This window comes from Devosia sp. 1635, assembly GCF_013185955.1.
Classification (GTDB): domain Bacteria; phylum Pseudomonadota; class Alphaproteobacteria; order Rhizobiales; family Devosiaceae; genus Devosia.
The window spans coordinates 638,239-695,712 of sequence record NZ_JABAOM010000003.1; the positions used below are offsets into that span (position 1 = coordinate 638,239).

A 57,474-nucleotide genomic window follows, 5' to 3' on the forward strand; every position below is an offset into this window, starting at 1 on the left:
CTGATCCGCTCGTCCTTTTCGTCCAACATCAAGGAGCGGCGCGACTGCTCAACGGCACTCTTTGACGCCAAGGGGCGCCTCATCACCCAGGCCGACCATATTCCCATCCATCTGGGGGCCATGATCGGTGCCGTGGAAGCAATGCTGGCACGCTATCCCCTCGCGGCCATGCAGCCTGGCGACGCCTTTATCGCCAATGATCCCTATTTGGCCGGCGGCAGCCACCTGCCCGATATTTCGATCATCACGCCGGTCCACCAGGATGGCGAGGTCAAGTTCTTTTGCGGCAACATTGCCCACCACGCCGATGTGGGTGGCAAGACGCCCGGTTCCACGTCCGGCACTTCGCGATCGATCTTTGAGGAAGGCATTCGCCTGCCCATCATCCGCATTGCCCGGGGCGGAGAGATCGACGAGGATCTCCTCGAGCTCATCGCCCACAACACGCGCGATCCTGAAGAGCGGCTGCTTGATCTGCGCACCCAGATCGGCACCAATGTGCGCGGCGGCGCCATGCTGGTGCAACTGATCGAGCGCATGGGCTGGCCGGCGGTGGAACAGGCCATCGAGGATATCCTGACCTATACGCGCCGGCGGCTGCGCAACCGCGTCGCCGATCTTCCCGATGGCATTTATCGGTTCGAGCGTGCCATGGATGATGACGGTTTTCCGGGCGACCCCGTGCCCATCGTGTGCACCGCCACCATTGCAGGGGATCGGCTTTCCTTCGACTTTTCTGGCTCCGGCCCCCAGGCGCGCGGCGCCATCAACCTGCCCGACAGCGCCCTCAAGGCTTCCATCTATTATTGCGTCAAGGCGGTTCTAGATCCCGGCTTGATGCCCAACCAGGGCATCATCGACCCCATCGTGATCACCGCGCCCGCCGGCACCATCGTCAATCCCAAGGCGCCCGCGGCGGTGGCGGGGCGCGCCGTTACTTCCAATCGCCTTTGCGGCGCGGTGTTCGGGGCGCTCTACCAGGCCATGCCGGCTGAGCGGGTGATGGCCTCGTGCAATGATTCCACCTCGGCGGTTTCCGTCTCGGGCTGGCATTCAGGCCGTGGCGCGACCTATGTTTATCCCGAAAGCATGGGCGGGGGCGCCGGGGCCTTTGCCGATCGTGATGGCATGGATGCGGTGCATGTTCATACCGTCAACTCCACCAATTTGCCCGCCGAAGCGCTCGAGCTCGAATATCCGCTGCTGCTCGAGGAATACTGCCTTGTGCCCGATAGCGGCGGGGCGGGGCGCCATCGCGGCGGCATGGGCATGGCGCGCCAGCTGCGGGTGCGCGAGGATAACACGACCTTTTCAGCACGTTCGGACGCTCACATCATCCCCGCGCCCGGCGCTGCCGGCGGCAAGCCGTCCAACACAACGCGCATCCTGCGCAATCCCGGCACGCCAGAGGAGGAGGCGCTCCATTCCAAGGCCTCCGGCCTTGTTCTGGCAGCGGGCGAGGTGATCCGCGTCGAAACCCTCGGGGGTGGCGGCTATGGCGATCCTGCCGAACGCTCGCTTGCTGCGCTGGCGCGCGATCTGCGCGAAGAAAAGATCACGCGGGCGGCCGCCGAACGCGATTATGGCGCCGAACGGGTGCGCCAGGCACTGGAACAAGGAGAAGCGGCATGAGGCTGCAGGGCATGGTGGCCGTGATGACGGGTGCCGCAGGCGGGATGGGCCGCTCGACGGCGCTGCTGTTTGCCCGCGAAGGCGCCAAGGTCGTAGTCGGGGATGTGGACGCCGAAGGGGGCGCTGCCCTGATGGCAGAAGCGCAAGCCAGCAATCTGGCGATCAGCTTTCTGCGCACCGATGTGTCGGTTGAAGCCGATGTTGCCGCACTGGTGGCAAAGGCTGAGGCCGATCATGGCAAGCTCGATACGATCTTCAACAATGCCGGCATCGAGCAACCGGTGACGCCCTCCGACGAGATCAGCGAGGCGCTGTTCGAGCGGGTGATCGACATCAATCTCAAGGGCTGCTTTTTCGGCTGCAAGCATGCCATTCCAGCGTTGCTGCGCAATGGCGGCGGGACGATCGTCAACAATTCCTCGGTGAGTGCCTTTGCCAATGTGGGCGGCAATCTCTCCTATGCGGCGTCAAAGGGCGGGATCATGTCGATGACGCGCGTGATCGCCATCGAATATGCCAGCCGCAATATTCGCTGCAACGCCATCAATCCGGGCGTGATCGACACCGGCATGAACCAGCGTAACCTCGAAAAAGCCCTGGACAAAGAAGCACTTGAGCAGAAGTGGCGCTCGATCACGCCGCTTGGGCGAATGGGGACGGGCGATGAGATCGGCGAAGCGGTACTGTTTTTGGCATCGCAGCAATCCTCCTTCGTGACGGGGATCGGGCTCGTGATCGATGGCGGAAGGATCGCGACCTGATGGGCAAGCTCGATGGCAAGGTGACGGTGGTGACCGGCGCGGCGCGCGGGCTGGGGCGGGCGGTGGCCCGGCTTTATGCCCTGGAGGGCGCGGTGGTCTATGCCCTTGATATGCTTGAAGAAGAGGTGGCGACGCTGGCCGAAGAGCCCGGCGATCTGCGGCCGCGGCGCATGGATGTGACCGATGCTGGCGACGTCGCGGCGACGCTGGCGGCGATCGAGGCGGAGGCCGGGCGGATCGATGTTCTGGTCAACAATGCCGGGATCATCTTTTTCAAGCCGGTGGAAAATGTCGAGGTCGCAGAATGGGATAGGCTGCTTGCCGTCAATCTGCGCGGCCCGTTCCTCTGCGTGAAGGCAGTGGCGCCGGGAATGAAGCAGCGGCGCAGCGGAGCGATCATCAATGTTTCGAGCAATGCCGGGGTGGTCGGGGGCCTGGATGAATCGACCTATTGCGCCTCCAAGTTCGGGCTCGAAGGATTGTCGCGCGCGCTGGCTAAGGAGTTCGAAACATTCAATGTTTCGGTGAATACCATCACGCCTGGCCACCCGATGCATACGGCCATGAGTGAGGTGACCTATAGCGAAGAAACCCGCAAGATCTGGAAGGATCCAATGGAGCTGGCCCCCGCTTTTGTGCGTCTGGCACTGCAGGATGCGGGCGGTATCCACGACCAGCGCATCCGCGCCTGGGACCTGGTACAGGAGCTGGAAGCGGCAAAAGCCACAAAACAGCCATGATGATGAACGCGTTCTGAACCGATTGTCAGCTCCGGGCTTTGGCCCGGAGTTTTCGTTTGCAGGAGCCGTTCAGGCGCTCGCGGTGACGCGATGGGTGCCGCCCTTTTCGGACTGGCTGGTGACGGTCACTGTGCCGCCGGCGGGCAGCCGTACGAGCCACTCGACGGGCTTGGCATTGGCGGTCCATTGCTGACCCCATGGCGACCACGGATAGAGGCGCTCATTGCGTCCGGCGAGATTGCCGAGCTCGGCGGTCTGGGGGTTCATCACCAGCTCACCGCCATCAACCGCGATGGTGACACTGACCGGCTTGGCGACCTTGTTGGCGATAGCGACGTCGGACAGGTTCGAGGGCAGGTAGCCGTGGTTGGAAATAACGGCCCGTACCTTGAAGAGGTCGGTGCCGACCGGGGTAAGGCTGAGATCATCGATCTTGACCTGCGGAGCGGCGGCGGCGTGCTTGAGATTGAACAGCACATTCTGGCGCACCATCTCCTCGAGCAGATTGCCCGGGGGATTGCGGTAGCTCCAGATATTGACCATGCCGCCGATCTCGATTGGCCCCAGTTGGGGGTGATCGAAGGCCTTCCAGTCCCGCCAGCCTTTGTCGGCCATGTTGGCCTTGACGTAGTCATAGACCTTTTGCTGGACCTCTTCATTGCGCGGATAGAGATTGTAATAGCCTTCCTTGGGCACGCCCGCGGTGCGCTCGAGATCCCATAGCTCGGTGCCAAAGGAGATGATGCCCATCTCCTCATAGGTCCAGTCCATCAAGCCGCCGCGCCGCACCACCGATTTGTCGGGGGTGAATTCCTCGTAGATCGACACGGTTGGGTAGCCGGTGAGCTCGGTGCCAACCTTCCCGATCTCCTTGTAGAGATTGATGTCGCGCGCGCTCATGGCGCTGTCGGGCTTGGTCATGGAGGGGCGCAGAATGATGCCGCCATGGGTGTGGTAGGCGCACATCCCGCAAATATTGGGATGGTCGAGGATGAACTTGGCCATGCCGAAGGCTTCGGGCTCGGACAAGGGATGGCTGCCCGCGCCGTATTCCTGGGGCGACCAGTGGGTGGGGAAGTTGCGGTTCATGTTGCCGTCGAACGGCTTTTCGACGGGGACGTTGACGCCGTCATAGTTGCGCACCGTGCCTTCGGGGTAGAGGCGGAAATATTGCCCGCCTTCTTCGCCCGGCTTGCGCTGCACCATAATGTCGGGATTAGCGGCGCTTTTCTTCCATTCGCCCTTGGGATCGGGGACGCGCATCCAGACGATATAACCATCGCCATCGATGTCTTCGGGGATCAAACCTTCCAGCCGATCCGCGCCCGGCATGAAGCGGCCATTGCCGCACCAGTTGTAGTAGGGCGGCACGAGGGAGAGCTCGGCCCCGTCGGGATTGATGCGCGGCAGGATATAGAACACCTGAGTGTCGACGAGCCGGGTGGCTTCCTCGTCCCGGCCGTAATTGGTCAGCAGGTGCCAGACCGCATAAAGGGCCGCCGCGGAGGTCGCGTGTTCCTCGGCATGGATCTGGCCGTCGATATAATAGCCGGGCTTTTCGGCGGCAGGACCGGTCTTGGGATTGGAGATCTCGATCATCCAGACATCGCGCCCGGCAAAGCTCTTGGCCAGCGAAGTCATCTTGGCCAGTTCAGGATGGGCGCCGACCAGCGCATGCAGGCGCTCGGTCATCTCGTCATAGGTGTAGTAGCGGTCGAACTTGACGTCGAGATCGGTCATCAGAGGGTGCTCACAGGGACGAATGAACCGGGCGGGGGCGCGGTGCGGATACAGGCGCTGAACTGGCCGGGCGACACCTCCACAAGGGGCGGCACGACCTTGGCGCATTCGGGGATGGCCATGGGGCAGCGGGTGCGGAAGACGCAGCCCGAAGGCGGGTTGATCGGGCTCGGAATATCGCCCTTGAGAATGATGCGATCCTTGCGCTGGGTGATATCGGGGTTGGGAACAGCCGAGAGCAGCGCCTTGGTGTAGGGATGGTTGGGGGCGCGGTAGAGCGTGCGGGTGGGCGCGATCTCCATGATGCGCCCCAGATACATGACGATCACCCGGTCGCTGATATGCTCCACGACAGCCAGGTCGTGGGCGATGAACAGCATGGTCAGGTTGAACTTGGCCCTGAGGTCATCGAGCAGGTTGACGACCTGAGCCTGGATCGAAACGTCGAGCGCCGAAACCGGCTCGTCGGCGACGATGAAATCGGGTTCTACGGCGAGCGCCCGGGCAATGCCGATGCGCTGGCGCTGGCCGCCCGAAAACTCATGGGGGAAGCGGTCGAGATAATCGCCGGACAGCCCCACCTGCTGAAGCAGGGCGACAATGCGATCCTCCCGCTCAGCGGGCGTGCCGATCTTGTGGACGGCCAGGGCATGCCCCAGCACCGTGCGGATCTTTTCGCGCGGGTTGAGGCTGGCATAGGGGTCCTGGAAAACAATCTGCATGCGCTTGCGATAGCGCCGCATCTCGGGCTTGGAGAGCTTGGCGATGTCGGCGCCGTCGAAGTCGATCGTGCCCGAAGTGGGCTCGCCAAGGCGTAGCACGGTCCGCCCCACCGTGGTCTTGCCAGAACCGGATTCGCCCACCAGCCCGACCACTTCGCCGCGGCCGATAGAGAAGCTGACATCGTCCACCGCCTTAACATTGGTGACGACGCGGCTGAGCACTCCTCCGCGAATGGGAAAGTATTTCTTGAGGTTGCGCACCGCAAGTAGCGTGTCGCGTTTGGTGGCCGCCGCGCTGGGAGGGATCATCTCGTTCATGGTGCGGTGGCCTTGGTCTTGAGATCGAGTTCGCGCCAGCGCACGCAGCGCACCGAGCGGCCGCTGTCGAGCACTTCAAGGGGCGGTTCGGCGGCAGCGCAGCGCTCCTGGGCAAAGGCGCAGCGGGTGCGGAAGCGGCAACCGCCTGGCAGCTTGGTCAGGAGCGGCACATAGCCCGGAATGGTCTGGAGGCGCTGCTTTTCCTCGCTTTCGCCCATGCGCGGAATGGATTGCATGAGGCCCGACGTGTAGGGCATCAACGGCTTGGTGAAGATTTCCTCCACCGTGCCGGTCTCGACCACCTGACCGGCATACATCACCACGACCCGGTCAGCCATTTCGGCCACGACACCCAGATCATGGGTGATGAAGACGATGGCCATGCCCATCTTTTGTTGCAGATTGCGCATAAGATCGAGGATTTGCGCTTGGATGGTCACGTCGAGCGCCGTCGTGGGCTCATCGGCGATGAGGACGCTCGGCTCACAGGCGAGCGACATGGCGATCATGGCGCGCTGGCGCATGCCACCGCTCATCTCGTGGGGATATTGGGTGGCGCGCTTGGCGGGCTCGGGAATGCCTACGAGTTCGAGCATCTGTACGGCGCGTTTATGGGCATCGGCCTTGCTGAGCTTGTCGTGCTGCATGACGACTTCAGCGATCTGGGTGCCGATGGTGTGGACGGGATTGAGGCTCGTCATCGGCTCCTGAAAGATCATGCCGATATCGTTGCCGCGAATGGCGCGCATTTCGCGATCGGACAGGGACACCAGGTCCTTGCCGCGCAGCCGGATCGTGCCGCGCGAGATGCGGCCGATCTTTTTGGGCAGGAGGCGCATGATCGAGAGGCTGGTGACCGACTTGCCCGAGCCGGACTCCCCCACAATGGCGAGGGTTTCGCCGGCCTTGACGGTGAAGCTGACGCCATCGACGGCGCGCACATCCTGGCCCTCGCCCACGATAAACGAGGTCTGCAGATCGTCCACTTCCAGAAGCGGCGGTTGGGAAGAGAGCACCTGGCTCATGTAAAGGCCTCCGGCATTGTCGTCATGGGTCAGGCACTCAAGCGGCTGGGCTGGGCAAGGGGAGCATTGCCGGGGCTGGTGTAGCGGCCCCAGCCGGGCTGCCCCCCGATAGTGCCATCATAAACGCTGGCGCCGCCCACGATGGTGCGCATCACGCGTCCGGTAAAGCGGGCGCCGTAATAAAGCTGGGCCACATCGCGCGCAAAGGTGTGGAGCGTGTCGCGCTCGATGCTGGTGGTGCCGGACAGATCAACGAGCATCAGATCGGCATCGGCCCCCACCGCAATCCGACCCTTGTTGGGCAGGTTGAAGCGCTTGGCGGCATTGCCGCTCAGCAGCGCCACTGCCTGCGCGAGGGAAACCCGGCCCCTGGCAACGGCATCGAGCATGGCCGGTACCAGCACTTCCGAGCCAGGCGAGCCGGGCGGGGCTGTGACCATATTGCCCGCGCCCGCGAGCTTTTCGGCATGGGAAAAGGCGGCATGGTCGGTGGTGACATGGGTGATGACCCCATCGGCAATGGCCTGCCAGAGGGCGTCCTGATCGGACTGGAGGCGCACGGGCGGGTTGATCTTGGCAAAGACCCCCGCCTTGCGCACATCCTCATGGGTGCGCCAGAGATAATGCGGGCAGGTTTCGGCGGAAAAATCTGAGCTGCCCGCAAAGCGGCGCAAGACTTCGACGGTGAGGGCGCTGGTGACATGGGCGATATGAAGCCTGGCGCCCGCTTCCATGTTCATGGTCAGAAGCTTGGCGACGGCCACTGCCTCGCAAATGGCGGGACGGGAAGCCAGGTGCGTGTCGATATTGCTCAAGTCCAGTTCCGCGACCTCGGCTTCGCCCAAGGCCAGGAGCTGAGCGCTTTCGGCATGCACCACGACCGGCAGGCCGGTCTTGGCGATCGCCTTGAGGGCGCGCAGCTGATCGGCCTCGTCGGGAAAGGACAGGCCGAAAAACTCGTCGTCCCGCCCCTCGGGAGCGGGGGTGGTGAAGATCTTGTAGGCAACGATCCCCGCCGCCGCCATCGCGCCAACGCTGGCGTCCGTCAGGTCGCCGGGAGCGGCATAAAGGCCGAAATTGATGAAGGCATGTTCGGCAAAATGGGCGCGGCGCGTTTCCACCCGCTCGGCCGTGTTGCAGCAGGGCTTGGAAATGGGCATTTCGAAGAGGGTGGTAATACCCCCCGCGGCGGCGGCGCGGGTTTCGCTTTCCACCGTGCCCCGCTCGGGATAAGCGGGGGCGCGGATATGGAAGTGGATGTCGATGGCGCCGGGCAGCACATGCTGGCCCGACGCATCAATGGTTTGCGCCGCGACACCCTCACCGCGCGGCAACAGCGCGGCGATCCTGCCGCCGGAAAGCCCCAGATCGAGCGATTGCAGGCCCTCGGGGGTCAGCACCGCGCCATTGCGGATGATGGTGTCAAAGCTGTCCACTATTTGAGCCCCAGTTCGGAAAGGGCCTTCGCTACGCCATCGAGATTGGTCAGGTGCATGCTGGCATAGTTGGGCGCGAGCACCACCCCATGCCCGCCGGCGCGATAGGTCGCCATCACCGAGCGATAAGCGATGTCGGGCGTCATCTTGGCGGTTTCCGGCTTGGTTCGGGGCGCGTCGACCCCGAGGCCCATGAACACCTTGGCCTTGCCATTGACCCCTTTGACCGCATCGGCACATTGGCCGAACACATAGGTGTCGGGGTCCATGCCCGCGGGGATCACTTCCCCATAGGGCGCTTCGTTGAGCCCCAGGATCCGGTACAGCACCGCGGTGGCTTCATCGGGTGAGAAGTCGCGCAGGATGGTCTTTTGGAAAAAGCCCAGCTCCTTGGTGAACACTTCGCCGGCCTGATGCTGATAGGTGATGGGCTTGACCCAATCGGCGTAAAGCGTCTGCTCTTCCCAGGGCCATTGGGCGCGCCGGAACAGGTTGAAGTGGTTGCGGTTCCACACATTGAGCCCGAAGGAAAGGCCCGGCTTGCACCATTTGACGAGGCCATAAAGCTCGCGATCGAGATCCTTGTTGCGCTCGAGCCAGAACTTCTCCCAGATCAGGGCTTCGGGGTTGGCCAGCAGCGTGCGGATAAAGGTGATAAAGGCGCCATCGGCAAATTCCTTGCCCGAGGCCGCTTCCTGCATGAAGTCATAAAGGTTGAGCAGCGCGCGCCGGCAGGCTTCCACATCGATGCCGCGCTCCATGGCTTCCTGGCGCGCATGGGTGGAGAAATCCCCCGGTGCGCCGCCCTGGATCAGGGTGTCGAGCGGGGAATTGCGCTCGTTGCACCACATGACGCCATCGATGTCGTAGTTGCGCACCTGATCCTCGACCATGGAGAGAATCCAGTTGCGATAATCGGGATGACTGGTGGAGGGATCGCCCGAGAGGCGCCCGAAGATATCGACTTCCATCGCCTGGGCGAGATTGGGGATGTCGACCGTGTTGGTCGAGCCATGGCCGGTATATTTAAAGAAGGGCTCCATGAGTTCGATGAAGACCTTTATGCCGCGCTGATGGGCGGGCTCGATCACCATGTCGAGGATGTCCTTGCCCTCGAATTCGGGGTCGCGGGCGCGGTAATCCTTGATGAAGGTGCCGTTGTAGTAGCGCGGATCGGGCTCGAAATAGGCCCCGCCCTTCATGGCAAAGGGTTCGGGCACGCCATGGTCGGGCCAGCCATCGAGCTTCCAGGAAATGGAACGCCCGGTCTTGAGCCCGAGCCAGGACACGGTGCCCAGCATCAGCACATTGACCCCGACCCGGTCCTTGAGGATGTCGAGGACGGTATCGACGCCCTCGTCGATGAAGTTGATCGGGCTGACCTGGATGCCGACGAATTTTTCGGCGGGATTGGGCTTGTCGGTCATGCTGCCGCCTTTGCGTGCTTGGCCATGAAGCCCTTCATGCGCTCGACCGCATCGCGCAGCTTGTCGATCGGCTGCAGGAACGACATGCGGATATAGCTGGGGTCGTGGTCGCCGAACATCGTGCCGGGGAACAGCATGACCCCGGTTTCGCGCAGCAGCTTCTCGCAGAACTCGGGGGTGGACATGCCGGTGCCCGACACATTGATGTAGACGTAAAAGGCGCCGCCCGGATTGCCATAGGAGAGGCCCATCTCGTCGAGCGCGGGCAAGAGGAACGCCCGGCGCGCGGCATATTCGTCGATCATCGCCTGGATGGGCTCCTTGGGGCCGGTGATGGCGGCAAGGGCGGCATGCTGGGAAATGGTGCAGGTGTTGATCGAGAGCGTGTGGCGCATCTCGGTGACCTTGGCCACGAAATCGGCGGGCGCGGCGAGATAGCCGACGCGCCAGCCCGTCATGGCATAGGTCTTGGAGAAGCCATTGAGGGTGATGGTGCGCTCCTTCATCCCCGGCAGGGTGGCGATGGAAAGGTGCTCGTTTCCTTCATAGATGATCTTGGCGTAGATCTCGTCGGACACGATGATGATGTCGTGCTTGATGGCGAGCTCGGCGATCTGGCGGATCACGGCGGGCGGGGTAACGGCGCCCGTGGGATTGTTGGGCGAAACCAGGACGAACATGCGCGTTTTCGGGGTGATGCGCTTCTCGATCTCGGCGATGTCGAGGGCGAAATCGTCCTTCTGGAAAGTGGGGACGGGCACCGGGATGCCGCCGGCAAAGCCCACCGCGGTGTCATAGGTCATGAAGCGCGGGGAGGTGATCATCACCTCGTCGCCCGGCTTGATGAGGGCCAGCATGATGAGGGTGATCGATTCCTGCACGCCGGCGGTGACGATGATCTCGTCGGCGGTGTAGTCGAGCCCGTATTCGGCCTTGAGGTCGCCCGCAATCGCTTCGCGCAGCTGGGGCAGGCCGGTGGGGCCGGTATAATGGTGCTGGTTGTCGTCGATGGCCTTCTTGGCGGCCTCGCTGATATGGGCAGGGGTGTGGAAATCCGGGTCGCCCCGGCCCATGGCGATGACATTGTTCATTCCGGCGGCAATGGCGAGCATGCGGGTGCGGAAGGACAGGTCCTCCTCCACGATGCGGTCGGTCAGGTTGTCAGCGATCACGCTCATTGTCAGTGCATCCTCTTGCCGGCGATAAAGGTCATCTGCACGCGTTCCAGCGCGAACAGATCCTGGTCGGGGTTGCCGTCCACGACGATCAGGTCGGCTTCCTTGCCCGCTTCCACGGTGCCGATTTTCTTGTCCATTTTCGAAAGCTGGGCGCCGCGAATGGTGATGGCGCGCAGGGCGTCGAGCCGATCGGGACACACGCCCACCTCGACCATGAAGTCGAGCTCGGGCGCGATCTTGTCATGCTCGACGGCGGGGCTGCCCGCATCGGTGCCAAAAACGATCGGCACGCCGGCCTTGCTGGCACGCAGCAGGCCGTCAAAGCGCGTCTTGTCGCCCACCGCCTTCTGCCGCTCGGCGATCTTCCATTCCGGAATGCCATAAGCGCGCGCGATCTCGGGCTTGGCCTGCATGACGAGGGCCGAGAAGGTGGTGACGATCGGGATCTTCTTGTCGAGCAGGATCTGGATGGTCTCGTCGCTCATCGAGCCGCCATGTTCCACGCAATCGACGCCAAACTCGGCAACGCGGCGGATGCAGGCGTCATAGGTAGCGTGGGCGGTGATGGGGAGGCGATTGCGATGGGCCTCGTCGATGACGGCCTCGAGCTCGGCATCGGTGAATTCGAGCGTATCGTGGCAGGCCATGATCTTGATGAGATCGGCGCCACCCTTGACCTGGTCGCGCACGGCCCGGCGCATCTCGTCGGCGCCCGAGGCTTCCCGGCACACCCAATAGGTGTGCCCGCCGGTCTGGATGATGCTTTCGCCGGTTACGAGGAGGCGCGGCCCGGGGAAAAAGCCCTGCGCCACCGCCTGCTTGGTGAAGAGATTGGCATTGTGCACGCCCAGATCGCGCACGAGGGTAATGCCGGCGCGCAGGGATTTGAGCATGTTGCCCGCGGCCTTGTAGGCGCGCATTTCGGGGCTGTCATACATGGACTGCCAGCTCAGCTCATGCACGCCGTCCCAGGACAGATGGGCATGGGACTGGATGAGGCCGGGCATGATGGTCTTGCCGCCGGTGTCGGTAACGGCAAGCCCTTCGGGCGGTGTGCCCATGGCGGCGCGTTCACCCACGCGGGTGATCTTGCCCCCGATTACTTCCACAAAGCCGTCCTCGATCACCTCGTCGCCGCGCGCGGTGATGATGCGGCCAAGCAGGATCTGGTCGACCGGCTTGAGGTCGAACATGGGCTTGGTGATCTTGGTGTAGTGCCAGGAAGCGGGTTCGGGCATGGTTTGAACACTCGGTTGCTAGAGCGCGATGACGCGTTGATCGATGGGGGTGTGGGCTAGAAACTGGCTCGGGATTTCGACGCCCTGGGCGCCAACCAGCATGGTGTTGATGGTGCGAAAGCCATCACGCCCGGGCCGGTAAACGCCCGGCTCGTTGGAAAAAACCATGTTGGGCGCGACCGTGGTGGTGTCGCCCGGCGCGAGCCAGGGCGCTTCATGGCCTTCAAGGCCCATGCCGTGCCCGATGCGGTGGCGAATGGCGTCGCCCAGATCGGCTGATTTGAGCGCGTCGAGCGCGGCCTCGTTGACGTCCTGGCAGCGCGCGCCGGGCTTGAGGGCGGCGACAGCGGCATCGTTGCAGCGCTCCATGGCCTGCATGACGCGGCGCTGTTCGGGAGACACTTCGCCCAGGATCAAGGTGACGCCGCTTTCGGCGTGATAGCCACCAAGGCTGGCCCCGACGCCCGAGATCAGGGTTTCGCCCGGCTGGGGCCGACGGGCGCTGGTGGCGCCATGGGGCAGGGCGGCGCGGGGACCCGAATGCACGGAAGCGGTGATCCCGAGCTTGGTGCCGGCAAAGGCCGCGCCATAATCGCGCTTGAGCGCAGCCAAGGCAAAGCCGGTGCAATCGGCCAGCAGGTCGAGCTCGCTGCCGCCCGCCGAAATGATGGTGCCGCCTTCGGTTTGCAGCCGGGTGAGACAGAGATCGGCATAGCTCGCGGCGATGCGGGTGAGTTCGAGTTCTTCGGGGGTCTTGACGAAGCGCAGGGGCGCGGCAAGGTCCTCAAGCAGCACCTCGTCGACCAGCGTGTTGAGGGGGCCGAGCTGGCGGGCATCGAGGATATCGATGGCGAGGCGCCGGGAGCCCGACTGGCACACCATCCAGACCACGGGATGCACGAGCCCGGGAAATTCCTCGTAAATGCCCAGCTCGACGCCCAGGACCGGCTCGGCATTTTCCAGTTCGAGCAGCGGCACAAAGAGCTTGGATTCGCCCTCCACCGGCACATACAGCCCGATCGGGCGTTCATTGACCGAGAAATTGAAGCCGCAGGCATAAAGCACATTGGCGGGGGACAGAAGGAGGACCCCATCAAGGCCGCGGCTGGCCGCGCTGTGGCGCAGCCGCTCGCGCACCCCTTGGCGAAAAGCCGAGCCAAGCGGGCGGACCGGCTTGCGGATGGGAGCCAGCGCGCTCACAGCCGGTCCTCGCGATAGGGGCCGAGCACCTGCAGTTCGGCCGACAGGCCCAGTTCACGGCCCAGCGCCACGAGATCGGCCAGCACTTCGTCATCGAGCGGCACGCCGCCGGCGGACTTTTTGGCGACGCGGCGCGCTTCCTGTTCGCCAGGAAGAAGCACTTCGGAAAAGCCGGGACGGGTGGGGCGCGATTTGACCATTCCGGCAAACTCGCCCATGCGCGCCTTGAACTCATCGAGCGGCATGAACCATTCGATGTCGATGGCCGTCAGCGAATGGGAGACATCGAGCTTGGCCTGATCGGCATAGGGGGTGAGGCCAAAGCCGCCCCCGCCAATGACGCCGGTCAGCACATCGGTCATGAAGGCGAGGCCATAGCCCTTGTATTCGCCGATCGCGAGAAGAGGGCCCTTCATGGCGGCTTCGGGATCGTCGGTGACCGCGCCTTCGGGGGTCAGCGCCCAATCGAGGGGCATCTTCTTGCCCTCGCGCGCATGCCACAGCATCATGCCCTTGCCCGCGGTGGTGAGGGCAAAATCCATCACGGCGGGAAAACCGAGATTGGTGGGCGCGGCGATGCCCCAGGGATTGGTGCCGACCGCGCCTTCGCGCGCGCCCCAAGGAGCCATTTCGGGGCCGGCATTGGTATAGGCAATGCCGATGCAGCCCGCTTCCATGGCCTGGCAGGCATGAACGGCTGACGAGCCATAATGGGTGGAATTGCGCACGATCACCTGGCCAATGCCGCAGGTCTTGGCCTTTTCGATCGCCAGCGTCATCGCCTTGGCGGCTGCAACCGTGCCGATGCCGTTATGGGCATCGACCAGCGCGAGTGCAGGGCTTTGCTTGACGATCTCGAACTCTGCCCGCGGATCAACCAGGCCTTCCCCGATGCGCTCCTGGTAGCGGCGGAGGCGCCGCACGCCCTGGCCATGGCCGGGGTGGAAGCGCAGCTCGGAAAAGATCAGCGCATCGGCAAAGATCTTGGCGTCTTCGGCCGCGAGGCCAAGCGCTTCAAAACCCTGCGCCATGAAGCGCTCCAGACTGGTTTTTTCCACATTGGTAAGGGTGATCGCCACGATCAGGCCTCGAGCTTGAGGAGGGTGGCGATGTTGGCGGAAGGCTCGGAATAGCAACCAAGCTCGCCCTTGGGCGCGGTCATGATCACGGTCATGCCGGGGCCATAGCCTGAGCGCGGCCCGTCGGTTTGCCCGACAATGCCGATGCTCATGGCGCCGCGCAGATAGCCGTGATTATAGCGGCTGTCGGTGTTTTCGATGGCCACCACATCCCCGAGCTTGAGGGTGTCGAGCCCCGCTTCCTTGAGGGCGGCGCCGTCGGTGGACTGCATATGCAGGCTCCCCCCTTCGCTGGTGAGCCCGGCGCCGGCGCCAACGAGGAATGCGGGCACGGTGGCAACGACGCCGAATTTGAGCACGCCGTTCTCGACGCGGCAGGGCAGGGCCTTGAGCAGATCGGGCGACAGGCCCTTGCAGTTGATCGCTTCATGACCGGCAATGCTGATGCCCGTGCCAAAGGATTTGACGAGGATCTGGTCGCCCACCGCCATCTTGCGGCGCGCTTGGACGGGAAAATGGATGATCACCTGTTCGGAAAAGCGCCCGGACTTGCCGGTGACCACGCCCTTGGCGCCCTGGGCCTGGCCGGTCATCACCGTGGCGGTGTTCCCGAGGCACGCAAAAACATTGAGCCCGCGATTCTTGAGATCGTCGGTGCCGCGGATGGAAACGCCGGGATGGATGCAATCGGCGGCCCAGCCAAAGGCGCGATCGCCCACCGACACGTTGTAGACGATGCCGCCCCAGGCGGGGAGCAGAAAGGGCGTGCCATCGGCGGCGAGCCGATAGGGCTCGGCGGGCAGGCCGGGAAAGCCGGGATGGGCAATGACGCCGCCGACCGACACGGCAACCAGATCGGCTTCGTTGAACTGGATGGTCATGCGAGCGCTCCGATGCGGAAATAGTTGGAAATATTGGCGGTGGGATCGATCTCGAACTCGATGCCGCCGGCCGCGCAGCTCATCAGCGTCATGATGCCGGGCCCATGGCCGGTCATGATGGAATCGCCATGGATGCAGATGGCGATGGACACGGCTCCTTCCCGATAGGAGCGGCCGAAATGGTGGTCGGCATGGCGGATGGCGATGATGTCGCCCAACCGCATTTGGTCGATTCCCAGGTCAGCCATGAGCGCGCGATCGCCGCTCATCAGGTCCTGATCGACATATTCCGAATTGAGCTCGGCGCCCGAGCCCATGATCTCGATGGGCAATTCCATCGCGACGGGCAGTTTGAGCGAGCCATTGCCCGCCCGCGACAGGCGGAGCGCCTGGAGCAGCTTGGGGCTGGTTTTCTTGAATTCGACCTGGGGGAATTCGTTGAGGGCGATGCCTCGACCAATAGCCTCGATCTGGATCTGGTCGCCCGTGTTGAGCAGCTCGTTGACCTCGGGCGAAAAGGCGACGAGCAGGCGCGCATGCTCGCCCGTGACGGTGCCCTTGGCGCCTTTGGCCAGGCCCGACATCACCGTGGCTTCGTTGCCCACGCAGCTGAGATAGTGCAGCGCCATGTCCGATTTTTCATCGGGATGGGCGATGGAAACGCCGGGCTCAACATGGTCCCCTGCCCAGCCAAAGGCACGGTCGCCGACCGACGCGTTGTAGGTGACGCCGAACATGCCGGGCAGGATCACGCCGCGCCCATCGGGATGGTGCGTGTAGTGCCCGGGACGCAGCGAGGGCGTGCTGACATAGCCGCACACGGCCATGGCCACCAGGGTGTCGGCGTTGGAGGTCAGACCTCCCAGATCGGTGCTCATTGCGGCAGTCCCACTCTTTTTTTCCCACCCCGTTTGCATCGCTTGACATTGGCTGGAGAGCCGGTCCAACATCAGCTCGTTAGATTGTCGACAATCTGATGTTCAACAGAAGTGCACACGGATCGGGGCCTCGTCAAGCACCGATCAGCACAGCGGCAAAAACAACTGCCGCAGGCAAGAAAACGAGTGAGGACAATGAGTTACGCGCAGCTTATGGAAACTGTCGGGCAGGTGAACGACCTGCTCAACACCCAGTCAATCCTGAGCTGGGATGCTCGCACCATGATGCCGCCGGGTGGGCACGAGACGCGTGGCAAGCAGTTGTCGACCCTCTCGGTGGTCACGCGCGACCTCTTGGTTTCGGACCGTTTGCGCGCCCAGCTCGACAGGGCGGAAAGCGAAGTTGCCGCCCTCGACGACGAAGCTGTGGAAAAGCGCATGGTCGCCCAGGTGCGCCAGGCGGTGGATTACCACCTCGCCATCCCTGCCGAGCTGACGCGCAAGCGGGTGGAACTGGGCTCGATCGGCCATGCCGTATGGGCGAAGGCGCGCGCCGAAAGCGATTTCAGCCAGTTCATCCCCATTCTCGAGCAGACCGTGGCGCTCAATCGTGAGCTGGCCGAAGTGATCGGCTATGCCGAGCACCCCTATGACGCGCTGATGTTCCGCTTCGAGCCGGGTGAAACCGTTGCGAGCCTGCAGCCGCTCTTTGCCCGGCTGCGCGAAGCGCTGCTGCCGCTGGTCAAGGCGATCGGCGACAAGAAGCAGCCGCGCTTTGATTTCCTCGAGCGCCATTACCCCGTCGACAAGCAGCACGAGTTCGCGCTCGCCATGGCCCAGAAGGTCGGCTACGACCTCGATCGCGGCCGGCTGGACACGACGCTGCATCCCTTTGAAGTCTCGTTCACGCGCAACGATGTGCGCATCACCACGCGCTTCAATCCCAACTACATGGCGGCAAGCCTCTTCGGGGCGCTCCATGAAGCAGGGCACGGGCTTTACGAGCAGGGGGTCGATCCCGCCTATACCCGCACGCCCTTCGCCACCGATCTTGTCGGGCTTTATGCCGTGGGCGGTGTCAGCTTTGGCGCCCATGAATCGCAGTCGCGGCTCTGGGAAAATCATGTCGGGCGTTCACGCGAATTCTGGCAGGTCAATTTCCCCGAGGCGCAACGCTTCTATCCCGAGCAGCTCGCCGATGTGACGGCCGAAGAGTTCTTCCGTGCCGTCAACCGCTGCAAGCCCGGCTTTATCCGGGTGGAGGCCGATGAGCTGACCTATGATTTCCACGTCATGCTGCGCACCGATATCGAGGCGGCGCTGATCGATGGCTCGCTCCAGGTCAAGGATTTGCCCGAGGCCTGGAACAGCAAGATCAAGGAATATCTCGGGCTCGACGTGCCCAATGACGCCCAAGGTGTGCTGCAGGACGTGCACTGGTCCTCGGGCCAGATCGGCACCTTTTGCAACTACACGATCGGCAATGTGATGGCGGGTCAGCTGTTTGAAACCGCCAAGGCCGACCCGGTGATCGCCCAGGGTCTGGCGAGCGGCGATTACGAGCCCCTGCGCGCCTATATGGTGGAAAATGTCCACCAGCATGGCCGGCGCTATAGCCGCGACGAGCTCCTGGTGCGCGCCACCGGGCGCACGCTCGATCCCGAGCCCTATATCGCCCACCTCACCGCCAAATACAGCGAACTCTACGGTCTTTGAGGGGAAGCGGACCAATGCCAACAAGTGAACTGCACGCCAACCGGCTGGCCAACCGCGTCAAGCTCAAGGAAGCCCATCTCGTCACCCGAATGACCGACATCGCTGCGGGCCTGCCCGATGTGATCAAGCTGGGGCGCGGGGATCCCGATCTCGACACCCCCGCCCATATCGTCAAGGCCGGCCAGGATGCGTTGGGGCGCGGGGAAACCCATTACGGCCATCCGCTGGGGCTGCCGGCCCTGCGCGAAGCCATCAAGGCCAACATCAAGGCCAATGGCGGGGCCGATTACGCTATCGACGAGATCGTCGTCACCCCGGGCGGCCAGCACGCCATGTTCGTGATTGCCCTGGCGCTGCTCAATCCGGGCGACGAGATGATCGTGCCGTGCCCCGGCTACAATCCCTATGGACAGGCGGCCGAACTGGCCGAAGCCACGGTCGTGCCGGTGCGCATGGGCATGGACACCAATTTCACCCTCACCGCCGAAATGGTGAAGGCGGCGATCACGCCCAAATCCAAGGTGCTGGTGCTGATCAACCCCAACAATCCCACCGGCACGGTCACAGCGCCTGACGAGGTGGAAAAGATTGCCCAGCTCGCCATCGAGCACGACCTGATCGTTATTTCCGACGAGATCTATGCGCGCCTGACCTATGGCAACCAGCGCATCCAGCCGGTAGCGGCGCTGCCGGGCATGCGCGAGCGCACCATTACGCTGTCGGGCTTTTCCAAGGCTTACGCCATGACCGGCTGGCGCATCGGCTATTTCGCCGGGCCGCGCGAGCTGATCGTGGCCATGGCCGAGATCAACCATGCCTTTGCCATTTCGGTCAATTCGGCCAGCCAGCATGCTGCGCTCGCGGCACTCACCGGGCCGCAGGACTGCGTGGAAGACATGCGCCGCACCTATGACGCCCGCCGCAAGGCGCTGCTGGAAGGGCTCGATGCACTGGGCATTCCCTATGCCGAGCCGCAGGGCGCCTTTTATGTCTATGCCAATGTGGCCTCGGTCGGCCTGCCCGCCAGCCAGTTCTGCGAGCGCCTGCTCACCGAGGGCCGGGTGCTGATGTATCCCGGCACCATCTATGGCGACTACACCGATGACTTTGTCCGCATGTCGCTGACCCAGTCGGTGGATCGCATCCACGAAGCCATGTCCCGCATCAAAACCGTCGTCCAAGCCATCCGCGCCGAGCGCGCCGTGCCCGCAGCCTGAGGAGCCGCCATGTCTGCCCTGTCGACCAACCCCAATGTCCGATCGATCAAGCACATGGCCTTCGCCGTGCGCGACGCCAAGGAAGCGCTGTCGGCCTATTCCAAGTTCCTGGACGTGCCCACCGACACCGCCATCATCGACTATCCCAAGTCCAAGAACCGCGTAGCGCTGTTTGAGCTTGGCGGCATTGAATACCAGCTCTGCCAGTCCATGGAGGAAGGCGGTCGGTTCGACACCTGGATCAAGCAGCGTGGCGCCGAAGGCCTGCACCATATCTGCTACGCCGTCGACAATATCGATGAGGCGCTCGAGCACGCCAAGACGCAGGGCGCCGATCTGCGCATCTGCCAGGCCTGCGGCGTTTATGGCTCCCACGCCCATCCGGAGGGCCATGTGGCCTTTCTCGACAACGATGCCGGCGGCATCGAGATCGAATTCATGCAGGTCTACACCCCTGAAGAGCTCGAAAAATACAAAGCGGTCAAAGGGATCTGATCGGCATGTCTGAAGCTAAAACCATCACTGTCGGCACCGCAACGGCCGCCCCGGGCGAAGTTGTGCGCGGCGTCATCCCCGTCACCGAACTGGCAGGCGGCAGCAAGGTCGAAATTCCCCTGGTGATCGTCAATGGCACCAAGCCCGGGCCGGTGTTCTGGGTCGATGGCGCCATCCATGGCGATGAGCCCGAAGGGCCGATGGCTTGCGCCATTGCGCTCAAGGAAGTCGATCCCGCCCAGCTTTCCGGCACCCTGGTGATGGTGCCGGTGCTCAATGTCATGGCCTTCGAGAATGCCAATCGCGGCAATCCGCTCGATACGTTCTCGTTTGACATGAACCGGATCTATCCCGGCCGCGCCAATGGCTATCTCAGCGAGCGCGTCGCCTGGGCCCATTCGGAATGGATGAGCAAGGTCGCCGATTTCGAGATCTCGATCCACTCGGGCGGCGCCCATTCCTTCCTCGCCAAGGCGATCTTTGTCGATGAGACCCCCGCTTCGGTGGAGCTGGCCATGGCCATGGGCGAGGGCTGGGGCTGCATCATGTCCAACTTCCTGCCCAAGGGCAGCCCGATGGCGCAGATGAAGGAGATCGGCAAAACCGGCATCACGGTGGAACTGGGCGGCCGTTCGGCTACCTCGCCCGAGAAATTTGCCGAAGTGTCCCGGCACCTGGCCGATTCCATCATCAACATCCTGCGCCACTACAAGATGTATCCGGGCGAGGCGACCTATCCCAAGGACGCCACCAAGGGCCAGCAGGAAGCATTGCTGGCTCCCGCTTCGGGCATTTTCGTGCCCACCCCGGGCGTTGATTTCCTCAAGCCCATGAACAAGGGCGACAGCATTGCCCGCATCGTCAATATTTTCGGCGATGAGCTGGCGCATATGGTGGCCCCGGCCGACGGCATGTTCTTCGGCCTGCGCGCCCTGCCCAATGTCAATACCGGCGACTGGTGCTGTTTCTTCAACAAGGTGGAAGGACCGCGGGCCTGGACGCCGTGAGGCAAGAGGCACCGGGAAACACATCCATGCGCGACTTCGTTGGCTACGCAAACCGACCACCAACCATACGCTGGCCCAACAATGCCGGCGTCGCGGTCAACTTCGTGCTCAACTATGAAGAGGGCTCCGAATATTCCATCGGCAATGGCGATGGCCGCTCGGAAACGGCCCTGATCGAGGTCAATGCTGCCCGCGTTCCCGCGGGTAGCAGGGATCTGGCGTCCGAGAGCATGTATGAATATGGCGCCCGGGTCGGCTTCTGGCGCATCGCCCAGCTGTTCCAGGACCGCCAGCTGCCGCTGACCATTTTTGCCGCCGCCCTCGCGCTCGAACGCAATCCGGAAGTGGCCAAGGCCATCGCCGCCACCGATTGGGATGTTGTCGCCCATGGCTATCGTTGGGTGGAACACTATCATCTGGACGAGGACACCGAGCGCGAGCATATCGCCAAGGCTCATGCCAGCATCCGCCAGAGCGTCGGGCGCCCGCCCGAAGGCTGGTATTGCCGCTATAGCCCCAGCCAATACACAAGGCGGCTGCTCGTCGAGCATGGCGGCTATAGCTATGACAGCGACGCCTATAATGACGAAGTGCCCTATTGGCTCGAGGTCGAGGGCACCCAGCATCTGGTGCTGCCCTATTCGCTGGTGACCAATGACGCGAAGCTGCTTGCGGGTGGGGGCATCGAAACGGCGGCCGATTATGCGCAATTCCTGATCGACAGCTTCGATGTGCTGGCGGCGGAAGGCAAAAAGACGCTGCGCATGATGTCGGTCGGCATGCATCCGCGCGTGCTCGGCCATCCCGGGCGCGTTGCGGGCCTTGTGCGTTTTCTCGACCATCTCGCAGGGCGCGACGATGTGTGGATTGCGCGCCGCGCCGATATTGCCGCCCATTGGCGCCAAGCCATGCCCCCGACGGGAGTGGCCGCATGATGCGCCAACTGGCTGTCGCCGATCGCTGTTCGCCCGAGGGTTTCGCGCCCTTTGGCGCCATCATCGATCGTCCCGCCGAGGCGGGGCAGCGGCAGTTCTATTCCGATTGGCTGGGCGGAGACGCGGGACTGGCGCCGGTGTTTCACGTCAACAATGTTCCCGCTACGGCGCTGCCCGCTGTCGTGACGAGGCTCGAGCGCCATTGGCATGCCGCGCAGTGTTTCACGCCGCTCGATGTCAGCCGCTATCTGGTCACTGTCACACCGTCGTTGCCCGATGGCAGCCCGGACTTGGCAGGGATGCAGAGCTTCGTCTTGCCCGGCACCAAGGGCGTCATCTACCGGCGCGGCGTTTGGCATGCCGGCGCGACGGTTCTGGATCGCGCTGGCGCCTTTGCCGTGCTGATGTGGCGGGGCGCCGCCGACGATGATGTGTTTGTCGAGGTCGCGCCCACCCAACTTGTTCTTGAAGGATCGAACCCATGACCCGCACGCCCAAACTGTTCGTTCCCGCCATCACCCCCTTTGCCGCCGATCTCAGCATCGATGCCGACCGGTTCATCACCAATTGCCAGGCGCTGCTCGCTGACGGCGCCGATGGGCTGGCGCCGTTCGGCACCACGAGCGAAGCCAATTCCATGAGTGTGGGTGAGCGGATCGACCTGCTCGATGCCTTGCTCGATGCGGGGGTGGCGCCCGAGCGGCTGATCCCGGGCACCGGCTGCGCCGCCTTGCCCGATACCATCGCGCTCACCAAACATGCCGTCTCGCGCGGGGTGCTGGGCACGCTGACGCTGCCGCCCTTTTACTACAAAGGCGTGCCCGAAGAAGGGCTGGTCGACAGCTATTCGGCCGTGATCGATGCGGTGGGGGACAGCCGGCTCAAGATCTATCTATACCACATTCCCCAGACCAGCGGCGTACCCATCACCCTGACGCTGATCGAAAAGCTCCTCGCCAAGCATCCCGGCGTGTTTGTCGGGCTCAAGGACAGCTCGGGCAATTGGGACAACACCCATGCGGTGATCAAGGCCTTCCCGGAGCTGGAAACCTATTCCTCTTCCGAAGCCCTGATCCCGCAGAACGTCGCCGCTGGCGGCGCGGGCTGCATCAGCGCTTCGGCCAATGTGAATGCCAGGAACATCGTGGCGCTGATGCGCGCTCTGGGCACGCCCGAGGAAGCGGCAATCGCCGCCGGCGTAACGCAAGTGCGCAAGATCTTCGAGGGCTTGCCGCTGATCCCGGCGATCAAGGCGGCAGTGGCACAGCGCCACAACGATCCGGCTTATGCCATTGTGCGGCCCCCATTCGTGGCGCTCGATGCCAGCCATGATGGGGCGATTGCCCGGGCCGCCGAGCTCGCCTTTGCGGGGGCCCGGTCATGATCGGGGATCCGCAGACGCCGGAAATCGGCCGCATCGAGAACGTGCCACTGCGCGTTTCGGTGGCCGAGATCATCCGCCAGGCCATCATCAACGGCACGATGCGCCCCGGCACCCCGGTGGTGGAAATGGCGCTGGCCGAGCAGCTCAATGTGTCGCGCGCCCCGGTGCGCGAAGCCATCCAAATCCTCGAGGCCGATGGGCTGATCGAAAGCGAGCCCTACAAGGGCAAGCGCGTCAAGCCGCTCACCCTCAAGGAAGTGGAGGAGCTTTATAGCCTGCGCGAGCAGTTCGAGGCTTTTGCCATTCGCCGCGTCGTGGAGCGGCAGGCCGATGTCAGCGAACTGCACGAGCACTCCGATGCCATGTATGCGGCGGCTGAGCGGGGGGACCTCGCCGGGCTCAACACCGCCGACGAAGCCTTTCACCGCGCGCTGATCCGGCTGGCCGACCATGGCCTCATGCTGACGCTCTGGGACAATCTTTACCTGCGCATCCGCCAGATCATGGCGCTGCGCAACAGCGCCAATCGCGACCTGCGGGCGGTGGCGCTCAATCACCCTCCCATCATTGCAGCGATCGAAAAACGGGACATGATCCTCGCCATCTCGCTGATCTCCGATCATACCCGCTCGGCCTCCCAGATCACCCCCGAAGAGTTGGGGATCGCGCCATGACCCGAAGCGTGCTTGTAACCGGCGCCGGGGGATTTGTCGGTTCGCACCTGGCGGAAGGGTTTTTGGCTTTGGGCTATCGGGTCGTGGCGCTGGATCAGGCTTTCGATGCCCGAACGCGCGAGCGGCTGGCGGGCGCCCAACTGCTGGCAACGCCGCTGACGGCGGGGGCGCTTGCCGGAGTGGAGCGGGTGGATGTCGTTGTGCATGGCGCGGCGATCACGACGCCTCCGGTCGAGTTCGGGCTTTCCGATGCCGGCCATGTCGCCGCCAATATGGATCTGCTGCGCACCAGCCTCCAATGGGCGCTGGCGCGCGGGGTGGAACAGTCCGTCTTCCTGAGCTCCTCGGGCGTGTTCAGCGCCCGGGATGGCGGGGCGGTCCAGCTGGAAAGCGCTTCCCCTACCAGCACGGAACCCTATGCGCTGGCCAAGCGCGCCGGCGAGGACGCGGTAACGGCCGCGGCAGGCAGGCTGCAGGCAATCGCGGTGCGGCTGGGGCCGATCTATGGTCCCCATGAAGCGCCGCGCGGCACCCGCACCACCGTCTCGCAAGTGCGCCGCTGGCTCGATCGCGCCGAAGCAGGCGAGGCCATCATCGTGCGCCAGCCCGAAGAGCGGCGCGACTGGACCTTTGCGCCTGATCTGGCCGGAGCGCTGCACCGGCTGCTGGCAATCAACCCGCCGGTGACGGGCGTCGTGCATCTGTGTTCGGGGCAAATCCTGTCCAATCTCGAATTGGCGCAGGCCATTGCCGACCTCCTGCCCTCTACCCGGTTGGTGGTGGAGCCCGAAACTGGCGCGGTGTCGCGCCGGCCCATGGGCAGTGACCGCCTCGATCTCGCTTCGCTCGGTCCTTGGACCGACCCTCCCACCGGCCTCGCCATGGCCCGCAACCGGGAGGCAGTCGCTTGAGCCCCTTGCGCATCATTCTCGTGGGCCTGGGGGCCCGGGCCCAGTTCTGGATGCGGGTGATCCGCTCCAATCCCGATTGCATCATTGTGGGGCTAGTGGACCCCTCCGAAGCCGCCCGGGCGCGCGCGCTCGAGCAATGGCCCGATGCCGTGGCCGCGCCCGATGTGAGCCTCCTGTCCCAAATCGAGGCCGATGCCGTGCTGCTTGCCACCCCACCGGGCGGGCGCGAAGCGCAGATGGAAGCGGCCTGCTCGGCGGGTCTCGCCATCCTGGCAGAAAAGCCGCTGGCTGACAGCGTGGGGCTGGCGGCGCGCTATGTGGAAATGGCCGAGGCGGCCGATGTGCCGCTGATGGTGGGGCTCAATTTCCGCTTCCTGCCGGTGACGCAAAAGACGCTCGAACTCTTCGACACCACCGTCGGGGAACCCGAATTCGCCCGCTTCACCTATGAGCGCTGGCGCGATGGCTGGAAGCCCAATTTCAACAAATATCCCCTCACCATGGACCAACCCATGCTGTGGGAGCAGTCGATCCACCATTTCGACCTGATGCGCTATGTCTACCGCTCCGAGCCCGTTTCGGTGTTCGGCCACACCTTTAATCCCAGCTGGTCGATGTATCGCGACGACGCCAATGTGTCGGCGCTGATCACCTTTGCCAATGGGGTGACGGTCAACTACCAGGGGCTCTGGCAATCCAACTGGCAGACCCCAGGCTTTCAATGGCGGAGCGAATGCGCCCGCGGCGTTGTGGTCCAGAACGAGCAGTTCGGCCAGCTCAACTATGCCCTGCATGCCGATGCCGAACTCACCCCGGTGCCGCTGCCGCCCTATGAACAATGGATCAATGACGCGGAAGCCCTGCTGGCCGCGTTTGTCGCCGCCCTGCGCGGCACGGCACCTCTGCTGTGCTCGGGACGCGACCACCTCAGTTCGCTTCGCATGGTTCAGGCCTGCATTCTTTCGAGCCAGCAGAACCAGGCGATCAATCCGGCCGATCTCGAGACCGCAGCGAAGCGGGAGACCGGCCATCACCACCTCGACCCATCCGCACTCCAGCAAAGGACGTCCCAATGACAACCATGAGATCCATGCTCATGGCCGGAACGGTGGCGCTCGTCGCGCCCCTGGCTCCTGCCTATGCCGCGCCGCCCGATGACACGCTCGTTGTCGGGATTTCCGCCGATGCGACCACGTTCGATCCGGCCGTGATCAGCAGCCGCGACAATTCCAACATCGCCAAGCACATCTTCGGGACGCTCTACGAGATCGACCCGGACGGCAATATCGTGCCGCAGATGGCAGAGTCCTATACCGAGGCTGAGGACGGGCTGAGCTACACCTATAAGCTCCAGCCCGGCCTGACCTGTGAGGACGGGGAAGCACTGACCGCCGAGGACGTGGCCTATTCGTTCAATCGCGCGGGCGATCCGGCCAATGCCTTTACCGGCAACACGCCCGGCTTTGTGTATTCCTCGATCGGCTTTAATGGCGCCGAGGCGGTGAGCGATCTTGAGGTCAAGATCAATCTGACCAAGAAGAACCCGGTCTCGTTCGGCCTCATTGCCGAAGTCTTCGTGCACTGCAAGGACAGCTACGAGGCGATGAGCCTGGAAGATGCTTCCTCCAAGCCGGTCGCCTCGGGTTCCTATCGCCTGGCCTCCTGGGACCGCGGCTCGCAGGTGGTGCTGGAAAAGCTCAAGGACCCCGGCACGTTCCAGAACATCATCTGGCGTATCATTCCCGAAGCCTCGACCCGTTCGGCCGAGCTTATCGCGGGCAATGTCGACGTCATCACCAATGTGGCGCCCGACCAGATCGATGCCGTGAACGCTTCGGGCAGTGCAGAGGTCAAGGCCGTGCAGGGCACGCGCCGCATCTATGTGGGCTTCAACCAGAAGGACAGCTTCGCCAATGGTTCGCCGGGCGGTGAAGCCATCCAGAAGACCGATGTGCGCGTGGCGCTGCAATATGCCGTCGATGTGGAAGCCATCTGCAGCCAGTTGCTGAACTTTGAATGCACCCGCGCCACGGGCCTCGTGAACCCGCCCAACGCTAATCCCAATCTCGAACCCTATGCCTATGATCCCGACAAGGCCGAGGAACTGCTCGATGCCGCCGGTTATCCACGGGGCGAAGATGGCACCCGGTTCGAGATCAACTTCCAGGCGCCGCGCGGCCGTTACCTCAACGACGCCAATGTGGCCCTCGCCATCGGCCAGTATCTCGATGATATCGGGGTCAAGACCAATGTCGAACTGATGGAATGGGCTTCGGTCTATGTGCCCCTGATTTCCAAGCACGATGTGGGGCCGATGTTCCTGCTCGGCTCGGGCGGCGGCACCTGGAGCGCGCTTTATGACATGGCTGACCTCTCCACGGTCGATGCTGGCACCAACTACACCGAGTGGAGCAACCCCGACTGGTTCTCGGGTTGGGAAGAAATCGCGGCGGCCAAGACCCCCGAAGAGCAGCGCGTCGTCATCGATCGCATGCTCGAGGTCTTCTACAACGATCCGCCGTGGCTGATGCTGTACTTCCAGCCCGATTTCTACGGCGTGTCCAAGCGCGTGACCTTCGAGCCACGCCGCGACGAGAAGGTGTACCTGTTCGACGCCGCTCTGGCGCAGTGACGAACATGGCATGCGGGGGATTTCCTCCCGCGTGCCAACCAACCGGCGGACACAAGCCGGGCCAAGAAACTGCAGCGCGGGACGTCACATCAAGGGAATGACCATGAAAACCTTGCACCACCTTCTGCTGGCGAGCACGATCGCCATTGCCGCTCCATCTCTTGTCCATGCCGCTCCGCCCGACAACACGATCGTGGTCGGCCTGAGTGCGGATGCAGCCACCTTCGATCCGGCCCAGATTTCGAGCCGCGACAATTCCAACATCGCCAAGCACATCTTTGCCACCCTGTTCACGGTGAACTTCGAAGGGGAAGTGACCCCTTATCTCGTGGACCAGACCAGCGTCAGCCCGGACGGGCTGAGCTATACCTTCACGCTCAAGAACGGGCTGACCTGCGAGGATGGCGAGCCGCTGACCGCCGAGGACGTGGCCTATTCGTTCAACCGGCCGGCCGACAAGTCCCTGGCCTTCACCGGCAATACGCCCGGCTTTGTGTATACGACCCTGGGCTTCAAATCGGCCGAGGCGCTGGACGATCTCAACGTCAAGATCAACCTGTCCGCCAAGACAACCCTGGCGCTGGGGATGATGTCCCAGGTCTATATCCACTGCAAGGATAGCTACGAGGCCATGACGCCCCAAGAGGCGGCCGACAAGCCGATCGGCTCGGGCTCCTATCGCCTCGCTTCATGGGATCGCGGCTCCCAGATCGTGCTCGAAAAGGTCAAGGACCCTGGCAATTTCGAGACGATCATCTGGCGCATCATTCCCGAAGCCTCCACCCGCACCGCCGAGCTGATCGCGGGCAATGTCGATATCATCACCAATGTGTCTCCCGACCAGGCGCCCGCCATCGACAGCTCGGGCAGCGCCGCCGTCGCCAAGGTCAATGGCACAAGGCGCATGCAGGTGGGCTTCAACCTCGGCAAGGGCGTCGAGGGCATGCCGGGAGCTAAGGAAATCCAGGACCCCAAGGTGCGTCATGCCCTGCAATATGCCGTGGATGTGCCGGGCATTTGCTCGCAGCTCCTGGGCACCGAATGCACGCGCATGACGAGCCTCGTCAATCCGCCCAACGACAATCCCGAACTCACCCCCATTCCCTATGATCCCGACAAGGCCGAGCAGCTGCTCGACGAGGCCGGCTATCCGCGCAATGCCGAAGGAGTGCGGTTCTCCATTCGCCTGCAGGGGCCGCGCGGCCGTTATCTCAACGATGCCAATGTCGTCCAGGCCATCGGGCAATATCTGAGCGATGTGGGGGTGCAGACCGAAGTCGAGCTGCTCGAATGGGCGACGGTCTATTCGCCCCTGCTGCGCACCAAGGAAATGGGGCCATTGTTCTTTCTGGGGCAGGGCGGGGTGACCTGGAACCCGCTCTACGACATGAGCCTGTTCTCCACCCCCGACGGGGCCACCAATTACCAGAGCTGGACCGACCAGCGCTGGTTTGACGACTGGAAGCTGGCGGTCGATGCCGACGCGGTCGAGGAGGCCCGCCCCGTCATCAACCGCATGCTCAAGCTCTTCCACGAGGAAGGGCCCTGGCTGCTGCTCTACTTCCAGCCTGACTTCTACGGCGTTTCCAACCGCATCGACTGGACACCGCGCCGCGATGAAGAAATCGATCTCTTCAACGCAACGCTGAAGTCCTAAGCTTTCACTTCCGCGGGGCGCCGCCCGATTGTGGCGCCTCCTCCCTTCTCTCTGTTGTGGGCCTTCCGCCAGTGTGGACATTCATCATCAGGCGTTTGCTGCAAAGCGCCATCGTCATCATCGGGGTTACGCTCATCACCTTCACGGCGCTGCAGATGAGCGGGGATCCGACTTATCTTTATGTCAGCGAACGGGCGACCGACGAGGAGATCCAGCGCACGCGTGAAGCGCTGGGCTTCGACAAGCCGCTGCCCGAACAATACCTGACCTTTCTGGGCAATCTCGCCCAGGGTGATTTCGGCAACTCGCTGAGCTACAAGCGTCCCGCGCTCGATGCCGTGCTCGAAGCGCTGCCGGCAACGCTGGAACTGACGCTGTTTGCGATGTTCCTCGCCATTGTCGTGGCCATTCCCCTGGGTGTGGTGGCCTCGCTCAACCGCGGCTCGGCGGTGGATGGCTCGATCATGACCGTGGGCATGCTGGGCCAATCCATTCCCAGTTTTTGGCTCGGGATCATGATGATCATGTTCTTCGGGCTGCAGATGCGCATCCTGCCCATTTCGGGGCATGTGCCCTTTATCATGCCGCTGCTGTCGGGCGATTGGGCCCAGGCCTTCCGCAATCTGCCCCAGGCGCTCTACTACCTCATCATGCCCGGCTTTGCGGTGGCGTTCTATTCCATCTCGCGCAATGCGCGCCTCGTGCGCTCCTCGATGCTCGAAGTGCTGGGCCAGGATTTCGTGCGCACCGCCCGCGCCAAGGGCATCAGCGAGCGAGCCGTGGTGATCCGGCATGCGCTGCGCAATGCCTGGCTGCCGGTGGTGACCATGATCGGGCTCGAATTCGGCTTCCTGATCGGTGGCGTCGTCGTGGTGGAGATGGTGTTTTCCTGGCCCGGCATCGGCCGGCTAGTGTTCAACGCCATCAACCAGCGTGACATTCCCGTGGTGCAGGCCGCCGTCGTGATCCTGGCGCTGGTGTTCATCGCCCTCAATCTCATCGTCGATCTGGTTTACGCCAAGATCGACCCCCGCGTGAAACTCTAGGAGGCCGGCATGGCAATCGAAGCTATCCCCGCGACCCCGGTCCAGGCCCGTCCGCTCTCGCATCGCCGGCGCGAGCTGCGCCGCGCCATGCGCTCCATGCTGCAGGCCAAGTGGCCGGTGGTGGCGCTGCTGGTGCTGCTGCTCGTCGCCTTCGCCGCCATTTTCGGCCCCTGGATATCCCCGCTCGATCCCAACCGGCAGGACATCATGATGCGCCTCGCCGATCCGCTGACCGAAGGTCGGCGCAATGCCTTTTTCCTGCTCGGCACCGACGGCCTGGGGCGCGATGTGCTGTCGCGCCTGCTTTACGGGGCGCGCATTTCGCTGCTCGTTGGCATCTGCGCGATTCTGGTGGGGGGCACGATCGGGGTGATCGCGGGCCTGCTTGCCGGCTATTTCGGTGGCTGGATCGACGACGTGATCATGCGGCTGGGCGATATTCAGCTCGCTTTCCCCTTCATTCTCCTCGCGATCATGTTTCTTGTGATCCTGGGGCCGGGGGTGATGAACATCATCATCGTGCTGGGGGTGGGCCAATGGGTGACCTATGCCCGCATCGTGCGCGCGCAAACCCTGTCGCTGCGCGAAAAGGAATATGTGGAAGCGGCACGCGCGCTGGGGGATTCCACCTTCCTCATCATCTTCCGCACGATTTTGCCCAACATCATTGCGCCCCTCACCGTCATCGCCTCGTTCAACGTGGCCTCGGTAATCCTGTCGGAAGCTTCGCTCTCGTTCCTGGGCCTGGGCGTGCCGCCCAATGTGCCCACTTGGGGCGCCATGCTCGCCGACAGCCGCGACCAGCTGATGGCCAACAAATGGTGGCTGGCCTTCTTCCCGGGCATTGCGATCGTCCTGACCGTCTTGTCCTTCAACATCCTAGGCGACTGGCTGCGCGACTTCCTTGATCCGCGCCTCAAGACCATGGCCTGAGCCCTACCAACCCGCAAAAGAGCAAGAAACCCATGAAAGTTGGCATTGTTGGCGCAAGCTTTGCGCGCGCCGCCTATCTCCCGGCCCTGCGCCATGTGCCCGGCGCGGAGGTGATTGCCCTCGCCTCAGGCCGCCTCGACAGTGCCCGCTCGGCTGCCGCCGAGTTCGACATTCCCCATGCCTATGACGACTGGCAGGCCATGCTCGATGGCCAGCGGCTGGATCTCGTGCTGATTGCCACGCCAACCGACCTGCATGCGCCCATCACGCTCGCGGCGCTCGAGCAGGGTGCGCATGTGCTCTGTGAAAAGCCCACCGCCATGGATGCGGCCGAGGCCGAGCAGATGCTCGAGCATGCCGAAGCGCTCGGGCGCCTGCACATGATCGACCATGAACTGAGGTTCAACCCCAACCGGGCCAAGGTCGCGAGCATGATCGCCGCGGGCGAGCTGGGCGAGATCCGGCACGTCAACATCGCCAATATCGGTGCATCCTGGGCCGATCCGGCCAGCCGCCCCAAGGGCGACTGGTGGAGCCTTGCTGAACATGGCGGGGGCCGGCTCGGCGCCAATGGCAGCCACCAGGTCGACATGCTGCGCTGGTGGCTGGGGCCGGTGGCTTCGGTCGTGGGGCAGGCGCTAACCGTGATCCCCGACCGGCGCGACAAGAAGACCGGGGAGCCCTGGACGGCCACTGCCGATGATCTGGCCTATTTCACCCTCGAGATGCAGAGCGGCGCGCTCGCCCAGGTGTTCATGAGCGGGGTGGCGGCCAACAATATCGGCAACCTCACGCAGGTATTTGGGTCCAAGGGCACCATCCTCCTCGACAATGACGATGAAAAATTGCTGTTCGCCAAGGCGGGCGGCAGCTTTGAGGACATCACCCAGCCCGATCCGAATGCCGATCTGCCCGGGCTCAACAAGGGCATCTGGAATGTGTCGGTCGTGGGGGCGCTACGCGAACTCAGCAGTGCGATCACCGACGGGCGCAAGCTCAAGGCGGGCGCCACCTTCTTTGATGGACTGGCCAATCAGCGCGTGCTCGACGCGGTCAAGCAATCCACCGCCAGCCGTGCCTGGGTCGACCTGCCGGCCGAGCGGCAATGAGCCGCCCGATCGCGGGGCAGCGCGTCATCATCACCGGGGCCGGGGCAGGGCTGGGCGCCGCCATCGCCCGCCGCTTTGCCGCTGCCGGGGCGCGGCTGGCGCTGATGGATTATGACGCGCTGGCGCTTGGGGACACGGCGCGCGATTGCGGCGCGCGGGCGCTGCCCATCGAGGTCGATCTGGCCGATCGGGGCGCCACCAATGCCGCCATTGCCCGAATATTCGGTCAGCTGGGGCGGATCGATACCCTGATCCATAACGCCGCCATTTTGCGGCCCACCCCCTTGGCCGAGGAAAGCTTCGAGAGCTTTTTCCGCACCGTCAATGTGGGCCTGCAGGCCGGCTTTCAGCTCGCCCATGCGGTGTGGCCGGGCATGCGCGACGGGGGCGGCGGGGCGCTGGTCTTCGTGTCCTCGCGTTCAGGCATCGAGGGCTTTGCCGATGAAGCGGCTTATTGCGCGGCCAAGCACGCGCTCGAGGGGTTGAGCAAATCGCTGGCGCTTGAAGGCGCACCCCACGCCATCACCTCCCATACGGTGACGCCCGGCATGTATATGCGCACCCCCATGTCGGAGCGGAACTACAGCCCCGAGCTCAAGCAGCAATGGGTCGACCCCGCCCAACTGACCTCGGCCTTTGTGGCCTTGGCCGAAGGGCGGGCGCCGATCCCCAGCGGGCAGCGGGTCAATGCCTGGACCTTGTCGCAACAGCTCGATGGCGCCGTAGCTTCCATGGGGGCGGCAGGCTGAAAGGGCGGCGGGCACTCCCCGCCCTGGCAATTCCCTCCTTCCATTGGCGTCTTTGCTGTTGGCAGCGGCGGGCGGCTGGCCTAGTCTCATTTGCATCACGGCCGCTTCAGCCCGCCAAGAGGCATGAGCGGCCAGTGCAGAGGGGGGACGTCGTGGCGATCAGAATCGCTGTCGGGCAATTCCACGAGCTCAGCCAGGAGCGCCTGCGCTTTGCCGCGCAGATCGGGGCCACCGGTATCCAGTTGAACAACCCAACCCTTCCCGGCGACACGCGCTGGGAAGAGCGGGATGTGCGCGCGCTGGTGGAAGAGGTTGAGGCGGCGGGGCTGGTGTTCGAGGCCATCGAGAATGTGCCCACCCATTTCTACCACAAGGCCATGCTTGGGCTTGAGGGCCGGGACGAGCAGATCGAGAATTACCAGGCTACGATCCGCACCGTGGCGCGGGCGGGGGTGCCGGTGCTGGGCTACCACTTCATGCCCAATTCGGTCTGGACCACCAACCGGTCAGCGCAAACGCGGGGCGGGGCACTGGCGCGCCAGTTCGACATGAGCGTCGTCGAGGCCCATGCCGACGATCTCGAAGCCTTGCGCAGCTTCATGCCGACGACGCTCGGGCGGGCGAGCTCCATGCCCCTTTTCGGCAAGGGCGGACCGGTGATCACCGAAGACGTCATGTGGAGCAATTACCGCTATTTCATCGAAGCGGTGCTGCCCGTGGCCGAGGAGGAAGGGCTGCGGCTGGCGCTGCATCCCGACGATCCGCCGGTGCCGATGCTGGGCGGGGTGGCGCGCCTCTTCTACCAGCCCGAAAACTTCCGCCGCGCCTATGAGCTCGCCGGCCAGTCGCCAGCCTGGGCCCTCGATCTCTGCCTGGGCTGTTGCTCGGAAATGCCCGGCGGCAAGGCGGCGGTGCGCGAGATGATCGATTTCTTCGCCCCGCGCGGCACCATCGCCTATATCCATTTCCGCGACGTGCAGGGGGCCGTTCCCAATTTCACCGAATGCTTCATCGGCGATGGCAATTACGATCCGGCTGAAGTGATTGCGCTCTTGGCCAAACATCGCTTCGATGGCTTCCTGCTCGACGATCATGTTCCCAAACTGGATGGCGACAGCGACTGGAACCATCGCGGCCGCGCCCATGCCATTGGCTATATGCAAGGTTTGCTGCGCATGGCCGACTATTGCGACCTGCTCTGAAACCCTTGCCGGCCGGCGTTCCTCCGGCCAGCCCCTGCGCTGCAAAAGTTTGAGGACCTGGTTTAATGCCTTCTGCCCTGGTGTTCGTTGGTGGTGTCAATCGCGGGATCGGCTATGTCGCCCACCCCGCCGGGGAGGGGATCGCGGCCTTCCGGCTGGACCTTGCCAGCGGGGCGGCAGAGCCGCTGGCCGTTACCAAGGGCATCGACAACCCGACCTTTGTGGCCGTGGCGCCCGATGGGCAAAGCCTGGTTGCCGTCAGCGAAGTGGATGGCTGGCATGAAGGCTTGATCACCGCCTATGGACTGGATCGGGCGACCGGCGCCCTGCGCTATCGCAACAAGCAGCCCACCCGGGGCGATTACACCTGCTTTGCCGGCTTTGATCGCTCGGGCCGCTGGGCCGGCATTGCCAATTATGGCGGCGTGCCGATCACCGAAGAGCCTAATCGCTCCTTTGCCATTTTCCCCGTACGGGCCGATGGGAGCCTCGGCGCCCCTTGTGCCGAAATCACCCATACCGGGCAGGGCAAGGATCCCGACCGGCAGGGGCGGCCCCATGCTCATTGCCTGCGCTGGAGCCCTGACAACCGCTTTGTCCTCGTGGCCGATCTCGGGATTGACCGGCTGCTGATCTATCGCTTCGACGCGCAAAGCGGCGCCGTTTTGGCGCATGGCGCGGCCGAGTTGGCGCCGGGTGCCGGGCCGCGGCACCTGCAATTCCATCCCGGCCTGCCGCTGGTCTATTGCGTCAACGAACTCGACAGCACCCTTGCCACCTTGCGCTTCGACCCCGAGGCGGGGCAGCTCGAACTGCTGGGTGCCGTGTCCACCCTGCCAGCGGGCGGGCACCCCGGCAATTCCTGCTCCGCCATCGCCGTGCACCCCAGTGGGCAACACATCTTTGTCGGCAATCGCGGCCATGACAGTGTCGCTCGCTTTGTTCTCGATACCCAAACCGGACTGCCGACGCTGCTGGGCACCACGCCGGCAGGCGGACACATTCCGCGTGACCTGGCGCTCGACCCCTCCGGCACGCTCCTGGCCGTTGCCAATCAGGAAAGCGACCGAGTGTCCCTGTTCCGCTACGAGCCGCAGAGCGGCGGGCTCGAGCCGCTCGAAACGCCCATCGATGTGGGCTCGCCGACCGTCGTTGCCTTTCACCCTGAACTCGGGGGCGCGGCATGAAGATCACCGCCATCAAGCCCTTTCCCGTCTGGGTCGGACACCGCAACCAGCTGATCCTCAAGATCGAAACCGACGAGGGAATCTATGGCTGGGGCGAAAGCGGGCTGTCAGGCCGCGAAAAGGCGGTGATCGGCGCGATCGAGCATTTCCGCGACTTCCTGCTCGGGCGCGATCCCATGCGCATCGGCGCCATCTGGCAGGAGCTTTATCGCAGCCAGTATTTCGAAGGCGGGCGCGTGTTGCTCGCCGCCCAATCGGCGATCGATATTGCGCTCCATGACCTCAAGGCCAAGGCGCTGGGCGTGCCGGTTTACGAGCTGCTAGGGGGCAAGCAGCGCGACGTGATCCCGACCTTTCCCTCCGTCGCCAATGTCGAGGGACCCGAAGGCATCGCGGCCGCGCAGGCGCTGGTTGCGCGTGGCTGGAACGTGGTGCGCTTCTTTCCCGCCGCCTGGAGCAATGCACAGAACATCTTTGAGCCGCGCGTGTCGATCGGCCGGACGGCGCGGGCGCTGGTGGCGGCGCGCGAAGCGCTCGGGGAGGAGGTGGTGATCGGGGTGGATTACCACCACCGGCTGAGCGTGGCGGAAGCGGCGAGCTTTTGCCGAAAGATGCCATCGGGCACGCTCGACTTCCTCGAGGAACCCATTCGCGACGAAGCGCCCGAGGCCTATGAGGCGCTGCGGCGGCTGACCGATGTGCCCTTTGCCATTGGCGAGGAATTTGCCAGCAAATGGCAGTTCCTGCCCTTTATCGAGCGCGACATCCACCAGTTCAACCGGCTTGATCTCTGCAATGTCGGCGGCTTCACCGAAGCCATGAAAGTGGCCGGTTGGAGCGAGGCCCATTATGTCGACATGATGCCCCATAATCCCTTGGGGCCGATCTGCACCGCCGCCACCATCCATTTCTCCGCCGCCGTTCCCAATTTCTCCTGGCTCGAAACCCGCGTGGCGGTGGGCGATCTTTATAGCGGGGAAGCGGGCAATGAGATCTTCACCCAGCAGCCGCGCCTCGAAGGCGTGGTTTACCGCGTCCCCGACGGGCCGGGCCTCGGCGTCGAGGTGGATGAAGGAGGGCTGGCGGCGCAAAGCTTCCGCTTCTGGGAAGCGCCCCATCTGCGCCGCCCCGATGGTTCGGTGACCAATTGGTGAGGCTGGGGTGAAACAGTTCGCACTCGGCTGGAGCCATGGCGATGCGCTGGTGCTGAGCACCGCTGCCATGCTGGCCGACTGCCGCTTCGATCTTGGGGGCAGAGATTTCCGCCCCTTTGCGCGCGCCCCCTGGTTGGGGCAGGTGAGCGATCCCGCCATTATCGGGCATCTGCGCGAACTAGGCGGCGATTTTGCCTGCCTGCCCTTTGGCGCCGGGCCCCCACAGCCGATCGGGCCACCCGAATGGGCCGAACTCATGGGCGAGCCGCCCCTTGTGCCCATTCACGGCCCGGCCGGTGACGCGGAATGGGAGCTGGTTGCGCGAACCGAGCACAGCGTAACCCTGGGGCTCGATTACCCCGCGGACTCGCTGGTGCGCCGGCTCGAGCGCCGGGTCGCCGGACGGCCGGGAACGCCGGTTCTCGACTCGAGGCTCACCATCTACCCCCGCCGCTCCGGCGCCGTTTCGGTGGGCCTGCATCCCATTATGCGGCTGCCTGAAGCGCGCGGGCAACTGCAACTCGAAGCCGAATTTGAGTTTGGCCTCGTTCATCCGCGGCAGGTGGGGGCAGGGGAGGCGCAGGAATTTTCCGCGTTCGCTGCGGTGCCGCACAGGGGCGGGAAAATCGATCTGAGCCATGTGCCCCTGGGTGAGCCCAATTTTAGCGCCCAGCTCTGCGGCATGCGCGGACCGTTGCGCGCCGTGTTCCTCGAGGAAGGCGCGGGGGTGGAGATCGATTGGGACCGCGACCTGCTGCCCTCACTCCAGATCTGGTGCACCGATCGCGGCATCCAGGGCGAGCCCTGGCAAGGGCGCTATCGCGGCATCGGACTCGAGCCCATTGCTTCCGCCTTCGATCTCAACACCCGGCTTTCCGAGCGGCCCAACCCTATCAGCCGGCGCGGCGTCGCGACGGCAGTCCAGCTGCAGGCCGACACCCCGCTCACTCTTTCTCACACGGTTTCCGCTTTCGCCACCGGAAGCACAGCCGCAGGCGGAGGTTGATCGCACCCTAGTTACTGCTCCCTTCAGCCGCATTGCTCTGCCTGATGCAAAGTAAATCATCTGATTTGCTTGACAGCCGGCTTTGTGTTGTCTGCGCCATATCTGCAATAATGCAAGTAACAGCATTGCCAATTGTGCCGGGCGGGCGCACAATAGTTATGTTGGTCCTCCAATCACTGGCGTCAGATCAGGATGGAGGCAAACACAAGGAGGTGCAGGGCCCGGCTGGTTTGAGGAGACCGGGGCCTTGCCGGATCACAGCAATGCCGGCCCCGCCGGCTTGAGGTGCGCGCAGGTGCCCGGCGCAGCCATGCCCTCCGGCATGCCGCCAGCCGGCTGGAGCCAACAAGGGAGAGAGCGTTTGATGTTCAAATTTCATGCAGTTGCTGCCTCGGTGATCGCGCTGGGGCTGGTGGCGGTGCCGGTGGCCAGCCTGGCCCAGACCGGCGCCCCGCCCGCGACCGAAATCACCCCAAGCGGACCCCTGCCCGAAGTGCCGCGCAACCAGACGCTGAACCTGGCCTGGGGCGTTTCGGCGTCCTCTTCGATCGGCACCACCAATCCCTGGGTGCTGCCCGGCTATACCCATCAGGAAGGCAACAACCTGCTGTTCGAGCCGCTGATGTATTTCGGCATCTACACCAACGAGTTCATTCCCTGGCTGGCCGACAGCATGGAATACACCAATGAGGATTTCACCGCGCTCGAGATCAAGCTCAACGAAAATGCCGAATGGTCCGATGGCGAGCCGGTGACGGCCGATGACGTCGTTTATACCTTTGAAGGCCAGCGCGATTACGAAACGCTCCCCTATCACGCCCAGTTCGCCGACCTTGTCGATACCATCACCGCCAAGGACGAGCTGACCGTCGAGGTGACCTTCAAGCAGCCGGCGCCGCGCTTCAAGTTCGAGGTGCTGACCGAGAAATTCGATACCGGCATCCCCATCGTGCCCGAACACTGGCTGTCCCAGCAGGAGGACCCGACCAAGGTGCCGGGCCTGGCGGAAATGCCCCATTCGGGTCCCTATGACGTCGTCGCCTGGAACGCCAACCAGAAGATCCTCGACCTGCGCGACGACTGGTGGGCGGTCAAGGCGGGTCGGGTGGAGATGCCGGCGGTCAAGCGGGTGGTGGTGGTCAACATCCTCAACCAGCCCATCGACACGGTGGCCCAGCGCCTCGTCAACAACGAGTTCGACTCCTCGGTCGATATGCGCGCCCAGATCATCGGCAACATCTTGCAGCAGAACCCGGACATCCAGTCCTGGACCGGCACGGAAAGCCCCTATGGCTATCTCGACTGGTGGCCCAATTCGCTGTGGATGAACACCCAGCTCGAGCCCTACAACGATGTGCGGGTGCGCAAGGCGGTGAGCCTCGCCATCAATCGCGACCTCATCAACGAGGTGCTTTATGAAGGGGCCGAGATCGCCACGATCTATCCCTTCCCACTGTACCCCAATCTGCAAACCTTTGCCGACTCGCCCGAAGTAAAGGCCGAGGAAGAAAAATACAGCCCCTGGACCTTCGATCCCGACCAGAGCGCGGCGCTGATGGAAGAAGCGGGCTTTACCCGCAATGGCGATGGGCTTTGGGAAAAGGATGGGCAAACGCTCGACGCCACCATCCAGGCCTTTGAAACCATCCATGGCGACGTCGCCCCGGTGCTGGCCGAAATGCTGCGCCAGGCTGGCTTTGATTCCAATGTCAATTTCGGCACCGATGCCTACCAGAACATGGTGGACGGCAAGGCCGGGTTCTACATGTTCGGCCACGGCGCGAGCCTGTTTGATCCCTTCGAGGCGCTCAACCTCTTCCATGGCCGTTATTCCAATGTGATCGGCTCCTCGGCCGGCAACAACCGCTTCTCGCGCTATTCCAACCCCGAATACGACGCACTGGTGGATGCCATTGCGCCCCTTGATTCCCAGGATCCCGCCTTTATCGAGGGCGCCGCCAAGGCGCTGGGGATTTACTGGCGCGACGTGATCGATGTGCCCGTGATCCAGTGGCTGCACCGCATTCCCTACAACAACCATTATTGGACCAACTGGCCGAGCGCCGAGAATGTGGGCCTGGGCACCAATGGCGCCTTTTGGGCCCATACCGGGCTCCTTGTGATCGCGGGGCTGCAGCCGTCGGGCAACTAAGACTTCCGGCACCCGGGGTGCGCGGCACGCGCGCACCCTTTCCCCCAAGTGTATCGGGATCAGTGCAGTGAACATTCGGATCGTTGCCCGGCGCCTGCTGTATTTCGTGTTGATCGTCTGGGCTGCCTCGACCATCGTGTTTTTCATTCCGCGCCTGTCGCCGCGTAACGCCATTCGCGAGCGCTTTGGCGAACTGGCGCGCACCGGCGGCTTTTCGCCCGCCGATATTGAAAAGCTGATCGGCTCCATGCAGCAGCAATTCGGCCTCGACCGGCCGCTGCTCGAGCAATACTGGCAGTATCTGGGCAATATCCTGCGGCTCGATTTCGGCTATTCGCTCAGCCGCTATCCCATGACGGTTACCGATGTGATCGCCCAGTCATTGCCCTGGACCATCGGGCTGCTGCTGGTCACGACGGTTCTGAGCTTCATCATTGGCACACTTCTCGGCGCAGTGGCGGCCTGGCCGAGGGCGCCGGGCTGGCTGCGCTCGACGGCGACCCCCTTTATCCTTCTGACCGGCGTACCCCCGGTGATCATGGGCATCCTGCTGCTGTTCTTCATCGGCTTTCGCCTCAAATGGCTGCCGCTGGGGGGGGCCTATTCGGTGGGGCTGGTGCCCAACTGGTCCTGGCCATTCTTTACCGACCTCATGGCCCACCAGATCCTGCCGGCCCTGGCGCTGATCCTGGGATCGGTCGGGGGCTGGGTGCTCTCCATGCGCGGCATGGGCGTCACCATCCAGGGCGAGGATTACGTCAATTTCGCCGAGCACAAGGGGCTGAGCGGGCCGCGCATTTTTCGCGATTATTATCTGCGCAACGCCTTGCTGCCCCAGGTGACGGGCCTCGCGCTGGCGCTGGGCACGGTGGTCACCTCGGCGGTGATCGTTGAAGGCCTGTTCGGCCTACCCGGCATCGGCACGGCGCTGAACCTTGCCATCCGCGCCAACGATTTTCCGGTGATCTATGGGATCGTGCTGTTCATCACCATCGCCATCGCGCTGCTGATGACTCTGCTCGAATTCGTTTATCCGCTGCTCGATCCGCGCATTCGCAACAGCTAGGAGCCCGCCATGACCCTCGTGAATGCAACGGGCGTGCCGGTAAGCCCCGCCCTGCCGACCCAGCCCTCCCGCGTGCGGCTGACGCTCCGCTATCTGCGGCGCAACAAGGGGCTGGCGCTCGGCGCCGCCATCCTCCTCGCGCTGGCTCTCTTCACCATTATCGGGCTCATCCTCATCGATCCCAAAAAGGCCTATCCGCTGTCGGCCGCGCTCAAGCAGCCCCCCAGTCTCAAATATCCCTTCGGGACCGATTTCTTTGGCCGCGATCTCTTGGCGGCCATGGTGGTGGGCACCTGGCAGACCGCCTTTATCGGCCTTCTCGCCGGCGGCATCGGTACGCTGGTGGGCGTGGTACTGGGCTTCACCGCCGCCTATTTCGGCGGCTGGATCGATGGCACGGTGCGCACGATCTGCCAGATTTTGACGCCCATTCCGGTGCTGCTGATCCAGGTCGTCGCGGCGGGCTCACTCGACAAGCGCGACGTCACCATCGTCACCATGGCGATCATTGTCGCCATGCTGGCCTGGATGGGCCCAACCCTCGTGATCCGGGCTCAGGTGCTGACCATGAAGGAGCGCCAGTTCGTGGCCGTCGCCAAGCTTTCGGGCGTTTCGGACATGGGCATCATCTTCAAGGAAATCTTGCCCAATCTCCTGCCCTTCATCGCCGCCGCCTTTGTCGGCCAGGTCTTTGCCGCCGTGTTCGCCTCCTTCTATCTTGCCGTTCTCGGTCTTGGGCCCCTACGCGAGCCGCTCTTGGGTAACATCATCTGGGCGGCCCAGAGCCAGGGCGCGTTCTTTAATGGCTGGTGGTGGTGGCCGCTCGAGCCGGCCTTCGCCATGATCCTGATCCTGGGGGCACTGGCCTTGGTCAATATGGGGCTGGACGAGTTGGCCAATCCCCGCGTCAGAAGGACGGAGTAGCGCCATGGCTGCCGTGACCCTCGACCCCGTGAGCGCGCCAATGCCCCATGCCGGGGTGTCGGCGCAGCCAGCGCCCAGCCCGGTGCTGCGCGTCAATCAGCTCGCCGTCACCTATTACACCGATCTTGGCCGGGCCCGCGCGCTCGACGATGTCAGCTTCACCCTTAATGCCGGCCAGAAGCTGGGCATGGTCGGAGAGTCGGGCTCGGGCAAGAGCACCTTGGCGCTGGCCATGATGCGCATGATCAAGCCCCCCGGACGCATCGAGGGCGGCGAAGTCTTTGTGGGCGACACCGAGCTCATGGGCCTGAACGAAGAAGCCATGCGCCGGGCGCGGCTGAGCAAAATTGCCTATATTCCGCAAGGGGCGATGAACTCGCTCAACCCCGTGATCCGCATCGGCGCGCAGATGGTCGATGCCATCAAGGCGCATCTGCCGGGGGAAAGCCGCTCGGCTATCCAGGATCGCTGCCGTCAGGCGCTGCGCTCGGTCGATCTCGATCCAGGCGTCTTCAACATGTATGCCCATGAGTTGTCGGGCGGCATGAAGCAGCGGGTGTGCATCGCCATTAGCGTGCTGCTCGAGCCCAGCGTCATCATCGCCGATGAGCCCACCAGCGCGCTCGATGTGGTCACCCAACGCCAGGTGATGGAAACCATCGACCGGGTGCAAGACCAGATCGGCGCCGCCGTGATCCTGATCGGCCACGACATGGGGCTCATGGCCCAGTTCGTCGATCGGGTGGCGGTGATGTATGCCGGGCGGCTCGTGGAAATCTCGAGCGTACGCGAGATGTTTACCGACCCCAAGCACCCCTATGCCCGCGCCCTGATCTCGAGCCTGCCTAATCTCGACAATCGCGGCGTGTTCCAGGGCATTCCGGGCCTCGCGCCCTCTTTGCTGCGCATTCCCAGCGGCTGCGCCTTTCACCCGCGCTGCCCCTTTGCCATGGGCGTCTGCACCACGGTGCGGCCCGAAGTGCTGGAATTGGCAGGCGGCCGCCGCGTCGCCTGCCACCTGTTAGACGAGGAGGCCCGCCATGGCTGAACTGCTGGAGCTGCGCGGGGTCTCGAAAGTCTATACCCGCGGGCTGACCCATTCCCACCCCACCGTGGCGCTGCGCGAGATCTCGCTGACCCTCAAGGAGGACGAGCCCACCATCCTCACCGTTGCTGGCGAAAGCGGTAGTGGCAAGACGACACTCGCCATGCTGCTGCTGGGCTTCATCAGCCCAACAATGGGGGAAATCCTCTATAAGGGCCGCAATATCACGACGCTGACCGGCCCCGAACGGCTGGCCTATCGGCGCGAAGTGCAGGCGGTGTTCCAGGATCCTTTCGCGGTCTTTAATCCCTTCTATACCGTCGATCACCTGCTGAGCGTGCCCATCAAGCGCTTCAAGCTGGCAAGCACAAGGGCTGAGGCGCGGGCGCGCATGGAAGAAGCGCTCAATGCCGTGGGGTTGCGCCCCGAAGACGTACTCGGGCGCTTTCCCCACCAGCTTTCGGGCGGGCAGCGCCAGCGCATCAATGTCGCCCGCGCCTTGTTGCTGAAGCCGCGCCTGCTGATCGCCGACGAGCCGGTGTCCATGGTGGATGCCTCGCTGCGCGCCACGATCCTCGAAACCCTGCGCAACCTGCAGCGCGATTATGGCGTCTCGATCATCTACATCACCCATGATCTGACCACCGCCTACCACATCGCCAAGTCGATCATCGTCCTGTACCGGGGCGGGGTGATGGAGGCGGGGGATGTCGATCGGGTGATCAAGTCGCCCCAGCATCCCTATACCCAGCTGCTGGTCGATTCCATTCCCTGGCCCAATCTCGAGCAGCGCTGGGGCGAGCAATCGATCATGGCGCGCGAAAGCACCGCGCCCCCGCCCGGCGCTTGCCCCTTCATGCCGCGCTGTCCCAAGGCCATGCCGATATGCGCCAGCCGCCCGCCGCTGTTCCAGATCAATCCGCACCAGGCGGCCGCTTGCTACCTGCATGAGCGGCAGCCCCAACTCGTGGCTGAAAAGCTCTCCGAACTCCTGCCTGCCTGAGAACCCTATGCTCGAGATCGCCGAATTCATCAGCCCCACGCCATCGCCGGTCTGGCAGCTTGCCCGGCAGGCCGGGGTCAATCTTGCCGTGGGCGGGCTGCCCTTTGACAGCTTGCGCCCGGGGGAAAGGCTGGGGGACCTCGCCCCGCTCAGCCGCATGCAGCAAAGCTACGGGGATGCCGGCTTTGAGCTGCGCGTCATCGAGGCACGCCCGCCGCTTAATCTGGCCAAGCGCGGCTTGCCGGGGCGGGACAAAGAGATCGATGTCGTCTGCGAACTCCTCACCAGCATGGGCAAGCTCGGCATCGGGGTCTGGTGCTATGAATGGATGACCGATTTCAACTGGGTGCGCACCAATATGGCGACGCCCTCGCGCGGCGGCTCGGTGGTCACGAGCTTCAATCTCGATGATGTCCCCGAGGACCTGACGAGCAATCCGCCCATTGGCGAGGACGCGCTTTGGGAGAACCTCGATTATTTCCTCAAGCGGGTGTTGCCGGTCGCCGAACAAGCGGGGGTCAAGCTCTCCATGCACCCCGACGACCCACCGATCACCCCGATCCGGGGCGTCAGCCGCATCATGCGCAGCATCGAGAACTACCAGCGCCTCCTGGCCATGGCGCCCAGCCCGATGAACACCATTACCCTCTGCCAGGGCAATTTCACCCTGATGACCGATGACCTCCCCCGCGAGATCAGGCGCTTTGGCGACAAGATCTCCTTTGTGCATTTCCGCGATGTGCGGGGCGTGCCCACGCGGTTCGAGGAAACCTGGCACGACGACGGCAAGACCGACATGCTCGCCTGCATGCAGGCCTATCGCGATATCGGGTTTAGCGGCGTGCTGCGGCCCGACCACGTGCCCACCGTTGCGGGCGATAGCAACGACAATGCCGGCTATTCCGCCTTCGGGCGGCTTTACGCCATTGGTTACATCCGCGGCCTGCACGAGGCCGTTTATGCGCAATAGGTCAGATCCATGAGAATTGCAGTTACCGGCGCCAGCGGCGGCATTGGCCGCGCCATTGTTAAAGAGGCCGAGGCCCGCGGCCACACGGTGGTCGGCATCGATCGGGTCGAGCACCCCGATGTCGTGGCGAGCGGCGAGCGCCGCTTCGTTCTGGCCGACATGGACAACTACGATGCCCTGCTCGATGCCTTTGCCGGCTGCGATGCGGTGATCCACATGGCCGCCATTCCCTCCCCCGGCCGCCACCCCGATCACATCGTGCACAACAACAATGTGGTGGGCAGCTATAATGCGCTCCAGGCCGCCGTCGAGAACGGTATCCGGCGTGTCTGCCAGGCCTCGAGCGTCAATGCCATCGGCCATTCCTTCAGCCGCGCCCCGCGCTATGATTATTTCCCCATCGATGAGAGCCATCCCAATTACGCCGAGGACCCCTATAGCCTCTCCAAATGGATCTGCGAGCAGCAGGCCGACGCCTTTATCCGACGCTATCCGGAGATGGTAATCGCCTCCATGCGCTTTCATTATGTCTGCGATGACCGCTCCATCGCCAAGGCGCTCTATGACCCCAATCCCGAGATCGCCAAGCATCTCTGGGCCTATACCAGGCGCGATGCGGCGGCCGATGCGTGCCTCTTGAGCCTCGAAGCTTCCATCGAGGGTCACGAGGCCTTCTATATCGTGGCGCCAGACACGATTTCGGATACCCCCAGCCGGGAGCTGGCGCGCCAGTATTTTCCGCAAATTCCGCTGCGCGATGGCTGGGGCAGGCACCAGAGCTTTTTCAACTCGGCCAAGGCCGAGCGCATGCTGGGCTGGCGGCACGGCCATGTGCCGCCCAAGCGCCTGACCGACTAGGATCGCGCTAGAGGTCGGCCTGCAGCCATTGGGGTCCGAGATGGATGTCGATGGTTTGCAGCCGGCCCGGCCCCAGATTCTCGAACCGGTGCGGCAGCCCCTTGGGGCCGAGCACGACCTCGCCAGCTTCCGCGTCGATCACCGCATCGCCCACGTAAAAGCGCCCGCGCCCTTCCACCACGACGAAGAGCTCGTCATAGGGGTGGACATGCAGGGCCGGCCCCGTGCCCACCGCCTCATTGCCATAGGCGAGGATCGTGGTCGTGGTGCCCAGGGCCTCGCCTGGAAGGTGACCGCGCCAGGGGCCGGGCTGGGTCGGGTCGAACAGCTGCTGCTTGGCCGGGGCGCGCCCGTCCGGCACTGCGGCGCTGGGATCGATGCTGAGTTTTGCCATTGCTGTTGCACTTCAAGGTTAGTTGCTCATGCATTAATGGGCCCGTGCACCAAGACTGCCAAGAGGAAGCAGCTAGTGCATAGGCTTTGAGCTCAATTGCGCGCAAATTAGGCACAAGCAGATGCTGCCGTTCTGTTGTGCAGATTTGCGCGGCTAAATAGGCGATCAAGTGCAAGGACTTACTCGTCCAAACAAGGATTGGCACAACTGATGCATGACAGTTCCCGACAAAGGGAGCTGCGCAATGTCCGAGTCTGCCGAGATCGATCTTGCTTCTGTCTCCAAGATCTACGGCAAGACCACGGCCGTCGACAGCATCAGCCTCAAGATCCCCGCCGGAAGTTACTGCTGTCTGCTCGGGCCTTCGGGCTGTGGCAAGACCTCTACCCTGCGCATGATTGCGGGGCACGAAACCGTTTCGATCGGGGACATTGTTTTGGGCAAGCAGGTGGTGACCGACCTGCCGCCGGCCAAGCGCGGCACGGCGATGATGTTCCAGTCCTATGCGCTGTTTCCCCATCTCGATCTCGTCGACAATGTCGCCTTTAGCCTCAAGATGGCGGGGGTGGACAAGCCGACCCGCCGCGCGCGGGCGCTCGAGCTGCTCAAGCTCATGCAGATGGATGCCTATGCCGACCGCCGTCCCGGCCAGCTTTCGGGCGGCCAGCAGCAGCGCGTGGCGCTGGCGCGCGCGCTGATCACCGATCCCGAAGCGCTGCTGCTCGACGAGCCGCTTTCGGCGCTCGATCCCTTCCTCAAGATTCGCATGCGCGCCGAGCTCAAGAAACTGCAAAAGCAGCTGGGCATCACCTTTGTCCATGTCACCCACAGCCAGGAAGAAGCCATGGCGCTAGCCGACTTGGTCGTGGTGATGAGCAATGGGCGGATCGAGCAGGCCGCCACCCCGCGCGAGGTGTTCGAGCGCCCGGCGACTGCCTTTGTTGCCCGCTTCATGGGCGATCACAATGTGATTTCGGGCAAGGTCACCGGCGCCGGCGACGGCCTGGTGGATTTCACCGTGGTCGGCGGCGGCAGCTTTTCCGCCACCGGCGCACCCCTGCCGGTGGGCGCCGATATGGATGTCGCCGTGCGCACCGACCATGTCCGGATCGGGGAAAGCCCGCAGCCGGGCCTGGGGTTCACCGGCATCATCTCCAACATCGAATATCGCGGCGCCACGGTGAAGCTCACCGTGGAGGGCGCCGGGATCAGCGAATTCACCGCCATCATCACCGACACCGCCTTTTACGCGACCCCGGTCGCGGTGGGCGATGCGGTGCCCCTCCATTGGGATGCCGGGGACGCCATCGTCCTCGCCCGCCCCGATGCCTAACCGTCCATCAAGCCAACAGGGAGACGTGCCATGACCGCCAAGAGTGACATCAAGTCCGGTGTCAGCCGCCGCAACTTTCTCAAGACCAGCGCTGCCGCCGCGGTCGGCGCCAGCCTGGGTTCGGGGGTGATTACGGGCTTTCCCACCATCTGGGCGCAAAACCCCATCACCCTGCGCCAGTTCGGCACCGGCGTGAGCAACCTCAATGCCATTGCCGAAAAGTGCAAGGAAGACCTCGGCATCACCATCCAGATGACGGCCACGGACAGCGATGCGGCCGCCCAGCGCGCGGTGACCCAGCCCGACAGCTACGACATCGCCGATGTGGAATACTGGATCCTCAAAAAGGTCTTCCCGGCCGGGGTCATCCAGCCCATGGATATCAGCCGGCTGACGCACTACGACCAGATCGTGCCGCTGTTCAAAACCGGCAAGCTGCTGCCCGACAGCGTCATCGCCCAGGGCACCGCGCCCCATACTGTTGGCTTTGTGGAAGGCCCCGACAGCCGCGACTTCGCCAAGGGCGAAACGGACTGGTTCACCATGGTCCCCACCATCTACAATGCCGATACGCTGGGCATCCGGCCCGATCTGGTGGGCCGCGAGATTTCCTCCTGGGCCGATATCATGGACCCCGCCTTCAAGGGCAAGTCGGCCATCATCAACGTGCCCTCGATCGGCATCATGGATGCGGCCATGATCATGGAAGCCATGGGGCTCATCACCTATGGCGACAAGGGCAACATGACCACCGAGGAGATCGATGCCACCGTCGATTTCCTGATCAAGGCCAAGCAGGACGGCCAGTTCCGCGCCTTCTGGAAGAGCTTTGACGAGAGCGTCAACCTCATGAGCTCGGGCGAAGTGGTGATCCAGTCCATGTGGTCGCCGGCCGTGGCGGCGGTGCGCTCCAAGGGCATTGCCTGCACCTACCAGCCCCTCAAGGAAGGCTATCGCTCCTGGGGCGGCGGCATGGGTCTCGCGGCGCACCTGTCGGGTGCCCAGCTCGACGCGGCCTATGAATATATCAACTGGTACACTTCGGGCTGGGTCGGCGGCTATCTCAACCGGCAGGGCTATTATTCGGCCAATATGGAAACGGCCAAGCAGCACATGACCCCCGACGAATGGGGCTTCTGGATCGAAGGCAAGCCCGCTCAGGGTGACATCCTCGCGCCCGACGGCACGGTGATGGAAAAGGCCGGCGCCGTGCGCGATGGCGGCTCGTTCGAAGAGCGCATGGGCAAGGTCGCCTGCTGGAACTCGGTGATGGACGAGGACCGCTACATGGTCCGCCGCTGGAACGAGTTCATCGCCGCCTGATCCGCGACCAAGGGGGTGGAAAGCCCGGACATCGAGGCTTTCTCCACCCCCACCCGACCTCCCCCATCAAGGGGGAGGTGACGCATCGAGTGTTTGGCACGATCTGTTCACACCACCGGCCCGCACCTCCCCCTTGATGGGGGAGGCTGGGAGGGGGTGATCGGAGGGGATATCGTTACAATGAACGCTTTGCTCGCCCGCGCCACGCCCTATCTGCAGGCGACGCCGCTGCTGCTGATCCTCGGCTTTTTCCTTGCTGTCCCGATCCTGCTGCTGCTCGTGGTCAGCTTCTGGGATTATGACTTTGCCGGCATCTATCCCGATTTCCTCACCCTCAACTATGCCGAAGCGCTGGGCTCCTGGGTCACCTGGCGCATCTATGCCAATACGCTCAAATATGCGGTCATCGTCTGGGCGATCACCGCTTTCGTGGGCTTCTGGGTCGCCTATTTCCTCGCTTTTCATGTGCGCACCGCGACCATGCAGATGGTGCTGTTCCTCATCTGCACCGTGCCGTTCCTCACCTCCAACATCATCCGCATGATTTCCTGGATCCCCGTGCTGGGGCGCAACGGGCTGATCAATTCGGGGCTGACAGGAGCGGGGATCATCGAACAGCCTATCGAGTGGCTCTTGTATTCCGACTTCGCCGTCGTGCTCGCCATGGTCCATCTTTATACGCTCTTCATGGTCACCCCGATCTTCAACGCCATGATGCGGATCGACAAATCTCTCGTTGAAGCGGCGCGCGATGCCGGCGCCAAGGACTGGCAGGTGATCTGGAACGTGGTGCTGCCGCTGGCCAAGCCCGGCATCGCTATCGGCACCATCTTTGTCGTCACCCTGGTGATGGCCGATTTTTCCACCGTGCAGGTGATGAGCGGGGGCCAAAGCGCGTCGGTAGCGCTGATGATGCGCAACCAGATGAGCCTGCTGCAATATCCGGCGGCCGCCGCCAATGCCATCGTGCTGCTGGTGCTGGTGCTCCTCATGGTCGCGGGCATGCTGCGCATCGTTGATATTCGCAAGGAGCTCTAGGATGGAACGCGAAAAGCGCAGCCCCGGCTTTCACCTGCTGGCCGGCTTTTTCGGCCTCTTTGTGCTGTTTCTCTACGGCCCTTTGTCGGCCGTGTTTATCCTCAGCTTTCAGGGGCCGCAGGGCGGGCTGACCTTTCCGCTCAATGGCGTGTCACTGCGCTGGTTTCAGAACCTCTTTGAAACGCAGGCGGTAGGGGATTTCGGCGCCAGCTTCGGGCGCTCCTTTGCGCTTGGGTTGATGGTCATGGCGGGCACCGTGCTGGTCTCGTTGCTGGCGGGGCTGGCCTTTCGCCGCCGGTTTCTTGGCGCAACGCCCCTCTTCTACCTGACGGTCGCGAGCCTCGTTGTGCCCTCCATCATCGTTTCGCTCGGCATCGGCGTGTTGTTCCAGCAGATCGGCTGGCGCCCCAACTGGTTCAGTTCCGGCTTTGGCGCGCATCTGACCTGGACGCTGCCTTTTGGCGTGCTGATCATGTTTGCGGTGTTCAACCGCTTTTCCCCCAGCTACGAGGAAGCCGCGCGCGATCTGGGCGCCAGCAACTGGCAGGCCTTTCGCCACGTCGTCTTGCCCATGATCGCACCCAGCCTGATCGGCGTGGGGCTTTTCGGTTTCTCGCTGAGCTATGACGAGTTTGCCAGGACGCTGATGACCTCGGGCAGCGCCAACACTTTGCCGCTCGAAATCTACGGCATGACCACCAATGTCACGACCCCGGTGCTCTATGCGCTAGGGACGGTCACGACACTGTTCTCGTTCCTCGTGATCCTCGTGACCCTGAGCACCATCCTCTGGATCAACCGCCGGCGGGTGCGGGCATGAACCGCATCGCCGTCATCAATCCCAACACCACCGCCAGCATGACCGCGATCATTGCCGCAGCGGCCCGGCTAGTGGCCGCGCCCACGACCGAGATCGTGCCGCTCACCTCTTCCATGGGGCCGGTCTCCATCGAAGGCTATTACGACGAAGTCTTCGCCTTGCCTGGATTGCTGCGCGAGATCGGCCAGGCGGAGGGGGAGGGGGCCCGGGCCGCAGTGATCGCCTGTTTCGATGATACCGGGCTCGATGCCGCCCGAGCCATGGCCACCATTCCGGTGCTCGGCATTTGCGAAGCGGCGCTCGCCACCGCGGCCTTCCTCGCCAAGCGCTTCACGGTCGTAACCACCACCGAGCGCTCCCGCGTGCCCATCGAGGAGCTGGCGCAACGCTATGGCATGTCCAAACGCGCCCGTATCCGCGCCGCCGACATTCCCGTCCTGGCGCTCGAGGATCCAGCCTCGGGGGCGCGCGAGCGGCTGCGGGCGGAAATTGATCGTGCCATCAGCGAGGACAAGGCCGAGGCCATCGTCCTGGGCTGCGCCGGGATGGCCGACCTGGCGCGGGCGCTGCAGGAGGAACTCGGGCTGCCTGTGATCGATGGCGTCGGCGCCGCGGTCAAACAGGCCGAAGCGCTAATCGCGCTGGGTCTGCGCACCAGCAAACGCGGCAGCTATGCCCCGCCCCTGCCCAAGCCCTACAAGGGCGAACTCAGCGCTTTCGCGCCACGAGGATAGGGGAGCGAGCCGGTCAGTCCAGCTCCTGCACCCCACCCCCCGAAACGGTCAGCACCTGCCCGCTGATCCATGACGCCGCGGGCGAACACAGAAACAGCGCCGCATAGGCGATGTCATCGACTTCCCCGAGCCGCCGGATCGGGGTGTGCTGCAGCATGCTCTGTTCGATCTCGGGCGTCAGCACGCTCGCCAGGGCCGCGGTCCTTGTCGCGCCGGGCGCAATGGCGTTGATCCGCACGCCCATTGGCCCAAGATCAAAGGCGATATTGCGGGTCAAATGGTTGAGCGCGGCCTTGGAAGAAGCATAGGAGGCCATGCGCTGGTTGCGGTTCTCGCCGGCCATGGACGAGATATTGAGCACTGCGCCACCCCCTGCTGCCGCCAGATGCGGCGCGGCCAGCTGCGTGAGCCGGAACGCCGAAAAGACGTTGAGTTCATAGGCCCGGCGAAAATCCTCCATCGGCATGTCGAAGGGCTGGGGGCCGCCGCCTCCGGCATTGTTGACGAGGATGGCGAGCTTGCCGAACTGGTCCAGCGCGGTGTGCACCAAAAGCTCAAGGTCATCTTCCCGGGTGACATCACAAGCCACCGCGACCGCCTTGCCCCCTGTTGTGTTGATTTCGGCGGCAGCCGCCTGGGCCGCCTCGGGCTTGCGGTCGCTGACCACAATGGCGGCCCCCGCACCCGCGAAGAGGCGCGCAATGCCAAGCCCGATCCCGGAACCGGCGCCGGTCACCACCGCCACCTGCCCATCAAGGCGGAACTTGTCCGGGTCATACATGCTGTGCTCCCGTCGTTCTTTGCCAAACCCTAAGCCGTCCAACCTTTAAGCTCTTGATATCGGTCAGACCCGGGCTGGTATTGACGGGGCGCGCTGTCCGGTGGACGCGTGGCGTGGTGGGCCGATCTGACAGCCTGGATACCCATCCCGCGGCGAATTGCGCGTCACGGCAGATACTGGATTTGCAGGCCCCGGTGCAGCGTCGAGGGGGCCACCTGGGCGCGCACCTTGAACACCTCGGCGATCAGCGCCTCGGTCAAGACTGCATGTGGCGTGCCCGCGGCCACCAGCCGCCCCTCGCGCATCACTGCGATCCGGTCGCAGAACATGGCGGCGAGGTTGAGGTCGTGCAGCGCCACGATCGTGGTGAGCGGCAGCCCGGCGACGAGGCGCAGGATATCAAGCTGGTGCTGGATATCGAGGTGGTTGGTGGGCTCATCGAGGATCAGATCGGTCGGCTCTTGCGCCAGCGCCCGCGCCAGCTGCACGCGCTGCCGCTCGCCGCCCGAAAGCGTATGCCAGGGCTGGTGGCGCCGGTCGGCCAGCTCCACCCGCTGCAGGGATTGCTCGACAATGGCGTCGTCCGCTTGCGTCCAGGGCGACAGGGCCGAGCGATGCGGCGTGCGCCCCAGCCGCACCACATCGAGCACCGTCACATTGGCTTCGGTCGTGGCATGTTGCTCGACCACCGCTACGCGCTGGGCGAGCTGGCGCCGGCCGAAGCGGCCCAGCGGGGCGGTATCAAGGGTGACCTCGCCACCAGCGGGCGCGCGCAAACCCGCGAGGAGCCGGATCAGCGATGATTTGCCCGACCCATTGGGCCCGAGCAGGCCCAGCGTCATGCCGGGCTGCGCCTCGAGGGTCACGCCATCGACGATGATCTCGCTGCCAGCCTTCCAGCTCACGCCATGGGCGGCAATGGTCATCGCGCACCCCGCCCGCGATACAGGATGACGGCAAAGAACGGCACCCCGACCAGCGCGGTGACCACCCCGATCGGCAGCACCTGCTGGGGCAGGATGATGCGCGAAACGATGTCGGCCAGCACCATGAACACCGCTCCCACCACCACGCAGGCGGGCAGCAGCCGCAAGTGTTGCGGGCCCACGATGAAGCGGGCGACATGGGGAATCACGAGGCCCACAAAACCGATCGAGCCCACCATTGACACCATGGTCGCGGCCATAAGGGCGGTGAGCGCAAACAGCACCACCCGCACCTGCGCCACGGGCACGCCGAGCGAACGGGCCGCGTCATCCCCGAAGGTGAAGGCATCGAGCGCTCGGGCATAGCGCAGGCAGACGACAAGCCCCGCGGCAACCACGCCTGCCGCAAGGCCCACATCGCTCCAGCGCACGCCGGCAAAACTGCCCAGCAGCCAGAACATGACGCTGCGCGCCTGTTCGGCATCGGCCGAAGTGCTGACAACATAGGAGGTCAGCGCATTGAACAATTGCGAAGCGGCGACACCGGCCAGGATCGTGCGCTCGGCGCTGCCCGCCGCGCCTCGCGCGAGGAGAATGACAAAGGCAAAGGCGGCCAGGGCTCCGGCAAAGGCGCCCAGCGGAATGGCGGCGCTACCCGCCCCTATGCCGAGCACGATGACGCAAACCGCCCCGGTCGAGGCGCCCGCCGAAACGCCCAGCACATAGGGCTCGGCCAGCGGATTGCGCAGCAGCGATTGCAGGATCGCGCCACACAGCGCCAGCCCCGCCCCGCAGGCGGCCGCTACCAGTGAGCGGCTGAGCCGATAATCCCAGATCACGCTTTCCTGGATGCGGCTGATCTCGAACTGCGTCCAGCCCAGGCGATTGGTGATGGCCTGGAGCGTGGTGTGGAGCGAAATGGGCATTTCGCCAATGCCCACCCCCAGCGCCACGGCAAGGGGCAGCAGCAAGGCTGCCCCGCCGATCACCGATCCCCCTAGCCGCGCGCGGCGCCGCTGGGTCATGGCCATGCTCATTGCAGCAGGCCTTGGCTCTGCAGCGCCTCCGCCAGAGTTTCGAGCCCGCCAATCGTGCGCAGGGTCGGGTTCATTGCCTGCGCGTCGAGCAGCACCAGATGGCCCGCCTCGACGGCGCTGAGCTGGCTGACCATGGGGTCGGTCTTGAGAAACTCCACTTTGAGGGCGGGGTCATCGGCCGGCCGGTTGCGCCGGTCCATCGTGCCGACGACGATGACCGTGGGGTCGGCCGCGGCAATGGCTTCCCAGCTGACCAGCGGCCAGTCTTCCTCGCTGTCGACGATGTTGCGGGCGCCCATCACCTTCATCATATAGGCCGAAGCGCCATTGCGGCCGGCCACCCAAGCATCCCCGGCAATTTCGGGGCTCGAGAACCAGAACACCATGGAAACGCCCGCCGCGCGCTTCCCCAGTTGCGCGCGCACGGCCGCTTCGCGGCTGCGCAGCTCGCGGACCAGTTCGGCCCCCCGCTCATTGACGTCAAAGATCGCCGCCAATTCGCTGATCTCCTGGTAGAGCAACTCGGTGGTCCAGGGTTCGAGGCGCACGCCATCGCCATTGCTGGCATCCTTCATGGCGCAGGTGGTCAGCGAGATATAGCTCGGGATCCCGAGATCAGCATATTGCTCGCGGTTACCCGCTTCATCGCGCATCCCGAACTGGGCGGCAATGAAATCGGGCTCGGTGCCAAGGATTGCTTCATAGCTCGCGGTGCTGTCGGCCAGGCGCGGCACTTTTGCGTTGTCGGCGGCAACCTCTTCGAGCACCGGCGAAACCCAGGTGGCGGTGCCCACCATGCGATCGGCCAGACCGAGCAGCAGCAGGATTTCCGAGCTGTTCTGCCCGATGCCGACGGCCCGCTGCGGTGCCTCGGTAAAGGTGAGTTCGACCCCGCAATTTTCGAGCTGCAGGGGGTATTGGGTTGCGTGTTGGGCCAAGGCCGTGCTGGCCGTGGCAACAAAAATGCCGCTGGCCAGAAGGGAGAACAGACGCATCGAAACCTCTCGTGATGCTGTTCAAGCCAAACGATCAGCCAGACACGAGGGGAAAGTTGAGGTCATGCTCCCGCGACCCCGAAGAGGCGCAACGGCAACGATCGGACGAGCCAAAAGCCGGTCCGCACCCCACCGAAACACCTCGTTCGGTTTGCTGGTCGTTGTCCCGGCAGGTCTCCTGGCTCGCGGCTCTGGCGCTCCTCGTCCCCTTCCCGGTCGCTTGACCAGTGGCTTGGACGGTGAACTTGCCGCTTACAGTTGCGAGGGCAGCTTCGGTTTTGGCCCCTGATGGGTAATCCGCACCGTATTCCCTTTTCATCCGCGCTCGATGGCGGAACCGTGACCCCGCCGTCTTAGCGGCGCGTCGGACCCTGGGCAAGGGGGAAGTGGCGGAGGGGGTGTCGCGGTCAGCCGCTCGCCAGCCGCGCCACCGAGCTGCGCACCACCAGTTCCGCGCGCAACAGGATATTGGTGGATTTGGGCTGCTCGTCGGCCAGCAGGGTCAGCAGCAATTCCATCGCCGCTTCCCCGATCCGGTGCCGGGGCTGCTTCATCGTCGTCAGCGACGGGCTGACAAAGCTGGCAAAGGAAATATCGTCGAACCCCATCACCGAAAACTGCCGCGGCAGTTCATAGCGGCGCGTGTTGAGCGCGATGATGACCCCGAGGGCCGTTGCATCATTGACGCAGAAAAACGCGCTGGGCAGCGCATCGCGCACAAACATCAACTCGGCGGCAGCCCGCCCGCTTTCCGTCGTGCCATCGCCATCGAGGATCAGCCGCGGATCGATGCGGATGCCGGCCCCTTCAAGGGCCGCGCGATAGCCCGCTTCGCGCAAGCGGTTAATCTCCCGGCTGCTGGAATGGCCGATAAAGGCGATGCGCCGGTGCCCCTGCGAAATCAGGTGCTCGGTGGCGACGCGGGCGCCCTCGACATTGTCGACCCCGACAAAGGGAATGCTTTGCCCCGTCACCGGCTCGTTGACGGCGACGGTCGGGGGCAGGCGGGTTTCGCCGCGATCCTGCCCGAAGCCGAACGGCAGGTGGCCGGTAAAGAGGATCAATCCATCCGCCTGGTTGGAGCTGATGAACCGGAGATAATCGGTTTCCCGGCTCGGATCGTTCTGGGTATTGCCGATCAGTACCCCATAGCCGCGCTTGCTGGCTTCAGTCTCGAGACCCACGAGGATGTTGGAGAAATTGGGGTCGCCCACATCGGGGGCAAGGATCAGGATCATGTTGGAGCGCCGCATGCGCAGCGAGCGCGCCAGGGCATTCGTGGTGTAGCCGGTGCGGGCAACGGCTTCGGCGACCTTGCGGCGGGTGGCGTCGGCGACTTTGGTCGGCTCGTTGATGGCGCGGCTGACGGTGGCGATCGACACCCCGGCCATGGCCGCAACATCTTCAATGGTCGCCAGCTTTTGCTGCTGCACTCGGCCCCGCTCCGCCCCCCGCGCCGCTCGGTTGCGCTGCAACCGGCTTACGCCCAGACAAGTGTCATTTGCGCGATCAACAGTGCGCCTGTGCCCCTTAGCAGAGGTCGATCCAGGCGGCACGCTCTACCACTCCCCCATAGCAGTTATGCACCTGTGTAAACCTTTACATCAATCCTGAAAACCTTTACACCGGCACTCAAGCAGAGAGCCGCACAGCAAGTGCGCCATGCTTGGGGGAGGGCGGCAGCATGATCGATGCGCAAGACGCAAATGCGTCCCCGATCTTGTCGGCCCACCGCATTTCCAAGTCCTTTGGCGATATCCCGGTGCTGTTCAGCATCGATTTCGACATCAGGCCCGGCGAGGTTCACGCCATTATCGGCGAGAATGGCGCGGGCAAGTCGACGCTGATCAAGATTCTCTCCGGTATCGAGCAGCCGACCTCGGGCACCATCACCTATCAGGGGCAAACCGTGGTCTTGCCGCCCGATGGGCAGGCGGCGGCCATGGGCATCGTCGTAATCCACCAGGAATTGCTGCTGGCCGAACATCTGAGTGTCGCCGACTCCATTTTCCTCGGGCGCGAATTGCGCCGCGGCCCATTCTTGCAGCTCAAGCAGATGCGCGAGCAGACCCGGGCCATCCTCGACACGCTCCATGTCCATATCGACCCCGATGCGCGCATCAACACGCTCTCGGTCGCCGACAAGCAGATGGTGGAAATCGCCAAGGCGATCAGCCGCGATGCGCGCGTCATCATCATGGACGAGCCGACCGCCGTGCTGTCGGTCGGGGAAACCCAGACCTTTTTCGAGCAGATCCGCAGGCTGACGGCCAAGGGTGTGGCGGTGATCTTCATCTCCCACAAGCTCGAGGAAATCATGGAGCTCGCCGACCGCGTAACGGTGCTGCGTGACGGGCAGCTGATCGCGACGGTCGGTACCGAGAACCTGACGCCCGATTCCATTGCCCAGATGATGGTGGGGCGCGAACTCTCCAATCTTTATCCGCCCAAGCACGAGCCTGATGTGGATGGCGAAGTCGTGCTTTCCGTGCGCGATCTCGCCGCGCCCGGGGTCTCGGGCATCTCCTTCGAGCTGCGGCGCGGAGAAATCCTCGGCTTTGCCGGGCTGATCGGTTCGGGCCGCACCGCGGTGGCCGAAGCCATTGTCGGGCTCACGCGTAAAACTGCCGGGGCTCTGGAGGTGCATGGCACTCCCGCCGATTTCCCGGATCTCGCGAGCTCGCTCGATGCCGGGCTGGCCTATATGACCAAGGACCGCAAGGGGCGGGGGCTGCTGCTCAATGCCGGCCTGCAGCCCAATCTCACCTTGCTGACGCTGAAAAAGCACCTGCGCCACGGCTTTCTC

Annotated in this window: 53 protein-coding genes and 1 riboswitch (2 of these 54 cut by a window edge); of the genes, 36 read left to right on the forward strand and 17 right to left on the reverse strand. The window is 63.8% G+C overall.

The features are described 5' to 3' along the window. The 3 genes in view from HRU92_RS15335 to HRU92_RS15345 are tightly spaced (each overlapping or abutting the next) and all read left to right on the forward strand, a layout consistent with a single transcriptional unit that may run on beyond the window. Positions 1-1,632: the 3' portion of a hydantoinase B/oxoprolinase family protein gene (locus tag HRU92_RS15335; protein WP_173088451.1), read on the forward strand. 93 nt of this gene lie to the left of the window's left edge; 1,632 of the gene's 1,725 nt are visible here — the last part of the coding sequence; its start codon lies beyond the left edge, outside the window; its stop codon occupies positions 1,630-1,632. Then, on the forward strand, positions 1,629-2,393 hold the full coding sequence (locus tag HRU92_RS15340) for an SDR family NAD(P)-dependent oxidoreductase (RefSeq protein WP_173088453.1): 765 nt from the start codon (positions 1,629-1,631) through the stop codon (positions 2,391-2,393). The genes HRU92_RS15335 and HRU92_RS15340 overlap by 4 nt, the downstream gene beginning before the upstream one ends. After that, positions 2,393-3,133, forward strand: coding sequence for an SDR family oxidoreductase (locus HRU92_RS15345; protein ID WP_172121840.1), 741 nt, complete (start codon positions 2,393-2,395; stop codon positions 3,131-3,133). Before HRU92_RS15340 ends, HRU92_RS15345 begins: the two co-directional genes overlap by 1 nt. A gap of 69 nt (positions 3,134-3,202) precedes the next feature. Here HRU92_RS15345 and HRU92_RS15350 read toward each other — a convergent pair whose 3' ends face one another. From HRU92_RS15350 to HRU92_RS15400, 11 genes are read right to left on the reverse strand one after another with little or no spacing between them, the layout of a single operon-like run. Beyond that, positions 3,203-4,873 (reverse strand): M14 family metallopeptidase, encoded by a 1,671-nt coding sequence (locus HRU92_RS15350; protein WP_172121841.1) that lies wholly within the window; start codon positions 4,871-4,873, stop codon positions 3,203-3,205. Next, positions 4,873-5,913, reverse strand: a complete 1,041-nt coding sequence (locus tag HRU92_RS15355; protein WP_172121842.1) for an ABC transporter ATP-binding protein — start codon at positions 5,911-5,913, stop codon at positions 4,873-4,875. Before HRU92_RS15355 ends, HRU92_RS15350 begins: the two co-directional genes overlap by 1 nt. Next, the gene (locus tag HRU92_RS15360; RefSeq protein ID WP_172121843.1) at positions 5,910-6,938 is read right to left on the reverse strand and encodes an ABC transporter ATP-binding protein; all 1,029 of its coding nucleotides are present in this window, start codon (positions 6,936-6,938) and stop codon (positions 5,910-5,912) included. Before HRU92_RS15360 ends, HRU92_RS15355 begins: the two co-directional genes overlap by 4 nt. Positions 6,939-6,967: 29 nt before the next feature. After that, positions 6,968-8,374, reverse strand: a complete 1,407-nt coding sequence (locus HRU92_RS15365; RefSeq protein WP_172121844.1) for a dihydroorotase family protein — start codon at positions 8,372-8,374, stop codon at positions 6,968-6,970. Further along, a complete protein-coding gene (locus HRU92_RS15370) occupies positions 8,374-9,801 on the reverse strand; it encodes a hypothetical protein (protein ID WP_172121845.1) in 1,428 nt (475 codons plus the stop codon). Before HRU92_RS15370 ends, HRU92_RS15365 begins: the two co-directional genes overlap by 1 nt. Then, entirely contained in the window at positions 9,798-10,979 is a 1,182-nt protein-coding gene (locus tag HRU92_RS15375; RefSeq protein WP_172121846.1) for a pyridoxal phosphate-dependent aminotransferase, read from the reverse strand. The genes HRU92_RS15370 and HRU92_RS15375 overlap by 4 nt, the downstream gene beginning before the upstream one ends. Positions 10,980-10,981: 2 nt before the next feature. Then, entirely contained in the window at positions 10,982-12,217 is a 1,236-nt protein-coding gene (locus HRU92_RS15380; protein ID WP_172121847.1) for an amidohydrolase family protein, read from the reverse strand. A gap of 18 nt (positions 12,218-12,235) precedes the next feature. Further along, the gene (locus HRU92_RS15385) at positions 12,236-13,417 is read right to left on the reverse strand and encodes a Xaa-Pro peptidase family protein (RefSeq protein ID WP_173088455.1); all 1,182 of its coding nucleotides are present in this window, start codon (positions 13,415-13,417) and stop codon (positions 12,236-12,238) included. Next, positions 13,414-14,496, reverse strand: coding sequence for an Ldh family oxidoreductase (locus tag HRU92_RS15390; RefSeq protein WP_172121848.1), 1,083 nt, complete (start codon positions 14,494-14,496; stop codon positions 13,414-13,416). Before HRU92_RS15390 ends, HRU92_RS15385 begins: the two co-directional genes overlap by 4 nt. Before the next feature lie 2 nt (positions 14,497-14,498). Beyond that, positions 14,499-15,377, reverse strand: coding sequence for a DUF4438 domain-containing protein (locus HRU92_RS15395; protein ID WP_172121849.1), 879 nt, complete (start codon positions 15,375-15,377; stop codon positions 14,499-14,501). After that, complete coding sequence (locus tag HRU92_RS15400) at positions 15,374-16,255, reverse strand: DUF4438 domain-containing protein (protein ID WP_172121850.1); 882 nt, start codon at positions 16,253-16,255, stop codon at positions 15,374-15,376. The genes HRU92_RS15395 and HRU92_RS15400 overlap by 4 nt, the downstream gene beginning before the upstream one ends. A 195-nt stretch (positions 16,256-16,450) precedes the next feature. Here HRU92_RS15400 and HRU92_RS15405 point away from each other — a divergent pair, with 195 nt between their 5' ends. From HRU92_RS15405 to HRU92_RS15535, 27 genes are all read left to right on the forward strand, one after another. Further along, positions 16,451-17,971 carry a carboxypeptidase M32 gene (locus tag HRU92_RS15405; protein ID WP_248307156.1) on the forward strand — a complete coding sequence of 507 codons (1,521 nt, stop codon included), beginning with the start codon at positions 16,451-16,453 and terminating at the stop codon, positions 17,969-17,971. A 14-nt stretch (positions 17,972-17,985) separates the two neighbouring features. After that, positions 17,986-19,188, forward strand: a complete 1,203-nt coding sequence (locus HRU92_RS15410; protein ID WP_173088457.1) for a pyridoxal phosphate-dependent aminotransferase — start codon at positions 17,986-17,988, stop codon at positions 19,186-19,188. A 9-nt stretch (positions 19,189-19,197) separates the two neighbouring features. Continuing rightward, on the forward strand, positions 19,198-19,683 hold the full coding sequence (locus HRU92_RS15415; RefSeq protein ID WP_173088459.1) for a VOC family protein: 486 nt from the start codon (positions 19,198-19,200) through the stop codon (positions 19,681-19,683). Between the two features lie 5 nt (positions 19,684-19,688). Next, on the forward strand, positions 19,689-20,690 hold the full coding sequence (locus tag HRU92_RS15420) for a M14 family metallopeptidase (protein ID WP_172121853.1): 1,002 nt from the start codon (positions 19,689-19,691) through the stop codon (positions 20,688-20,690). A gap of 26 nt (positions 20,691-20,716) precedes the next feature. Continuing rightward, positions 20,717-21,625 carry a polysaccharide deacetylase family protein gene (locus HRU92_RS15425; protein WP_172121854.1) on the forward strand — a complete coding sequence of 303 codons (909 nt, stop codon included), beginning with the start codon at positions 20,717-20,719 and terminating at the stop codon, positions 21,623-21,625. Next, positions 21,622-22,110: an ureidoglycolate lyase gene (locus tag HRU92_RS15430; RefSeq protein WP_172121855.1), complete on the forward strand. Its 489-nt coding sequence runs from the start codon at positions 21,622-21,624 to the stop codon at positions 22,108-22,110. Before HRU92_RS15425 ends, HRU92_RS15430 begins: the two co-directional genes overlap by 4 nt. Next, positions 22,107-23,009 carry a dihydrodipicolinate synthase family protein gene (locus tag HRU92_RS15435; protein WP_172121856.1) on the forward strand — a complete coding sequence of 301 codons (903 nt, stop codon included), beginning with the start codon at positions 22,107-22,109 and terminating at the stop codon, positions 23,007-23,009. The genes HRU92_RS15430 and HRU92_RS15435 overlap by 4 nt, the downstream gene beginning before the upstream one ends. Continuing rightward, positions 23,006-23,683, forward strand: a complete 678-nt coding sequence (locus HRU92_RS15440; protein ID WP_172121857.1) for a GntR family transcriptional regulator — start codon at positions 23,006-23,008, stop codon at positions 23,681-23,683. Before HRU92_RS15435 ends, HRU92_RS15440 begins: the two co-directional genes overlap by 4 nt. Further along, complete coding sequence (locus tag HRU92_RS15445) at positions 23,680-24,594, forward strand: NAD(P)-dependent oxidoreductase (protein WP_172121858.1); 915 nt, start codon at positions 23,680-23,682, stop codon at positions 24,592-24,594. Before HRU92_RS15440 ends, HRU92_RS15445 begins: the two co-directional genes overlap by 4 nt. After that, entirely contained in the window at positions 24,591-25,670 is a 1,080-nt protein-coding gene (locus HRU92_RS15450; protein ID WP_248307157.1) for a Gfo/Idh/MocA family oxidoreductase, read from the forward strand. Before HRU92_RS15445 ends, HRU92_RS15450 begins: the two co-directional genes overlap by 4 nt. Then, the gene (locus tag HRU92_RS15455; RefSeq protein ID WP_248307158.1) at positions 25,667-27,226 is read left to right on the forward strand and encodes an ABC transporter substrate-binding protein; all 1,560 of its coding nucleotides are present in this window, start codon (positions 25,667-25,669) and stop codon (positions 27,224-27,226) included. Before HRU92_RS15450 ends, HRU92_RS15455 begins: the two co-directional genes overlap by 4 nt. A gap of 103 nt (positions 27,227-27,329) precedes the next feature. Then, positions 27,330-28,883 (forward strand): ABC transporter substrate-binding protein, encoded by a 1,554-nt coding sequence (locus HRU92_RS15460; protein ID WP_172121859.1) that lies wholly within the window; start codon positions 27,330-27,332, stop codon positions 28,881-28,883. A gap of 71 nt (positions 28,884-28,954) precedes the next feature. Continuing rightward, on the forward strand, positions 28,955-29,929 hold the full coding sequence (locus HRU92_RS15465) for an ABC transporter permease (protein WP_172121860.1): 975 nt from the start codon (positions 28,955-28,957) through the stop codon (positions 29,927-29,929). A gap of 9 nt (positions 29,930-29,938) precedes the next feature. Beyond that, positions 29,939-30,862 (forward strand): ABC transporter permease, encoded by a 924-nt coding sequence (locus HRU92_RS15470; protein ID WP_248307159.1) that lies wholly within the window; start codon positions 29,939-29,941, stop codon positions 30,860-30,862. Positions 30,863-30,894: 32 nt separating this feature from the next. Next, entirely contained in the window at positions 30,895-31,971 is a 1,077-nt protein-coding gene (locus HRU92_RS15475; protein ID WP_173088461.1) for a Gfo/Idh/MocA family oxidoreductase, read from the forward strand. Next, the gene (locus HRU92_RS15480; protein ID WP_172121862.1) at positions 31,968-32,720 is read left to right on the forward strand and encodes an SDR family oxidoreductase; all 753 of its coding nucleotides are present in this window, start codon (positions 31,968-31,970) and stop codon (positions 32,718-32,720) included. Before HRU92_RS15475 ends, HRU92_RS15480 begins: the two co-directional genes overlap by 4 nt. Before the next feature lie 152 nt (positions 32,721-32,872). Then, entirely contained in the window at positions 32,873-33,922 is a 1,050-nt protein-coding gene (locus tag HRU92_RS15485) for a mannonate dehydratase (protein WP_172121513.1), read from the forward strand. A gap of 65 nt (positions 33,923-33,987) precedes the next feature. After that, positions 33,988-35,109, forward strand: coding sequence for a lactonase family protein (locus HRU92_RS15490; protein ID WP_172121863.1), 1,122 nt, complete (start codon positions 33,988-33,990; stop codon positions 35,107-35,109). Then, a complete protein-coding gene (locus HRU92_RS15495) occupies positions 35,106-36,263 on the forward strand; it encodes a mandelate racemase/muconate lactonizing enzyme family protein (protein ID WP_172121864.1) in 1,158 nt (385 codons plus the stop codon). Before HRU92_RS15490 ends, HRU92_RS15495 begins: the two co-directional genes overlap by 4 nt. Before the next feature lie 7 nt (positions 36,264-36,270). Further along, complete coding sequence (locus tag HRU92_RS15500) at positions 36,271-37,269, forward strand: hypothetical protein (RefSeq protein ID WP_172121865.1); 999 nt, start codon at positions 36,271-36,273, stop codon at positions 37,267-37,269. 364 nt (positions 37,270-37,633) lie between these two features. Next, complete coding sequence (locus tag HRU92_RS15505) at positions 37,634-39,421, forward strand: ABC transporter substrate-binding protein (RefSeq protein WP_172121866.1); 1,788 nt, start codon at positions 37,634-37,636, stop codon at positions 39,419-39,421. Between the two features lie 67 nt (positions 39,422-39,488). Next, positions 39,489-40,487, forward strand: a complete 999-nt coding sequence (locus HRU92_RS15510; protein ID WP_172121867.1) for an ABC transporter permease — start codon at positions 39,489-39,491, stop codon at positions 40,485-40,487. A 9-nt stretch (positions 40,488-40,496) separates the two neighbouring features. Then, positions 40,497-41,411 (forward strand): ABC transporter permease, encoded by a 915-nt coding sequence (locus HRU92_RS15515; RefSeq protein ID WP_127751623.1) that lies wholly within the window; start codon positions 40,497-40,499, stop codon positions 41,409-41,411. A gap of 4 nt (positions 41,412-41,415) precedes the next feature. Continuing rightward, complete coding sequence (locus tag HRU92_RS15520) at positions 41,416-42,459, forward strand: ABC transporter ATP-binding protein (protein ID WP_248307160.1); 1,044 nt, start codon at positions 41,416-41,418, stop codon at positions 42,457-42,459. Further along, positions 42,452-43,459 carry an ABC transporter ATP-binding protein gene (locus HRU92_RS15525; RefSeq protein WP_173088463.1) on the forward strand — a complete coding sequence of 336 codons (1,008 nt, stop codon included), beginning with the start codon at positions 42,452-42,454 and terminating at the stop codon, positions 43,457-43,459. The genes HRU92_RS15520 and HRU92_RS15525 overlap by 8 nt, the downstream gene beginning before the upstream one ends. Positions 43,460-43,466: 7 nt before the next feature. Further along, on the forward strand, positions 43,467-44,429 hold the full coding sequence (locus tag HRU92_RS15530; protein ID WP_172121869.1) for a mannonate dehydratase: 963 nt from the start codon (positions 43,467-43,469) through the stop codon (positions 44,427-44,429). 9 nt (positions 44,430-44,438) lie between these two features. Then, the gene (locus tag HRU92_RS15535) at positions 44,439-45,287 is read left to right on the forward strand and encodes an NAD(P)-dependent oxidoreductase (RefSeq protein WP_172121870.1); all 849 of its coding nucleotides are present in this window, start codon (positions 44,439-44,441) and stop codon (positions 45,285-45,287) included. 7 nt (positions 45,288-45,294) lie between these two features. Here the strand turns inward: HRU92_RS15535 and HRU92_RS15540 are convergent, their stop codons facing one another. After that, positions 45,295-45,681: a cupin domain-containing protein gene (locus HRU92_RS15540; protein WP_172121871.1), complete on the reverse strand. Its 387-nt coding sequence runs from the start codon at positions 45,679-45,681 to the stop codon at positions 45,295-45,297. Between the two features lie 244 nt (positions 45,682-45,925). Here HRU92_RS15540 and HRU92_RS15545 point away from each other — a divergent pair, with 244 nt between their 5' ends. The 5 genes from HRU92_RS15545 to HRU92_RS15565 all read left to right on the forward strand — a co-directional run bounded on the left by HRU92_RS15545 (position 45,926) and on the right by HRU92_RS15565 (position 50,929). Further along, positions 45,926-47,014 (forward strand): ABC transporter ATP-binding protein, encoded by a 1,089-nt coding sequence (locus HRU92_RS15545; protein ID WP_172121872.1) that lies wholly within the window; start codon positions 45,926-45,928, stop codon positions 47,012-47,014. Positions 47,015-47,044: 30 nt separating this feature from the next. Next, positions 47,045-48,337 carry a PotD/PotF family extracellular solute-binding protein gene (locus HRU92_RS15550; protein WP_127751629.1) on the forward strand — a complete coding sequence of 431 codons (1,293 nt, stop codon included), beginning with the start codon at positions 47,045-47,047 and terminating at the stop codon, positions 48,335-48,337. A 180-nt stretch (positions 48,338-48,517) separates the two neighbouring features. Then, positions 48,518-49,375 carry an ABC transporter permease gene (locus HRU92_RS15555; RefSeq protein WP_172121874.1) on the forward strand — a complete coding sequence of 286 codons (858 nt, stop codon included), beginning with the start codon at positions 48,518-48,520 and terminating at the stop codon, positions 49,373-49,375. 1 nt (position 49,376) lies between these two features. Further along, positions 49,377-50,195: an ABC transporter permease gene (locus HRU92_RS15560; protein ID WP_172121875.1), complete on the forward strand. Its 819-nt coding sequence runs from the start codon at positions 49,377-49,379 to the stop codon at positions 50,193-50,195. After that, on the forward strand, positions 50,192-50,929 hold the full coding sequence (locus HRU92_RS15565) for an aspartate/glutamate racemase family protein (protein ID WP_173088465.1): 738 nt from the start codon (positions 50,192-50,194) through the stop codon (positions 50,927-50,929). Before HRU92_RS15560 ends, HRU92_RS15565 begins: the two co-directional genes overlap by 4 nt. Positions 50,930-50,942: 13 nt before the next feature. Here the strand turns inward: HRU92_RS15565 and hdhA are convergent, their stop codons facing one another. From hdhA to HRU92_RS15590, 5 genes are all read right to left on the reverse strand, one after another. Further along, positions 50,943-51,710: a 7-alpha-hydroxysteroid dehydrogenase gene (gene hdhA, locus HRU92_RS15570; protein ID WP_172121877.1), complete on the reverse strand. Its 768-nt coding sequence runs from the start codon at positions 51,708-51,710 to the stop codon at positions 50,943-50,945. A 164-nt stretch (positions 51,711-51,874) separates the two neighbouring features. Next, entirely contained in the window at positions 51,875-52,636 is a 762-nt protein-coding gene (locus HRU92_RS15575) for an ABC transporter ATP-binding protein (protein ID WP_172121878.1), read from the reverse strand. Further along, complete coding sequence (locus HRU92_RS15580; protein WP_172121879.1) at positions 52,633-53,661, reverse strand: iron chelate uptake ABC transporter family permease subunit; 1,029 nt, start codon at positions 53,659-53,661, stop codon at positions 52,633-52,635. The genes HRU92_RS15575 and HRU92_RS15580 overlap by 4 nt, the downstream gene beginning before the upstream one ends. 8 nt (positions 53,662-53,669) lie before the next feature. Beyond that, a complete protein-coding gene (locus HRU92_RS15585) occupies positions 53,670-54,668 on the reverse strand; it encodes an ABC transporter substrate-binding protein (protein ID WP_172121880.1) in 999 nt (332 codons plus the stop codon). A 150-nt stretch (positions 54,669-54,818) separates the two neighbouring features. After that, positions 54,819-55,025, reverse strand: a riboswitch (cobalamin riboswitch). A gap of 50 nt (positions 55,026-55,075) precedes the next feature. Continuing rightward, positions 55,076-56,101, reverse strand: a complete 1,026-nt coding sequence (locus tag HRU92_RS15590) for a LacI family DNA-binding transcriptional regulator (protein WP_282567569.1) — start codon at positions 56,099-56,101, stop codon at positions 55,076-55,078. Positions 56,102-56,352: 251 nt separating this feature from the next. Between HRU92_RS15590 and HRU92_RS15595 the strand changes: the two genes are divergently transcribed. Then, on the forward strand, positions 56,353-57,474 hold the 5' portion of the coding sequence (locus HRU92_RS15595) for a sugar ABC transporter ATP-binding protein (protein ID WP_172121881.1). 420 nt of this gene lie beyond the right edge of the window; only the first 1,122 of its 1,542 coding nucleotides appear in the window; its start codon is at positions 56,353-56,355; the stop codon falls past the right edge of the window.

Excerpts from the sequence above, each read along its gene's own strand:
- HRU92_RS15340 (WP_173088453.1), top strand. The coding sequence starts at position 1,629 with ATGAGGCTGCAGGGCATGGTGGCCGTGATGACGGGTGCCGCAGGCGGG.
- HRU92_RS15345 (WP_172121840.1), top strand. The coding sequence starts at position 2,393 with ATGGGCAAGCTCGATGGCAAGGTGACGGTGGTGACCGGCGCGGCGCGC.
- HRU92_RS15350 (WP_172121841.1), bottom strand. The coding sequence starts at position 4,873 with ATGACCGATCTCGACGTCAAGTTCGACCGCTACTACACCTATGACGAG.
- HRU92_RS15355 (WP_172121842.1), bottom strand. The coding sequence starts at position 5,913 with ATGAACGAGATGATCCCTCCCAGCGCGGCGGCCACCAAACGCGACACG.
- HRU92_RS15360 (WP_172121843.1), bottom strand. The coding sequence starts at position 6,938 with ATGAGCCAGGTGCTCTCTTCCCAACCGCCGCTTCTGGAAGTGGACGAT.
- HRU92_RS15370 (WP_172121845.1), bottom strand. The coding sequence starts at position 9,801 with ATGACCGACAAGCCCAATCCCGCCGAAAAATTCGTCGGCATCCAGGTC.
- HRU92_RS15375 (WP_172121846.1), bottom strand. The coding sequence starts at position 10,979 with ATGAGCGTGATCGCTGACAACCTGACCGACCGCATCGTGGAGGAGGAC.
- HRU92_RS15380 (WP_172121847.1), bottom strand. The coding sequence starts at position 12,217 with ATGCCCGAACCCGCTTCCTGGCACTACACCAAGATCACCAAGCCCATG.
- HRU92_RS15395 (WP_172121849.1), bottom strand. The coding sequence starts at position 15,377 with ATGACCATCCAGTTCAACGAAGCCGATCTGGTTGCCGTGTCGGTCGGC.
- HRU92_RS15400 (WP_172121850.1), bottom strand. The coding sequence starts at position 16,255 with ATGAGCACCGATCTGGGAGGTCTGACCTCCAACGCCGACACCCTGGTG.
- HRU92_RS15405 (WP_248307156.1), top strand. The coding sequence starts at position 16,451 with ATGAGTTACGCGCAGCTTATGGAAACTGTCGGGCAGGTGAACGACCTG.
- HRU92_RS15410 (WP_173088457.1), top strand. The coding sequence starts at position 17,986 with ATGCCAACAAGTGAACTGCACGCCAACCGGCTGGCCAACCGCGTCAAG.
- HRU92_RS15415 (WP_173088459.1), top strand. The coding sequence starts at position 19,198 with ATGTCTGCCCTGTCGACCAACCCCAATGTCCGATCGATCAAGCACATG.
- HRU92_RS15420 (WP_172121853.1), top strand. The coding sequence starts at position 19,689 with ATGTCTGAAGCTAAAACCATCACTGTCGGCACCGCAACGGCCGCCCCG.
- HRU92_RS15425 (WP_172121854.1), top strand. The coding sequence starts at position 20,717 with ATGCGCGACTTCGTTGGCTACGCAAACCGACCACCAACCATACGCTGG.
- HRU92_RS15430 (WP_172121855.1), top strand. The coding sequence starts at position 21,622 with ATGATGCGCCAACTGGCTGTCGCCGATCGCTGTTCGCCCGAGGGTTTC.
- HRU92_RS15435 (WP_172121856.1), top strand. The coding sequence starts at position 22,107 with ATGACCCGCACGCCCAAACTGTTCGTTCCCGCCATCACCCCCTTTGCC.
- HRU92_RS15440 (WP_172121857.1), top strand. The coding sequence starts at position 23,006 with ATGATCGGGGATCCGCAGACGCCGGAAATCGGCCGCATCGAGAACGTG.
- HRU92_RS15445 (WP_172121858.1), top strand. The coding sequence starts at position 23,680 with ATGACCCGAAGCGTGCTTGTAACCGGCGCCGGGGGATTTGTCGGTTCG.
- HRU92_RS15455 (WP_248307158.1), top strand. The coding sequence starts at position 25,667 with ATGACAACCATGAGATCCATGCTCATGGCCGGAACGGTGGCGCTCGTC.
- HRU92_RS15460 (WP_172121859.1), top strand. The coding sequence starts at position 27,330 with ATGAAAACCTTGCACCACCTTCTGCTGGCGAGCACGATCGCCATTGCC.
- HRU92_RS15470 (WP_248307159.1), top strand. The coding sequence starts at position 29,939 with ATGGCAATCGAAGCTATCCCCGCGACCCCGGTCCAGGCCCGTCCGCTC.
- HRU92_RS15475 (WP_173088461.1), top strand. The coding sequence starts at position 30,895 with ATGAAAGTTGGCATTGTTGGCGCAAGCTTTGCGCGCGCCGCCTATCTC.
- HRU92_RS15480 (WP_172121862.1), top strand. The coding sequence starts at position 31,968 with ATGAGCCGCCCGATCGCGGGGCAGCGCGTCATCATCACCGGGGCCGGG.
- HRU92_RS15490 (WP_172121863.1), top strand. The coding sequence starts at position 33,988 with ATGCCTTCTGCCCTGGTGTTCGTTGGTGGTGTCAATCGCGGGATCGGC.
- HRU92_RS15495 (WP_172121864.1), top strand. The coding sequence starts at position 35,106 with ATGAAGATCACCGCCATCAAGCCCTTTCCCGTCTGGGTCGGACACCGC.
- HRU92_RS15505 (WP_172121866.1), top strand. The coding sequence starts at position 37,634 with ATGTTCAAATTTCATGCAGTTGCTGCCTCGGTGATCGCGCTGGGGCTG.
- HRU92_RS15515 (WP_127751623.1), top strand. The coding sequence starts at position 40,497 with ATGACCCTCGTGAATGCAACGGGCGTGCCGGTAAGCCCCGCCCTGCCG.
- HRU92_RS15520 (WP_248307160.1), top strand. The coding sequence starts at position 41,416 with ATGGCTGCCGTGACCCTCGACCCCGTGAGCGCGCCAATGCCCCATGCC.
- HRU92_RS15525 (WP_173088463.1), top strand. The coding sequence starts at position 42,452 with ATGGCTGAACTGCTGGAGCTGCGCGGGGTCTCGAAAGTCTATACCCGC.
- HRU92_RS15530 (WP_172121869.1), top strand. The coding sequence starts at position 43,467 with ATGCTCGAGATCGCCGAATTCATCAGCCCCACGCCATCGCCGGTCTGG.
- HRU92_RS15535 (WP_172121870.1), top strand. The coding sequence starts at position 44,439 with ATGAGAATTGCAGTTACCGGCGCCAGCGGCGGCATTGGCCGCGCCATT.
- HRU92_RS15540 (WP_172121871.1), bottom strand. The coding sequence starts at position 45,681 with ATGGCAAAACTCAGCATCGATCCCAGCGCCGCAGTGCCGGACGGGCGC.
- HRU92_RS15545 (WP_172121872.1), top strand. The coding sequence starts at position 45,926 with ATGTCCGAGTCTGCCGAGATCGATCTTGCTTCTGTCTCCAAGATCTAC.
- HRU92_RS15550 (WP_127751629.1), top strand. The coding sequence starts at position 47,045 with ATGACCGCCAAGAGTGACATCAAGTCCGGTGTCAGCCGCCGCAACTTT.
- HRU92_RS15555 (WP_172121874.1), top strand. The coding sequence starts at position 48,518 with ATGAACGCTTTGCTCGCCCGCGCCACGCCCTATCTGCAGGCGACGCCG.
- HRU92_RS15560 (WP_172121875.1), top strand. The coding sequence starts at position 49,377 with ATGGAACGCGAAAAGCGCAGCCCCGGCTTTCACCTGCTGGCCGGCTTT.
- HRU92_RS15565 (WP_173088465.1), top strand. The coding sequence starts at position 50,192 with ATGAACCGCATCGCCGTCATCAATCCCAACACCACCGCCAGCATGACC.
- hdhA (WP_172121877.1), bottom strand. The coding sequence starts at position 51,710 with ATGTATGACCCGGACAAGTTCCGCCTTGATGGGCAGGTGGCGGTGGTG.
- HRU92_RS15575 (WP_172121878.1), bottom strand. The coding sequence starts at position 52,636 with ATGACCATTGCCGCCCATGGCGTGAGCTGGAAGGCTGGCAGCGAGATC.
- HRU92_RS15580 (WP_172121879.1), bottom strand. The coding sequence starts at position 53,661 with ATGACCCAGCGGCGCCGCGCGCGGCTAGGGGGATCGGTGATCGGCGGG.
- HRU92_RS15585 (WP_172121880.1), bottom strand. The coding sequence starts at position 54,668 with ATGCGTCTGTTCTCCCTTCTGGCCAGCGGCATTTTTGTTGCCACGGCC.